Raw genomic sequence first — 57,671 nt, 5'->3', positions numbered from 1 at the left:
AGTCTCCGCCAAACCACTCCCTGTGGTAATGGGTCCCGGCCTTCGCCGGGACGACGAGCGGAGTTTGAGGCAACACTATCTCCACATCGTCATTGCGAGCCAACGGGTCCGCGCAAAGCGCGGCCCGATGACAAGGCTCCGCGAAGCAATCCAGACTATCGCCGCGGAGAGATTCCTGGATTGCTTCGCTGCGCTCGCAATGACGAACTTGCCGCGCTACCCCACCCCAATCTCCGCCACGATCCGTCCCGTCGTCACCTGCTCGCCTTCGGCAACGTCGATCGCGGCGACGACGCCGTCGATGCCAGCCTTGTGGATATGCTCCATCTTCATCGCTTCCAGCGTCAGCACCGGCTGGCCGGCTGCGACGCGGTCGCCGGGCTTGACCAGCACGGCGACGACGCGGCCGTTCATGGCGGCGCGAACCTTGCCGTCGCCGCCGTTGCCTGCAGCGGCCTTCGGCGCGGCGAGGGTGAGATCAGTCACCGCGAGCGGGATGCCGCAGTGCTGGAGATAGAGCCGGTCACCCTCGCGCAGGAATTTGGCGCTGTCCATCACGCCATCGTGGCGGAAGCGGATGGCGTCGGGATCGAGCTGCTCGATCTCGAACCTGTCCTGGCGGCCGTCGATGGCGACGGTGTAGCCGCCGTCGCGCTCGCGGGTGACTTCGAGCTCGTGCGTCCGACCGGCGATCTCGATTTTCGCGGGCAGAGGAAACGTTGCCGACAGGCTCCGCCCCCCTCTCCATGACGGCGCGCGCGGATTTGTGACGTAGAGCAGCAGGCCCGCCAGCACTGTGTCGAACGCCGCGTCCGCCGGCTGCGCCAGCAGCTCGTCGCGATGCGCGCCGATGAACGCCGTCGTCGCCTCGCCCCTGGCAAAGCCGGAGTGACGCAGGCACGCCATCAGGAAAGCCTGGTTGGTGGTCACGCCGAAAGCGGTGAGCTGCTCCAGGCCGACGATCAGCCATCCCCTCGCCTCCTCGCGCGTGGCACCATGACTGACCACCTTGGCGATCATCGAATCGTAGAACGGCGGGATCTCCGCGCCCGATTGCAGCGCATGCTCGACGCGGATGCTGTCAGGCACCTGCCAGCGCGCCATGCGGCCGGACTGCGGCATGAAATCCTGCGCGGCATCTTCCGAGCACAGCCGGACCTCGATGGCATGGCCTGTGAAGCGGATATCCTGCTGCTTCACCGGCAATTGCTCGCCGCGCGCGACGCGCAGCTGCAACTCGACGAGATCAAGCCCGGTGATGGCTTCGGTCACGGGGTGCTCGACCTGGAGGCGCGTGTTCATCTCCATGAAGTAGAATTCGCCGCTCGCATCGAGCAGGAACTCCAGCGTGCCGGCGCCCTCGTAACGCAATGCCTTCACCGCGGCGACTGCGACCTCGCCCATTTTCGTGCGCAGTTCAGGTGTCACCGCGGGCGACGGCGCCTCCTCGATCAGCTTCTGGTGCCGGCGCTGCACCGAGCAGTCACGCTCGCCGAGGTGGATGGCGTTGCCGTGGCTGTCGCCGAACACCTGGATTTCGATGTGCCGGGGATTTTGGATCGCGCGTTCGAGGATGACCGTGGGATCGCCGAACGCAGCCTTCGCCTCCGACCGTGCGCTGCGTAGCGCATCCGGGAACGACGCCGCATCGGTCACGAGCCGCATGCCGCGGCCGCCGCCGCCGGCGACCGCCTTGATCATCACGGGGAAGCCGATCTTCCTGGCTTCCGCGAGCATGACCTCGTCGCTCTGCTCAAGGCCCTGATAGCCGGGCACGCAGGGCACACCGGCCTTCCGCATGATCTCCTTGGCGCCGGCCTTGTTGCCCATCGCCTCGATCGCCTGGGGCGACGGGCCGATGAAGACGAGACCCGCCTCCTTGCAGGCCTGCGCGAAGTCCTCATTCTCGGCGAGGAAACCGTAGCCGGGGTGGACGGCATCCGCGCCGCCGGCTTTCGCCGCGGCAATGATCGCGGGGATGTTGAGATAGGATTGCGCCGGCAAGGCTTCGCCGATGCGCACGGCCTGATCGGCCTGCCGCACATGCAGCGCATCGCGATCGGCGTCGGAATAGACTGCCACGACGCCGAGGCCGAGCTTTCGCGCGCTGCGCATCACCCGCAGCGCGATCTCGCCGCGGTTGGCGATCAGGACCTTGAAGAACGGCCGGTGCTGCACTGATCCGTTCCTCATGGCCGGGCCACCGAAAACTGCATGCGCTGGGGCGTGCGTGCGTCGCCCTCGCGGCAGATCGCGAGCACCTCCGACAGCACCGCACGGGTGTCGCGCGGATCGATCACGCCGTCGTCGAGCACGCGCGCGCTGGTCGAGAACACGTCCATCTGGCCGTCGAACACGCCGACGATCTGCGCCTTCATGGCGTCCAGCTTGTCCTTCTCGATCGGCTTGCCGCGGCGCGCGGCGGCGGCTTCCGTCACGATGGCCATGGTCTCGGCGGCCTGCTCGCCGCCCATCACCGCGGTCTTGGCGTTGGGCCAGGAGAAGCAGAAGCGCGGATGGAAGCCGCGCCCGCACATGCCGTAATTGCCGGCGCCGAACGAGGCGCCGCAGTAGATGGTGATCTGCGGCACGGTCGCCGACGTCACCGCCTGGATCATCTTCGAGCCGTGCTTGATCATGCCGGCTTCTTCATAGGCCTTGCCGACCATGTAGCCGGTGGTGTTGTTGAGATAGAGCAGCGGCGTGCGGGTCTGGCAGCAGGCCTGGATGAAATGCGTCGCCTTGTTGGCGCCGGCTGGATCGAGCGGGCCGTTGTTGGTGATGATGCCGATCGCCTGCCCCTCGATGCGGGCATGGCCGCAAACGGTGGCCGGGCCGTAATTCGGCGCCATCTCGGTGAAGTCGGAATCATCGATGATACGCGCGATCACCTGCTTCATATCCACGGGGCGCTTGTGGTCCATCGGCATGATGCCGAGCAGCTCGTCCTGGTCGTAGCGCGGCGGCTTGAATTGAAGAGCCGCCGTGCCCGGCCGCTCCCACTCCAGCGCCGCCATGATCTCGCGTGCGATGCGCAGCGCGTCGCGATCATCCTCGGCGAGGTAATCACCGAGGCCGGAGATCTGGGTGTGCATCTCGGCGCCGCCGAGCTCTTCCTCGGTCGCGATCTCGCCGGTTGCGGCTTTCAGCAGCGGCGGCCCGGCGAGAAAGGCACGGGTGCGGCCGCGCACCATGACGATGTAGTCGGACAGGCCCGTTTGATAGGCACCGCCCGCGGTGGACGAGCCGTGCGTGACGGTCACGACCGGCAGTCCCGCCGCCGAGAGCCGTGCGAGATTGCGAAAGATGTTGCCGCCGCGGACGAAATCCTCGACGCGGTAGCGCAACAGGTTGGCGCCGGCGCTTTCGACCAGCTGCACGTAAGGCAGCTTGTTCTCCAGCGCGAGCTCCTGCACCCGCAGCGTCTTGTCGAGGCCGAAAGGCTGCAGCGCGCCGGCGTCGATGCCGGAATCGCTGGCGCTGACCATGCAGCGGATGCCCGAGACGAAGCCGATGCCGGCGATGACGCCGCCGCCGGGTACGCTCTTGTTCGCGTCCGGCACGTCGAACATGTAGCCGGCGAGCGTCGACAGCTCGATAAATGGCGCGCCGGGATCGAGCACCAGCGCCACGCGTTCGCGCGGCAGTAGTTGGCCACGCTTGTGGAAACGATCCTTTGCCGCGGCCGACGCCGCCCGCGTGCGCTCTTCCAGCGCGCGCATGCGGTCGATCAAACCCAGCATGCCGTCGCGATTGGCGTGGTAGGCGGCGCCGCCGGGGGAAATGGTGTTTTCGAGAATGGACACAGTTTACTCCGTCATTCCGGGGCGATGCGCAGCATCGAACCCGGAATCTCGAGGTTCCGGGTTCGCGCTACGCGCGCCCCGGAACGACAATCAGCGATTCGTCCCAAAAATCTTCCGCGCCTCGGCGGGGCTTGCGATCTCGCGGCCGGCGCGGCGGGCACAGGCGGCGACGGCTTCGATCAGCTGGCCGTTCGACGTCACCTTCGTGCCATCGGCGAGATAGAAGGTGTCTTCGAGACCGGTACGCAGATGGCCGCCGAGCTCGGCGCAGCGCTGGTGCAGCGGCCAGATCTCCTCGCGTCCGATCGCCGTGACCTGCCAATGCGCTTCGGGGCGCTTCAGCTTGATCAGGATCGGCAGCAGGTCGGGATCCGACGGCATGCCGGACGCGACGCCCATCACGAAGTTATATTCGAGCGGACCCTTGTACATGCCGACCTGAGTGTACATGCCGACGCAGCGCACGATGCCGACGTCGAAGCACTCGAATTCGGGGATGGTGCCGACCGCGTTCATGACGTCGAGATAGTCCTTCACCTTCTCGACGGCGTTGTCGAACATCATCGGCGGCCAGGCCCAGCTATTGTCGGCCTTCACTTTCAGATAATTCAGCGAGCCGGCGTTGCAGGCGGCGATCTCCGGCTTCGTCTCACGGATGCAGTCGAGCGCGCCGCTGTAGTTCGGCCCCGACACGCCCGAGGTGTGGTTGATGATCACACCCGGGCAAGCCTCTCGGATCGCCTGCTGGATCTCCTTGCTGACGCCGACCTCCCAGGACGGCAGATGCCCCTTGTTGGGCGCCTGCTGGCGCAGATGGATGTGCATGATGCTGGCGCCGGCGTCGAACGCAGCCTTGGCCTCGCGTGCCATCTGCTCGGGCGTCACAGGCACGTTGTGCTGCCTGGGGTCGGTGAGCACGCCGTTCAGCGCGCAGGTGATGACGGCCTTGTCGCTCATGCCTTGACGCTCATGGCTTGGATGTCTCGCAGGTTGAGAATTCAACGCTTGCGATCATGTGACGCGCGGCATGCGGCTTCTTGCGCGGAGAAGCTGGAAAAGGGCGAGTTGTAGGGTGGGTTAGCCGAAGGCGTAACCCACCTCTTTCGTTTCCGCGGAGAGAGAAGTGGTGGGTTACGCCGAGCGATTGCGCTTCGCGCAATCGCAGGGCTAACCCACCCTACGAGAGCACCCTACGATGCTTCCGCGAGCCTCACCGTCTCGGTGCTGCGATAGATCGCAAGATCGCGCGAGCCGACGAAGATCGCGCGCGGCTTCAATCCGTAGAAGCGGCGGATCGAGTGGCTGAAATGCGTCGAGTCGGGATAGCCGATGTCCTGCGCGAGATGGGCGAGGTTGAGGTCCTGGTTGGCGAAATGCAGCAAATGCCGCGCGCGTTTCCAGGCGCGGAAGGAGCGGAACGAGATGCCGGTCTCCTCCTTGAACAGATGCAGGAAGCGCGAGGCGGAAAGACCTGCTTCGGCCGCGCAGGTATCCGCCGTCACGGGCTCGCCGGAGAAGCGCCCGATGCGCGCGACCGCGCGCATCACCCGCGGATCGAGCACGCGGCGCGGCAGGGCCTCGCCGAAGCACATCTCGTCGAATTCGGCGGTGGTGATGTCGCCGTAGCGGCGCTGGCGCAGCAGCGCATAGGCGGCGAGGATCTTGCGGGCATGGACGGCCCGGTCCGGTCCGGTCAGCCGCTCGGCCAAAGCCTCGATCACGCCATCCGGCATGCTTTCCGGCTCGAGCGTCACGCTGATTGCAGTGCGGTAGTCGCCGGCAATGGAATGCCGCTGGTTCGGCAGGGTGACGAACAGCTCGCCGGTGGCGAGGACATCGTCGATCGTCAGGTGCAGGTTGCCCTTCACCGCCACATAGACATGGCAGCAGCCGGGGGTCCGCTTGCGGGGGCGGCCGAGCAGGCCGGCATAAAACACCCGTTCCGGCGTGATCAGCATCAGATGGTCGGATTCGCGACCGTTATCTTCCATTGGGGTCCTCCTCGCGCGACTCTCTGGCCGCTGCGGACGGAGGTCACCTTAGCGCAAATTTGGGCGCTGTCACGACGGGATAGCGCTATCACGGCGCGCAAAAGGATGTCGTTCCGGGACGGCGAGCAGCCAATTCCGGAACCCTTCAACCACACCGTCGTCCCGGCGAAGGCCGGGACCCATACCGCGAGGTCTACCGATGCGGGCGGTGCTGATCCCGAACGACCAATCTTCGCAAAACATCTCCCTGGGAGTATGGGTCCCGGCCTTCGCCGGGACGACATTGCGGCTACGTCCTCACCCTTGGCGCGACATTCTGCTCGACGCCGGCCTTCTGCTCCGCGGCAACCGCGCGTTTGAACCCATCGCGTTGCTGCAATCGCGCCCAATAGGCTGCGACATTTGGCCCAAAGTCCTTGGCGAGGCCGATATTGTCGGCGAGGCGGAGCGCGTAGCCGATCACGATGTCGGCGGCTGTGAAGCGGCCGGCGCACAAGGTTTCGGCATTCGCGGTCGCTGCCTCAACGGCGCGCAGCCGGCCCAGGAACCATTTGGCATAGTCGCCGGCGACCTGCGGGTTGCGGCGCTCCTCGGGCTCGAGCTGGGTGTAGCGGAGCACCAGCGTTTGCGGGAAGGTTAACGTGGCATCGCTGAAATACATCCAGTTCAGGAACGCGCCATAGGCGGGATCCTCGACGTCCACCATCAGCGGCGTCGGGGCGTATCTGGTGCCGAGGTAGTGGCAGATGCCCGAAGACTCCGTCATCTTCGTCTCGCCGTCGATCATGAAGGGAATCGTGCCGAGCGGGTTGAGCGCGAGATACTCCTTGGCGAACACCCGCGGCGGGAACGGCAGCATCTTCAACTCGTACGGCAGCCCCATCTCCTCCAGCATCCAGAGCGGACGGAACGAGCGTGCGGCATCGCAGTGATAGAGCGTGATCATGATGCATTCCCTTTGCTGCCGGGCAGCGTACCCATCATCTTGCACAGGACCATCAGCATGACCTCGTCGGCGCCGCCGCCGATCGAGGTCAGACGGCTGTCGCGATAGGCACGGCTGACCGGCGTCTCGTTGGTAAAGCCCATTCCGCCCCAATATTGCAAGCAGGCGTCGGTGAGCTCCCGGCCGAGCCGGCCGGCCTTCAACTTGGCCATGGTCGCGAGCCTGGTCACGTCCTCACCCGCCACCAGCGCCTCACCGGCGCGATAGATCAGTGCGCGCAGCAGCTCGACCTCGGTCTGCATCTCCGCGAGCTTGAAGTGCACGACCTGGTTGTCGAGGATGCTCTGGCCAAAAGCCTTGCGGTTGCGGGTGTATTCGATGGTCTCGTTGATGATGTATTCGTGCGCCTTGAGGCAGGCGGCCGCGCCCCAGAGCCGCTCCTCCTGGAACTGGATCATCTGGTAGGTAAAGCCCTTGCCTTCCTCGCCAATCCGGTTGCGCTTGGGCACGCGGACATTGTCGAAGAAGATCTGCGCGGTGTCGGACGAGCGCATGCCCATCTTGTCGAGCTTTCGCGCGACCGTGACGCCCTTGGCCTTCATGGGCACGCAGATCAGCGACTTGTTGCGGTGAACGGGCCCGTCGCCGGTGTTGGCGAGCAGGCAGATCCAGTCGGCCTGGGTGCCGTTGGTGATCCACATCTTGCCGCCGTTGATGACGTAATCGTCGCCGTCCGAACGTGCGTCGGTCTTGATCGAGGCAACGTCCGAACCTGCACCGGGCTCGGAAACGCCGATGCAGGCCACATAGTCGCCGGAGATCGAGGGCGCCAGGAATTCGCGCCGCACCTCGTCCGAGCCGAACCGCGCCAGCGCGGGCGTCGCCATGTCCGTCTGCACCCCGATCGCCATCGGCACGCCGCCACAGGTGATGGCGCCGAGCTCCTCCGCCATCATCAGCGCATAGGAATAGTCGAGCCCGGAGCCGCCGAATTCGACCGGCTTGTTCAATCCGAGGAAGCCGAGGCTGCCCATCTTCTTGAACAGCGCGTGCGCGGGGAAGATGTCGGCCTTCTCCCATTCATCGACATGAGGGTTGATCTCGCCCGCGATGAACTTTTGCAGGGAACGGCGGATGTCGTCGTGGTCGGCGCTGAATAGCATTTTGTCCTCTCGTCATTCCGGGGCATCGCGAAGCGATGAGCCCGGAATCCATTCCTCTGCGGGGTCTGGAGCCCGATGGATTCCGGACTCGCGCGCCTTGCGCGCGCCCCGGAATGACAACGTGCATCACAGCCCCATCTGCCGCGACGCCAGATCCTTCATGATCTCCTCGGTGCCGCCGCCGATGGCGTTGACCTTGACCTCGCGGTAGATGCGCTCGGCCTTGATGCCGCGCATGAAGCCGGCGCCGCCAAAGATCTGCACGGCTTCCGAGGCGCAGAACGCCATGGTCTGCGTTGCCTGGTTCTTCATCATGCAGATTTCGGCGACCGGACTTTCGCCCTGCTCCAGACGCCAGGCCAGCATCTCCAGCATCGCCTGCGACGCCGCCACCTTCTGCGCCATGTCGACGATCTTGTGCCTGATGACCTGGTGCTGGGCGAGCGGCTTGCCGAAGGTCTTGCGCTCCTTGGCGTAGGCAGTCGCCTCGTCGAGGCAGACGCGGGCGAAGGCGGTGCAGCTCGCCGCCATGCCCATGCGCTCGCTGTTGAAATTCTGCATGATGATCTTGAAGCCCTGGCCCTCCTCGCCGATCAGATTTTCGGCCGGCACGCGGCAGTCGTCGAAATGCAGCGTCGCGGTGTCGGAGGCCCACCAGCCCATCTTCTTCAGCTTCGTGCGCGACAGGCCAGGCGTGTCGCCCTCGATCAGGAGCAGGCTGACGCCGCCGGCGCCCTCGCCGCCGGTGCGCACCGCAACGGTCAGATAGTCCGCGCGCACGCCCGAGGTGATGAAGGTCTTCTCGCCGCTCACGACGTAGTGATCGCCGTCGCGCCGCGCTCGGGTGCAGAGGCCCGCAACGTCCGAACCACCGCCCGGCTCGGTGATCGCGAGCGCGGAGATCTTCTCGCCTGCCAGCACCTGCGGCAGCACGCGCGCCTTCACCTCCGGCCGCGCCGCACGCGCAATCGGCGGCGAGCCAATGGTGTGGCTCATCAGGCTGGCGCTGACGCCGCCGGCGCCGGCTCGCGCCAGCTCCTGGCTCGCAACGATCTTCATGAACTGGTCGGCGGCAATCCCGCCATATTCCTCGGGGAATCCCAGCCCCAACAGCCCGATCTCCGCCGCCTTGCGATAGAGCGCGCGGGGAAATTCGCCGGCCTCGTCCCATTCATGGGCGAAGGGCGTGATCTCCTTTTCGACGAAGCGTCGCATCGCGTCGCGGAAGGCGTCGTGCTCGGCGGTATAGAACGGGCTCTTCATCGCACTCTCGCCTCGCGGACGGATTCGTCTCATCCACCATGGCCGGAACCTGGTCGGCTCACTTGCGCGGAGTGGCTGAGCTGGAAGACCACTCAGCGCAGGCCTTCACCTAGCAACTCAACGCAAGACGATTTTCGCCCCTCGCGCGCCAACTCCAAGTCAAAAAAAGACGTGGTGCACAAACTCCGGCTGGCCCCAGGGCCACGCCGGGCATGGTGCACGGCAATAGGGCGCAGGCGGCACAAGACCGCCGAAGGAGGGACTTTTGGCCGTTCGTTACTACGACTGGATCGCCCATCATGGCCGCCGCACGCCTGGCAAGGTCGCGGTCATCGACCTCGCGAGCGAGCGCCGCTTCACCTATTCGCAGCTGGATGCGAGAGTGTCGCGTCTCGCCTCCTACCTGCGCCACACGCTGAAGGTCTCGCGCGGCGACCGCGTCGCGGTGCTGGCGCTGAACACCACCGATACGCTGGAGGTGCAGTTCGCCTGCGGGCGGTTAGGTGCGATCTTCGTGCCGCTGAACACCCGCCTCACTGTTCCCGAACTCCAGTTCATCACCGCTGACTGTGCGCCGAAGGTGATGATCCATGATGCCGACCTCGCCGAGACCGCGCTGAGCGTTGCCGAACTCTGCAATGTCGCGACCAGCCTGCTGCTCGGTCCCGGCGGCGCCTACGAGGCCGGCATCACCGCCGCAAAGCCGCTCGACCGGATCGAGGAGGTCACGCTCGATGACGTATCGACCATCATGTACACGTCCGGCACCACAGGTCATCCGAAGGGCGCGACCATCACCCATGGCATGACGTTCTGGAATTGCGTCAATCTCGGCGGTCCCGCCTGCATCGGGCCGTCCTCGGTGCTGCTCACCGTGCTGCCGCTGTTCCATACCGGCGGGCTGAATTGCTACACCAATCCGGTGCTGCATGCCGGCGGCACCGTGATGATCATGCGGGCCTTCGATCCCGGCACGGCGCTCGGCCTGATCAACGATCCCGCGCAGGGCATCAACGTGTTCTTTGGCGTCCCCGCGATCTACCAGTTCATGGCGCAGCATCCCGCCTTCGCGACGACTGACCTGACCCGGCTGATCGTCGGCGGTGTCGGCGGCGCGCCGATGCCGGTGCCGCTGCTGAAGGTCTGGGAGGCGCGCGGCGTCGCGCTCCAGCAGGGCTACGGCATGACCGAGACCTCGCCGGCCGTGCTGGTGCTCGACCGCGAGGATGCGGCGCGCAAGGCCGGCTCCGCCGGCAAGCCGGTGCTGCACACGGAAGTGCGCATCGTGCGGCCCGACGGCAGCGACGCCGATGTCGGCGAGCTTGGCGAGCTCTGGGTCAAGGGACCGAACATCACGCCCGGCTACTGGAACAGGCCGGCGGCGAACAAATCCTCCTTTACCGACGGCTGGCTGCACACGGGCGATGCGACGCGCGTCGACGAGGAAGGCTTCTACTACATCGTCGACCGCTGGAAGGACATGTACATTTCCGGCGGCGAGAACGTCTATCCGGCCGAGGTCGAGAACGTCCTGCACCAGCTTGGCGCCATCGCCGAAGCCGCCGTGATCGGCATTCCCGATCCGCAATGGGGCGAGGTGGGCCTTGCCATCGTCGCGGTCAAGCCGGGACAAAGGCTGACGGAGACCGATGTCGTCGCACATTGCGCAGCCAATCTCGCGCGCTTCAAATGCCCACGCCAAATTCGCTTCGTCGACGCGCTGCCGCGCAACGCCACGGGCAAGATCCACAAGCCGACCTTGCGCAAGGAATTCTCGGTTGTTTCCGAAGCCGACAAGAAAGTCGCCAACGCCTGACCAAAGCGCCCCTCTCGTGGGCGTTTTTCTTTTGTAGTGCCTGCTCCACCCCACAAGAAACCCAAGGAATTTCCATGAAGAACAAGAAACTCGCCCTGCTTGCCGCGGCAGCGGCCCTGACATTACTTTCGGTCCAGTTGCTTTCGGTCCAAGGCGCCCAGGCGCAGAAGAAATACGACACTGGCGCCAGCGATACCGAGATCAGGATCGGCAATGTCGAGGCCTATTCCGGTCCCGCCTCCGCCTACGGCGTGATCGGCAAGACCGAAGAGGCGTATTTCAAGATGATCAACGATCAGGGCGGCATCAACGGCCGCAAGATCAACTGGATCTCCTATGACGACGGCTATTCGCCGCCGAAGACGGTGGAGCAGGTCCGCAAGCTGATCGAGAGCGACGAGGTGTTCCTCGTATTCAACGCGCTCGGCACGCCGACCCAGACCGCCGTGCAGAAATATCACAACGCCAAGAAGATCCCGCAGCTCTTCCTTGCCACCGGCGCCAGCAAGTGGAACGACCCGCAGAATTTCCCATGGACCATGGGTTTCCAGCCGAGCTACCGCGTCGAGGCGCGGATCTTCGCCAAGTACATCCTGAAGGAGAAGCCGGACGCGAAGGTCGCGATCTTCTATGCCAATGACGATTTCGGCAAGGACTACGTCGCCGGCATCAAGGACGTGTTCGGCGACAAGGCATCGAAGCTGATCGTGGCCGAAGAGAGCTACGAGACCTCGGAGCCATCGATCGACTCGCACATCGTCAAGCTCAAGGGCACCGGCGCGGATGTCTTCGTGAACATCTCGACCCCGAAATTCGCGGCGCAAGCCATCAAGAAGATCGCGGAGCTGGAATGGAAGCCGATGCACCTGATGTCGGACGTTTCGGTGTCCATCGGCGCGGTGATGAAGCCCGCCGGCCTCGAAGCCTCCGAGGGCGTGCTGTCGGCCGGCTATTTGAAGGACGCGTCGGATCCGCAGTGGAAAGACGACGAGGGCATGAAGAAGTTCATGGCCTTCATCGACAAATACATGCCCGGCGCAAACATCTCGGACGCCAATCTGGTCTACGGCTATGCCGCGGCCCAAACGATGGTGCAGGTGCTGAAGCAGGCGGGCGACAATCTCACCCGCGAGAACGTGATGAAGCAGGCCGCCAGCCTGAAGGACTTCGCTCCCGATACGCTGATCCCGGGAATCAAGATCAACACCTCGCCGACCGATTTCGCGCCGATCGAGCAGCTCAAGATGTGGCGGTTCAAGAACGGCCAGTGGGAGCTGTTCGGCCCCATCATCAGCGCCGAAACGAGCGGCTAGTTCGACCGAACCTGCCCGTCTGAAGATACCGAATAGCGGCCGAAGGGCCGCTATTCCTTTTCAGCGCGACTAACTATCCCGGCAGGAAGAGCGCGAACGGCTCCTCGACCGTGCGGCGCAGATGCTTTCGATACAAGGCATGATTGGCGTCGTCGGGCGCAACCCGTCCCAAAGACGGCTTCGGAACATTCCTGAGCGGCACGTAGGCGATCGGCGCTGCGATCGGCGTCAGCTGCGAGCCGGGGCCGGCGCGGAGCGTCGAGATGATGCCGTACATCTCGCCGGCGACCGTCGGCCGCGACACCGTGATCACGCGATGCTGGCCGTGCTTGATGATGACGAGATAGATGAAGCCGGACTGATGCGGCACCGCGACCTCGCCGGTGTGCTCATAGGCGGAATCGGTCCGATCGCCCTCGCGAAAGACCAGCGACGAGACTTTCGGCTCCCATACGATCTCGGTGCGGTAGGCGAAGATCGCGTCCTTGTCGCCGAACGACGGCCGCAACGTGATGTAGACATCCTCGAGCCAGGTCACCGCGCGATGCGCATAGGAGCCGAGGCTGTCGGGCGCGACGTCGTTTGCGGCCGGAGGCGTCACGACGATGGCGCTCTTGCGCAAGGACACGCCCAGCGCCTGCTCCAGCCGGACCGTCGTCGCCAGCGTGAACGGCCGGCGGCCGCCGAGCACCTTCTCCAGCGTCGACAGGCTGAGCTTGGCCTGTTCGGCCAGCGCCTGCCGGGAGATCCGGCGCCTAGCGAGTTCCTCGCGAATGGTCTCCGCGATCTCGCGGCTCTGCTCGTCCGAAAGCTGCTTGTCGGCCTGCATCTGCATCGTCAACCCTGCCTTGGGAGCACCACTCTAGCAGGGCGGACAAACCAGCACAAAACCGCACATGGCCACCCGGCTGCGGCCCGCCCGGGACGGACGCGGCGGAACATTGCCGATCAATCTGCTCGCGAAATCAGGCTCTCCCGGTCGATGCTGAGAGCCAGCAAACATCCTTCGGGAGCAGGCCAAATGAACACCTACGACACAGCCGACCACGACGAACACCCCCTGCTGGGCCGGCTGATCAAGCTCGGATTGTTCCTTCTCGCGCAGGGCATCGCGGTGATGCTGGTCGCCTTCGTGGCCCTGCTGGTGAGCTTCGGGACGAGTTGGTCGGCAACGACCGAACAGGCCGGCCTGCTCCAGCCCGGCGATGCCAGGTCCGGCACCCTCCTGCTGAAGGACGATGGCGCCTACACCGAAGCGATCCGTCTCGGCATCGATGTCGACATCACGGTATCAGGCCCGACGCTGCGCACACGCGTCACCCAGGCATTCCGCAATCCGACCAAGGACTGGGTCGAGGCCACCTATGTCTACCCGCTCGCGACCAATGGCGCCGTCGATACGATGAAGATGGTGGTCGGCGACCGCGTCATCGTCGGCGACATCAAGGAGCGGCAGCAGGCGCGCGTGATCTACGAACAGGCGCGCAGCGCCGGCCAGAAGGCCGCGCTCACCGAGCAGGAGCGGCCCAACATCTTCACCAACTCGGTTGCCAATATCGGTCCCGGCGAAACCGTGCTGGTGCAGATCGAATATCAGGAGCCGGTGCATCAATCCGGCAACGAATATTCGCTGCGCGTGCCGCTGGTGGTCGCCCCGCGCTACAATCCGGCGCCGATCGTGCAGAGTGTCGACTTCCGCAACGACGGCTCCGGCTGGGGCACCGCCACGTCCAATCCCGTGCCCGACCGCGATCGCATTTCCCCGACGGTGCTGGACCCCGCCAAGAATGCGCCCGTTAACCCGATCAGCATCACGGTGCGTCTGAAGGCCGGCTTTGCGCTCGGCGAGGTCAAGAGCCAGCATCATAACGTCAAGACCGAGAGCCCGGACAACGCCACGCGCATCGTCACGCTCGCCGACGGCGCGGTGCCCGCCGACCGCGATTTCGAACTGACGTGGAAGCCGGCGGCCCAGAAAGCACCGTCGGTCGGCCTGTTCCGCGAGCATGTCGGCGATGCCGACTACCTGCTCGCCTTCGTCACGCCGCCGAGCGCCGAGCAGGCGACGCAGAAGCCGCTGCCGCGCGAGGTCGTGTTCGTGATCGACAATTCCGGCTCGATGGGCGGCACCTCGATCGTCCAGGCCAAGGCGAGCCTGCTTTACGCACTCGGCCGCCTCCAGCCGGCCGACCGCTTCAACGTCATCCGTTTCGACGATACCATGGACGTGCTGTTTCCGGCCTCCGTGCCGGCGGATGCCGCGCATGTCGGCGAAGCGACCTCGTTTGTCAACGCCTTGCAGGCACGTGGCGGCACCGAGATGGTGCCGGCGATGCGGGCTGCGCTGACCGACAAGCTCAGCGACACCAGCATGGTTCGCCAGGTCGTGTTCCTGACCGACGGCGCGATCGGCAACGAGCAGCAATTGTTCGAGACGATCACGGCGATGCGCGGCCGCTCGCGCGTGTTCATGGTCGGCATCGGGTCCGCGCCCAACACCTATCTGATGACGCGCGCTTCCGAGCTCGGCCGCGGCGCCTTCACCCATATCGGCTCTGTCGAGCAGGTCGAGGAGCGCATGCGCGACCTGTTCGCCAAGCTGGAAAATCCGGCGGTGACCGGCCTCAGCGCAAAGTTCTCCGAAGCCACGGCCGACGTCACCCCGGCGATCATTCCCGACGTCTATCGCGACGAGCCCCTGGTGCTGGCGACCAAGCTCGACAAGCTTGCAGGCTCGCTCGAGATCAAGGGACGCATCGGCGACCGCCCGTGGTCGGTGACGTTGCCGTTGCAAAATGCCGCCGAGGGCAAGGGCCTGTCAAAACTCTGGGCCAAGCGCAAGATCGGCGATGCCGAAGTGGCGCGCACGATGCGCGAGATGACGCCGGAAGAGGCCGACAAGGCGATCCTGGCACTGGCGCTCGACCATCAGATCGTCACCCGGCTCACCAACCTCGTCGCGGTCGACAAGACGCCGAGCCGTCCCGAAGGCGCGCGGCTCAAGCTCAGCGAATTGCCGATCAACCTGCCGGCCGGCTGGGATTTCGAGAAGATCTTCGGCGAACGGCCGCAGCAGGTGCCGACGCAACTGCGCGAACGTCATGCCGATGCGCGCAACCAGCCGGCAACGAGGCGGCCGACACCCGCCGCACCCGATGCGATCCGCCTGCCCAAGACTGCCACCTCGGCCGAGCTGAAGATGATCGCAGGCCTGGTCCTGATCGTGCTCGCCCTGATCCTGTTCGTGTTCAACCGGCGTCGGCCCTTGCTCACTGACGCCGCTTGAGAGAGGAGCGCCCCCGAACTCCTCTGTTAGCGCGCGCGGCTGCCCGTCCCCTACCCAACGGCCGCGCGCGCCTTTTTTATCGACCGTCATTCCGGGGCGATGCGAAGCATCGAACCCGGAATCTCGAGGTTCCGGGTTCGCCCTTCGGGCGCCCCGGAACGACAACATCCGAAAGACACAATGCCCCGCCTCATCTCTCCCCTGGTTCTCGCGCTGATCGGCCTCGTCCTGTTCGGTGACGGTGCCTACATCCATGCCAAGGCCTGGCTCGCGCAGGTGCTGCTGGAGCGCGCATTCGACAGAAGCGTTGCGGCGGGCCAGGCGGTCAAGCCATGGTCATGGGCCGACACTTGGCCGGTCGCCCGGATCGAGGTGAAGCGGATCGGCGCCAGCGCCATCGTGCTGGAGAGCGCGAGCGGCCAGGCACTTGCTTTCGGACCCGGCCACATCCAGCAAACGGTCGATGCCGGCGAGCGCGGCGTTGCTGTATATGCCGCACATCGCGACACGCATTTCCGTTTCCTGCGGAATGTTGCCATGGGTGACGTGATCGAGATCACCCGCCGCGACGGCAAACACTTTCGCTATCGCGCGGATTCCTCGACCGTGGTCCGTTTCGACGCATCGGGCATCGATCCCGTGACGCAGGATTTCGAGCTCGTGCTCACAACCTGCTGGCCGTTTGACGCCGTTACGTCCGGTCCCGAACGCTACATCTTGCACGCGATCTTGATCGGCGCCGACGAATAGGCTCCCTCATCCATCTCCATCCTGTGGGATGCTTTCTGTCGACGCCATCGATCGAACAGCAATTGCTGGAGCGCTATGTCGACGATCGCTGGCTGCCGCGTCGGCAAACCGTTCGCACTTTCGCCAAAAGTCCGGTGATGCTAGCCTTCCTGGATGAAGCCCCGCCCATTCCGTCTGGCGGCATTGCGCCCCTTCGTGATTGCCTCGCCAGAACCCGCCATCGAACAGAACGACGCGCTGCAACAACAATAAAAATTGAGGATTGCGCCATGGAAGCCCAGGTGTCTGCTGCATCCTTCTCTTCTCGCCCATGGTCTCCAGCGCCCGACGCCAGCGACATCGTGAAGGGCATCCATGCCATGCTTCACCCGCACAACATCGTGCTGGTGGGCGCGACCGACAAGCCCGGCAATTATGCCGAGCGCATCTGGAACAATCTGGTCAAATACGGCTTCGAGGGTGGGCTCTATCCGGTCAACGCCAAGCGCGAGACGATCTGGGGCGTGCCCTGCTACAAGGACTTTGCGAGCCTTCCGGAAAAGCCCGATCATGTCCTGGTGCTGGTGCCTGCGCGCTTCGCCGTGCAGGTGATCCGCGATGCCGCGGCGGCCGGCGCGCGCTCGACCACCATCGTCACTTCCGGTTTCAGCGAGTTGCAAGACGACGAGAGCCAGAAGCTCGCCGCCGAACTGCAAGCGGCCGTGCGCGAGACGGGCCTCGCCGTCACCGGTCCGAATTGCCTCGGCAATTTGAGCGCGGGCGAAAAGCTCTTCACCAACATCGACGACCGTGTCGTCACCATGGAGCAGGGCGCGGTGGCGATCGCCGGGCAATCCGGCGCCATCGTCATGGCGATCCGCCAGGCGCTGGAGGATCGTGGCGTCGGCGTTGGCTACATGGTGACGACCGGCAACGAGGCCGGGCTCGAGACGCCGGACCTGATGCGTTATTTCGCGGAGGATCCGAGCATCAAGGTGATCGTCGTCTACCTCGAGGGCGTGCGCAACACCAAGGCCTTTCGCGACGCCTGCAAGGCGGCGCGCGCGGCGAGCAAGCCGGTGATCGCGCTCAAGCTCGGCGCATCCGAGGGCGGCCGCGCCGCGGCAATGGCGCACACCGGCGCGCTGGCGGGCTCGATCGAGACGTTCGACGCCATCGCAACGCGTGAAGGTGTCATCCGGGTCGGCGGACTCGACGAGTTGATCGAGACCACAGAATGCTTCGTCCACGCCGCCGTTCCCAAAGGCGACCGGCTCGCCGCGGTCACGCTGTCCGGCGGCAAGCGCGGCATGCTGATCGACGCGTTCTACGCCGAGGGCTTGAACTTCGCGCCGCTCAGCCCGCATGTCAGCTCGGAGCTGGCGAAGATGCTCGGGCCCGGATCAATCGTCGGCAATCCGCTCGACGCCGGCTTTGCCGCGGTCGTCGATCCCTCCGTCTACATGAGATCGATCAAGCTGATGATCGACGATCCCGATATCGACATCGTCATCATCGATGCCGAGCTGCCGAAGACGCCGCACGAGCTGCGCGAGCGCAACCTGCGCATCGTCGACGAGATGGCGAGCCGGGCCTCGAAGCCCGTGATCTACATCAGCGCGATGTCGATCGGCTTCACCGAGTTCACCAAGACCTTGCGCAAATCGCTGCCGCATCTCGCGGTCATGCAGGGCATGGATCGCGCGGTCACCGCGATCAAGTCGCTGCTCGCCTATGCGAAGCTGCGCAAGGAAGTCCCCGACATCGTCTCGAGCTCGAAACCCGCCGCGCGCGCCGAGCTGGAAAAGGCGCTGACATCGGCGAACGGCGCCGCGCTCGACGAAGTCGCCTCGAAGAAGCTCCTGAAGGCGTATGGCATCCCGATCTCGAAGGAAGCGATCGCACAGACGGCGGCGGAAGCCGTGAAGATCGCGAACCAGATCGGCTTCCCGGTCGTGGCAAAGGTCGTCAGCGCCGAGATCCTGCACAAGTCCGACATCGGCGGCGTGGTGCTGAACCTGAGCAACGCGGCCGAGGTGAGGAAGGCGTTCGTCGACATCACCGCGCGGGTGAAGAGGCTGAAGGGCAAGCCGAGGCTCGACGGCATCCTGATCGCGCAGCAGGTCAAGGCCGACCTCGAGCTCGTGGTCGGTGCCTCGCTCGATGCCGAGATGGGCCCGGTCGTGCTGTTCGGCACCGGCGGCATCGACATCGAGCTGATGAAGGACGTCGCGCTCGCCGGCGCACCGCTGGACGAGGCCGAGGCACGGCTCCTGATCGGTCGTACCAAGGCCGGCATCAAGATGCGCGGCTATCGCGGCAAGCCGGCCTTGCACGAGGCCTCCGCGGTGAAGGCGCTGGTCGGCCTGTCGAACCTGATCGCGGATGCCGGCGACCGGATCGCCTCGATCGACATCAACCCGTTCCTGATCAACACCAGGACGGGTGTCGCCGTCGATGCCCTGATCGTGTTGAACAATGCTGCGGCAAAGCGCGCGGCCGGGCATTGATGTCGCGTAGGGCGGATTGGCGCAGCGTAATCCGCCATTTTGCACGGCGAATGCGGAGAGCAGTGGCGGGTTACGCTTCGCTAACCCGCCCTACGTACCATTGCGGCGGGAGCAGCATCCGGGCTCCTTCCAACTTCCCCGCTTTGGCCCTAGACTCAGCCTTATGGCACGCGCGAGCAATCTGGTGATCGGAACGGCGACGCTGGCGGTGATCGCCGTGGCGTTCGGCGGCCTGCTCGGCGTGCAGAAATGGCGCACCATCCAGAGTCGCAGCCAGTTGCGCGTGGTGTTCGAAGGTGGTTCCGCCAGCGGCCTGCGCCGCGGCGGGCCGGTCAATTTCGACGGCGTGCCCGCCGGCCAGATCCTGTCGATCAAGCTGGACAATCCTCGCAAGGTCGTGGCGCTGGTGATGCTCGACAACACCGCGCCGATCCGCAAGGACACCGTCGCGGGCATCGAATTCCAGGGCCTGACCGGCGTCGCCGCGATCTCGCTGATCGGGGGCGCGCCCTCTGCGCCGCCGGTGCCGCTGGATGTGGACGGCGTTCCCGTGCTGACCGCCGATCTCAGCGACGCCGAATCCATCGTCGACACCCTGCACAGTGTCGACCGCACGATCGTGAGCAATGCCCCCGCGATCAAGGAAGGGCTTCGCACATTCGAGAACTATAGCGCCGACCTCAGGAGCAAGGGCGGCGAAATCGATTCCGTCATGGCCAAGGTCGACAGCGCCTTCGCGGGATTCGACAAGGCGGTCACGAAGATCGAGGGCGTGGTGCCCGGCTTCGTCGATGGCAAGGCCGACGAGCTGTTCGAGAAGGTGCAGGGACTGCACGAGCTCGCCGACACCATGAGGAAGAAGTCGGCGAGCTACATCGAGGACATTCGTCGCTCGCTGCTCGACGTCAGCGAGACCGCCAACAAGATGGCCGGCACGCCCGTGGCGCCGCGGCCACCGCGCAAGCCCGCGCAGAAGAAGCAGTGATGTTCTTCCTTATCCTCCCCTCCAGGGGAGGATAAGCTGCGCCTACCACGCGTAGCGCACGAGGCCCTTGCCGGCGTAGGACCGGGTGACGTTCGAGAACTCGCCTTCGAAGGCCACCGACGCAGACCAGCCGTTCATCCAGTTCACTTGCACCGACGCCGTGGTCAGCGCGGAATCGCGCGCCTGCGCGGCGCCATTCACGACGAAAGCCGATCCAGGCAGCGTCTGAAACACCGCGCCGACGGTACGATCCGGATTGTAGTCATGCGCCCAGGCGACGCGGCCGCGCAGGATCATCAGGCCGCCTGCAGCGGCAAATGTCCTGTCCGCGCGCAGGCCGAGCTCGGTGCGGGTGCTGGTCACGTCCTTGGCGGTATAGTTGAGGGCGAAGACGTTGCTGCCAGCCACAGCGAACTCTGAATAGCTCGGAAGGCTGAACATGGTGGCCTGGAGCGCCGCATAGGGCGTGACGCCGATCCATGACATCGCGTGGCGATAGCCACCCTCGACACGGCCCGAAAACGCATTGGTATTGAACTGGGCGCGCAGCTGGTCGAACCCGGCGGCGGTGACGACGCGATTGGTGGTCACATCCTGCCAGCCATAGGCCAGCGAAGCCGTGACATAGGCCGGTCCGGCGGTATGACGCACGAAAGCGCCGGCCTGGAACAGATCGGAGCGGCCCCAGCCGAGGCCGGTGACGCCGAAGCCGGTAGCACCGCCGGCCAGCGCGAAGCCGGCGATGGTCGACGGCGAGAAGCGGTAGTCGAGACCGACGGCCGTGCCGTAAACGCTGCTGGTGGTGCTGTTCGAGCCGAGGCCGGCATTGCCGTCGGTCGTCTGGGAGCCGCCGTAGCCGGCCGCCCACACGTCCCAGCGCTGCTCGAAGGTCGCGGCCGGTGCCTTGCGGTAGATCGAGGCGAACGCGTCGCGCGCGCTCTTGTCACGCGGGGTCTTGCCGGCCGCGGCATAAGCACTTGCGCTCGCGTCATCGGCATATGGCGTCGCACCTGAAGTGCCGCTGCGTCCCGAACCGTAGACATCGGTCAGCAGGCCGAGGAACAGATTCATCGCGCTGAATGTCGTCTGCTGCGAACCTGTCGCCGACTCGCCGGAGGCCTGCGTCAAGCCGTTGGGGCCGAGGCCCGCGAATTCGGCTTGCAGGAAACCATTGGCGTTGAAGAAGTTCTGAAGCGTCGTGGCGACGTTCTTCTGATTGATGTTGAGGGCGTACTTCGCGCCATAGTCGAGCGTGAAATTCAGATAGACGGTGCCGCCAGGGTCCACGCTGGTCGTGCCGATGAGACCACCGGGCGCGGCAACGCCGGCAAAGTTGTCGGTCGCAGTGCCGGAAAACTGCATGATCTTGTATTGGGGCAAGATGGTGCTGCCGGCATAGAGCGAGACGCCGACGGTGCCATTCAGGGTAACGTTGCCGACAACGTTTGCAAAGCTCGCGGTGGTTCCGCTGCCGACCTGCACGAGGTACAGCGCACCGGACTGGAAGGCGAGGTCGCCCTGAACCAACATGCTCGAGCCGGGGCCACCGTCACCAGGCGCATAGATGCCACCGCTAGCGATAACGGTGTTGCCGACGATTCCTGCGCCGAACAGCGCGCCGCCCGCGTTCACGGTGGTCAGGCTCGATTGCGAGATGTTGCCATCGACCCGCAGGATGCCGCCATTGACCGTGGTGGTGCCGGTATATGTGTTCGTGCCGGAGAGGATCAGCGTGCCGCTGCCGACCTTTTCCAGCGAGCCCGGACCGGCGGGACCGCAACCGCAGGGATCGTAGTCGCCGATGACGCCGCTGACCTCGGTCGAGCGGTTGTTGCCACCGACGACGAGGGTGTTGCCGCCGCCGATATAGTAGAAGCCGCTGCCTTCGATCGAGCCGGCCGTGATGCGGCCGTCGCTGTTGGGACCGATGCTGACCCCGAAATCGACGATGCCTGTGCCGGTGGTGATGAACCGCGCATTGCCGCCGGTGGAATTGTCGTAGAACTCGGTCTTGCCGCCGTCCTTGGTGATGATGGTGGCGTTGCCCGCCGTGGTGAACGCGCCGAAATTGGTCCGGCCGCCGGACTCATTGATGATCGTCGCGTTGCCCGCGGTCGCGGTGTCGGATCCAGTCAGTGTACCAAACACAGTCCCACTGAGATCATTGTTCACGATGGTCGCCGAGCCGGCCGAGGATTGCTCGAGGAACGCGGTGCCGCCACCATTCTGGTTGGTGATGCTGGCCGTGCCCGCATTGGTCCGGCCAAAGAAGCCGGTGAAGCCACCATCATTCGTGATGGTCGCCCGGCCAGCTGTCGCGGTATCGGTTCCGCCTCCGGCCAGATCGCCGAAATACATCTGACCTCTGTTGGTGATCACCATCGCGCTGGCGGAGGTCGCGTTGAGAAACATCGTCGTGCCGGAGAAGTCGTTGAGCAGCGACGTGATGCCCGACGTGTCGGCATTGACGATCTTGAACAGGCCCTCGTTGGTGACCGCGCCGATGATGCTGGCGGTATGGGTCGCATCGCCAAGCTGCAACGAGCCGCAGTTGCAGATGAACGTGCCGCCGGAATAGGTGTTGGCGCCGAGCAGCGCCAGGATGCCGGGCCCCTGCACGGAGATGCCGCCGCTGCCCGTGATGCGGGAAGCAATCGCGGCCGAGGGGGCGCCGCTGCCCGTGACATCGTTGGTGAAGAACGTGGTGCCGCCCGGGGCCAGCCTGAGGTCGCCGCCCTGGATGGTATAGATCGAACCATCGCCGGTGAGATCGAAGCCCACGAGACTGGTGAGTTGCACGCCGCCTGGCGTGACCGTCACCGTGCCGCCCGTGGCCGGCGTCGAGGGACCGCCGCTGCCGAACAATGTGCCGGCTGACAGTGGATCGTAAGCGGTGCTGGTCGAACCCGAGGAGTCCGTCCAGTTGGTTGTGGTGGCGTCCCAGACGCCGCCTCCGCCGTTGACGGCGCCGTTCGGTGTGGTCTGCGATCCATTGAAGAATTGCTGGGCCCCGGCCGGGGTGGTCGCGACAGCCGCGCCCAAGGCAAGGCTCAGCCCAAACGCTGCGCGAACGGCCGTGGTACTCCGGCGCGAGCAACCGTGCCTCCTCGATGGCAACCAGGCGCCCACGCTCTTCCCCTCACCCGCGGCGCTCCCAGCGGCGCCGCGTGGAACTTAGGCCATGAGGATGGCAGATAGAACCACGGTGCATCGAGAATCCGCCAACGAGGCCGCAACTTGAGCCAGTTCAACGGCCCATGTTGCAACCGCGCCACGGTTTGCCGGGCGCTATTCCCATTCCGCGCATGCGCAGACCTCTCAGAACGTCGGCGTATATGGACCGCCATTCACATCAATGGCCGATCATCCAGGCCTCAAGCCCAACCTGTGCCGCTGGCAATGGCTAGTAGTTGGACGCCGCCGCCTCGTTCGGGATGCCGTCGATGGGACACTCGTCGGTCCCCGGCGTCGAGCGGGTCATCGCCTCGACCATGTCGCGCGTGCCTTCGGGATCGGCGATCCAGTTCTTGTAGAAATCATACGGACACGCCGCAACGCCGCGCGGGCTTTCGCCGGAATTGATCATGCCGGTGTAGCCGCGGTGGACCAGCTTGTAGAGATGGTTCTGCGACTGACCATTGCGGCGCGCGTCGCGGATCAGATGTTTCGATAGCTGGGCGTACTGGATGCCGTAATCCTCTTCGCCGCACTCGCCGAGTGTACGGCCGTCGAAGCCGATGATCGCGGAGTGGCCGAAATAGGAATAGACGCCGTCGAAGCCGGCGGCATTGGCGACCGCGACATAGACATTGTTGGCCCATGCCATGGCCTTGGAGATCAGGACCTGCTGCTCCTTGGCCGGATACATGTAGCCCTGGCAACGCACGATCAGCTCGGCGCCCTTCATGGCGCAGTCACGCCAGATCTCCGGGTAGTTGCCGTCGTCGCAGATGATCAGGCTGACCTTGAGGCCTTTCGGGCCGTCGGAGACATAGGTGCAATTGCCGGGATACCAGCCCTCGATCGGCACCCACGGCATGATCTTGCGGTACTTCTGGACGATCTCGCCCTTGTCGTTCATCAGGATCAAGGTGTTGTAGGGCGCCTTGTGCGGGTGCTCCTCGTGGCGCTCGCCGGTCAGCGAGAACACGCCCCACACTTTCGCCTTGCGGCAGGCCTCGGCAAAGATCGCGGTCTCTTCACCGGGCACCGCCGAAGCGGTCTCATACATCTCCTTGGAATCGTACATGATCCCTTGAGTGGAGTATTCGGGGAAGATCACGAGGTCCATGCCGGGCAGGCCGACTTTCATGCCCACCACCATGTCGGCGATCTTGCGGGCGTTGTCGAGCACCTCGGCCTTGGTGTGAAGGCGGGGCATCTTGTAGTTGACCACTGCGACGCCGACGGTGTCGTTGCTGCTGGAAATGTCACCGTGAAGCATATTGACCGCTCCTGTACTTGACTTGTTGTTCCGGGTTGCCGCCGATCGAGCGGTCGCGTGTGTTAGTGGCTGATCATCCAGGGGCGCGCTGTTGGAAAACCCTTGGCGCCGCTCTTGCTCCTGGTCATCAACCGGGCGGGCTTGCTCTTATCCGCCGAGCCCTTGTCCTTCACGGTCTTCCCCGTGGAGCAGCAGCCGCAGCCGGGACCGTGCGAGGCCTTGTATTGCGCGAGCGTCTGCGGCGCGTGCGTGCTGCGCTCGTTGACGGCGTGCGCCTTGCGCTTTTCCGCCGGCATGCAGAAGAAATTCGGTGCCGTCAGGATCACCCGCGGCGCCATCGCCTCGCAATGCGGACAGCTTTGCGGATCGTCGCATTCCGCCATCGGGCGAAGGTCCTTGAACGGACCGCAGTCGTCACAGAGATATTCATAGACCGGCATCGCATCATCCCCACGCTCTTGCCTGTTGAACACACCTCGCGGCGGATGCGGGGCGGCAAATACGCGCCGTCCCGCATCCCGTCGCGCAGGGATCACTTGTCCGGCGAGATCGGCATCTGGATATCGCCCGTGATGTGCTTGATGGGTCCTGCCGCCGACGGCATCACGTCGAAGTCGAAGATCTCCGTCGGCAACCACAGCGTGGCGCAGGCGTTGGGCACGTCGACCACGCCGGAGATGTGGCCCTGGCACGGCGCAGTGCCGAGGATCGAGTAGGCCTGCGCGCCGGAGTAGCCGAACTTCTTCAGGTATTCGATGGCATTGAGGCAGGCCTGGCGATAGGCGATGTGGACGTCGAGATAGTGCTGCTTGCCGGCTTCATCCACCGAGATGCCTTCGAAGATCAGATAGTCCTTGTAGTTCGGCGTGATCGGCGACGGCTTGAAGATCGGATTCTTGATGCCGTATTTCGCCATCCCGTCCTTGATCACCTCGACCTTCAGATGCAGCCAGCCGGCCATCTCGATCGCGCCGCAGAAGGTGATCTCGCCGTCGCCCTGGCTGAAGTGCAGGTCGCCCATCGAGAGACCGGCCCCGGGCACATAGACCGGGAAGTAGATCTTCGATCCGCGCGACAGGTCCTTGATGTCGCAATTGCCGCCGTGCTCGCGCGGCGGCACGGTGCGCGCGCCTTCGGCGCCGATCTTGGCCTTGACATCGCCCTTGGCACGGCCGCCATGGGCGGTCGGCGCGAACGGTGGGTTGGCGAGGCCTGGCACGCGGGTCGGATTGGTCGAGATCAGCTCGGCCTCGCGCTTATTCCACATGTCCAGCATCTCCGGATCGGGCAGACAGCCGATCAGGCCGGGATGGATCAGGCCGGCGAAGTTGACGCCGGGAACGTGACGGGACGAGGTGTAGAGGCCCTTGATGTCCCAGATCGACTTCTGCGCCAGCGGGAAATGGTCGGTGAGGAAGCCGCCGCCGTTCTGCTTGGAGAAGAAGCCGTTGAAGCCCCACAGGCTCTCCTTCATCGGGCCGACGTCGAGCAGGTCAACGACCAGGAGATCGCCGGGCTCGGCGCCCTTGACGCCGATCGGGCCGGAGAGGAAGTGCACGATCGAGAGATCGATGTCGCGGACGTCGTCGGCGGAATCGTTGTTCTTGATGAAGCCGCCGGTCCAGTCATAGGTCTCGATGATGAAATCGTCGCCGGGATTGACCCAGGCCACGATCGGAATGTCGGGGTGCCAGCGGTTATGCACCATGTCATTTTCGTAAGCCGACTTGGTGAGATCGACCTTGATCAGTGTCTCTGGCATCGAGATGCTCCCCTTTTACACGGTTGGTTAGACGGACAGATATTTGGAGACCTGCGCGGCATCGACGCTGTCGCGCGGATCATCTCGCACGATCTCGCCGTTCTCGATCACCAGCACGCGGTCGGCGATATCGAGCGCAAAGCTCAGGACCTGCTCGGACACGACGATCGAGAGGCCCTTCTCGTCGCGAATGCGCTTCAGGGTGCGCGCCATGTCCTTGATGATCGAGGGCTGGATGCCTTCGGTCGGCTCATCCAGCAGCAGCACCTTCGGCTTGGTCGCGAGCGCGCGTGCGATCGCGAGCTGCTGCTGCTGGCCGCCGGAGAGATTGCCGCCGCGACGGCCCTTCATCTCCAGCAGCACCGGGAATAATTCGTAGATGTCTTCAGGCACCTCGGTCCCGCCGGAGACGACGAGGCCGGTCTCGATGTTCTCCTTCACCGTCATGGTGGAGAAGATCATGCGGCCCTGCGGCACATAGGCGAGGCCCTTGGCCACCCGCGCGTAGCTCGGCAGACCCCCGAGCTCGGCGCCGTCCATGGTCACCGAGCCACTCTTGGCGGGCAGGATACCCATCAGCGATTTCATCAGCGTGGTCTTGCCCATGCCGTTGCGGCCCATGATCGCGACGATCTCGTTCGGCGCGACCTTGACGTTGAGCCCGTGCAGCACCTCGCTCTGGCCGTAGGCAACGTGAAGATCGGAAATTGCCAGCATCATCGCGCTCCTAATGACCGAGATAGACTTCGACGACCTTGGGATCGTTCTTCACCTTCTCCATGGTGCCCTCGGAGAGGATCTGGCCCTGGTGGAGCACGGTGACCTTGTGCGCGATGTCCTCGACGAACTTCATGTCGTGCTCGATCACCAGCACCGAGCGGTTCTTGATGATGCGGTTGAGCAGCTCGGCGGTCTTGGCGCGCTCGGACACGCTCATGCCGGCGACGGGCTCGTCCAGCATCAGGAGATCCGGGTCCTGGATCAGCAGCATGCCGATCTCGAGCCATTGCTTCTGGCCGTGACTCAACTGGTCCGCATAAGTGTCGAGACGATCCTTCAGGAAGATCATCTCGGCGACCTCCTCCACCCGCTGCCTCACCGCCGCGTCGCGCTGGAACGTCAGCGAGCCGAACACGGTGCGGCCGCGCGGATAGGAGATCTCGAGATTCTCGAACACGGTAAGGTCCACGAACACCGACGGCGTCTGGAACTTGCGGCCGACGCCGGTCTTCACGATCTCGTTCTCCTTCAGCTTCGTCAGCTCCTTGCCGCGGAACTGGATCGAACCCGAGGTGGCCTTGGTCTTGCCGCAGATCAGATCGAGCACCGTGGTCTTGCCGGCGCCGTTCGGGCCGATGATGACGCGGATCTCGTTCTCCTCGACGTAGAAGGAGAGATCGTTGACCGCCTTGAAGCCGTCGAAGGACACGGTGAGCGCTTCCACCGCGAGCAGGAATTCCTTGGGTTGATGACCGACAAGCATGATGATCTCCTCACTCGGCCGGGGCGCCGTCGGCGACGGAATCGTCGGTCCAGGCGCCCGACTTCGGTTTGCGCGGCCGCATGAACCGATCGATGCGCGGCTGCACGTAATCGGCCCAGATTCCGGACAGACCGTTCGGGAAGGCGAGCACGACCGCGATGAACAGCGCGCCGAGGCCGAACAGCCAGAGTTGCGGGAAGGATTCCGACAGGCTGGTCTTGGCGAAATTCACCAGGATGGAGCCCCACACCGCGCCGAAGATCGACATCCGCCCGCCGACCGCGGTGTAGATCACCATCTCGATCGACGGCACGATGCCGACAAAGGACGGCGACATGAAACCGACATTGAGCGCGAACATGGCGCCGCCGATCGCGGCAAAGATCGCGGCCATGCAGAAGGCGAAGATCTTGAAGTTGGCGACGCTGTAGCCGGAGAAGCGGACGCGGTCCTCCTGTTCGCGCATCGCCACCAGGATGCGGCCGAGCTTGGTCAGGCGGATGAACTGCGCGATGCCGATGCAGGCGAACAGCAACACCACCTCGACGAAGTACAGGATGATCTTGGCGTGGTCGGGCCGGATGTCCCAACCCTTGAGGGTGCGCAGGTCGGTCATGCCGTTGATGCCGCCGGTATAGCCCTGCTGCCCGACGATCAGGATGGTCAGGATGGCGGCGACGGCCTGGGTGATGATCGCGAAATAGGTGCCGCCGACCCGGCGCTTGAACATCGCGGTGCCGATGATCAGGGCAAAGACGCCGGGGACCAGGATGATGGCGAGGATGGTGAAGGTGAGACTGTGAAATGGCTGCCAGAACAGCGGCAGTGACGTGATCTGGTTCCAGTCCATGAAATCCGGAATGCCGGGGGTCGACTGGATTTTCGTGTTCTCGACGCTGGAGGCCTCCAGCTTGAGGAACATCGCCATGCAGTAGCCGCCGAGGCCGAAGAACACGCCCTGCCCCAGGCTCAGAATGCCGCCATAGCCCCAGCACAGGACGAGGCCGATCGCCACAAAGGCGTAGGTCAGGTATTTCGCGACCAGATTGAGGCGGAACACATCCAGCGACAGCGGCAGGATCACGAACAGCACGGCGGCCAGCACAATGAAGCCGATGAGCTCGGATCGATTGAAGAAGCGTGAGTTGATGAACATGACTTGCCTGCTTCCTGCTATTTGCGGACTTTGAGGGCGAAGAGGCCCTGCGGCCGCAGCATCAGAATGCCGACGACGGCGAGCAGCGTGAGCACCTTGGCCATCGAACCCGACATGAAGAATTCGAGCGTCGACTGCGTCTGCGAGATCGAGAACGCAGAGGCGATGGTGCCGAGCAGGCTGGCGGCGCCGCCGAACACGACGACGAGGAAGGTGTCGACGATGTAGAGCTGGCCCGATGTCGGCCCGGTCGAGCCGATCATGGTGAAGGCGCTTCCGGCCACGCCGGCGATGCCGCAGCCGAGCCCGAAGGTGTAGCGGTCGACCTTCTCGGTGTTGATGCCGACCGCGCCGGCCATGATGCGGTTCTGCACCACCGCGCGCACCTGGCGGCCCCAGCGCGACATATAGAGGACGTAGGCGACGCCCAGCGTGATCAGCACGGTGAGGCACATCACGAAGACGCCGTTGATCGGCACTTCGATGCTGTCGGTCACGTGGAGCGAGCCGAGCATCCACTGCGGCAGCTCGACGCCGACCTCGCGCGCACCGAACACGGAACGATAGGCCTGCTGGAGCATCAGGCTGAGACCCCAGGTGGCGAGCAGCGTATCGAGCGGGCGCTTGTAGAGGTGCCGTATCAGCACCCATTCCACCAGCATGCCCAGCGCGCCGGACGCGACAAAGGCCAGGATCATCGCGAGGAAGAAGTAGCCGCTGAACAGGCTCGGCAAGTAGGTCTGGAACAGATTGGAGGTCATCCAGGTGACGTAGGCCCCGAGGATCATGAACTCGCCATGGGCCATGTTGATGACGCCCATCTGGCCGAAGATGATCGCAAGACCGAGCGCCATCAGCACATAGACCGAGAACAGGATCAGTCCCGCAAAACCCTGCATGACGAAGATGGAGCCAAGGTCGCCAATCGAGTAGTCGCCGAACATCGATGTCCTCCGTCAGGGAAAGGGTCCCGCGTCGCGAGCAGGTTCGCGACGCGGGGGTCTTGGGCATGGACTTGCGATCCACGCCAGGGAGCGGTTTTGCCTTGAGGGAGACCGCGGAAGAGGCTGCGCGCTTACTGGTAGCGCCTCTTACTGGTAGCCCTTCGGGAACGGATCCGGCTCGACGAGATCGGCGGTCTCGTAGATCAGCTCGAACTGGCCATCGAGCTTGGCGCGCCCCACCCGGGTCTTCGACCAGAGGTGATGGTTTTCGTGGATGCGCACATAGCCTTCCGGAGCGCCCTTGAACTCGACGCCCGGCGAGGCCGCCGCGATCTTGTCGACGTCGAAGGAGCCGGCCTTCTCGACCGTCAACTTCCACAGCCACGGGCCGAGATAGGCAGCCTGGGTGACGTCTCCGATCACGGTCTTCTCACCCCACATCTTCTTGAACGCGGCCGCGAATGCCTTGTTGTTCGGGTTGTCGAGCGACTGGAAGTACTTCATGCAGGCATAGGCGCCCGCGATGTTCTCACCGCCGATGCCGTCGATCTCATCCTCGGTCACCGAGATCGTCAGCAGCGGCTGCTTGGCGAGGTCGATGCCGGCAGCCTTGAGCTGCTTGTAGAACGCGACGTTAGAACCGCCGACGACGTCGGTGAAGATCACGTCGGGCTTGGTCAGCTTGATCTTGTTGATGACCGAATTGAACTGGGTGTTGCCGAGCGGATAATACTCCTCGCCGACGACCTTGCCCTTCAGCACGTTCTCGACGTGCTTGCGCGCGATCTTGTTCGAGGTGCGCGGCCAGATGTAGTCGGAGCCGATGAAGAAGAACGACTTCGCGCCCTTCTCCTTCGCGATCCAGTTCAGGCCGGCGAGAATCTGCTGGGTCGCTTCCTGGCCGGTGTAGATCACGTTCTTGGACTGCTCGAGGCCTTCGTAGAAGGTCGGGTAGTAGAGCATGCCGTTGTACTGCTCCATGACCGGGAGCACGGCCTTGCGCGAGGCCGAGGTCCAGCAGCCCATGATCGCCGCGACCTTGTCGTTGACGAGCAGCTTCTTGGCCTTTTCGGCGAAGGTCGGCCAGTCGCTGGCGCCGTCTTCCTGGATGAACTTGATCTTGCGGCCGAGCACGCCGCCCATGGCGTTGATCTGCTCGATGGCGAGCTTTTCGGCTTCGATCGAGCCGGTCTCGGAGATCGCCATGGTGCCAGTCGCCGAATGCAGGATGCCGACCGTCACCTCGGTGTCGGTGACCGCGAGACCCGTGGTATTGACCGCCGAGGTCGCCGGGGTCTGCGCAAAAGAGGCCCGCGGCAGCATCGTGATGGCCGGCACGGCCGCCATTCCCATCAATAATTTGCGCCGGAGCGGCGACAACAGGCCCTTGTTTGCTTCGTCTGACATGAGCACCCCACTTTTTGTTCGAGGACACGCGATCGGTGCCGTGAGGATGGCTCGAATTTGTGCAGCGCAAGCATACGCAAGATCGCGTATACTGCACCGCAAAATGCCGACGTAGGCTTTTGGTATGGGATTTGCGAGGGATCCGGGTCGTATCGGGAGTGGGGTTAAGTGGCAGGGCGGCAGCGAATAGACCGCGTCAGGCGCCAGTACAACCAATGGGTCGCCAACCAGACGCTGGAAGACTACGCGCTGCGCTTCACAGCCAAGAGCGCGCGCCGCTGGTCCACCGCCCGCGTCGCCAACACCGCGCTGGGCGCGATTTCGTTCCTGGCGATGGAAGCGATCGGCGGCACCATCACCCTGAACTACGGCGTCACCAACGCCACCGCCGCGATCCTCGTGGTCTCGACCATCATCTTCTGCTGCGGCGTGCCGATCGCCTACTATGCCGCCAAATGCGGCATCGACATTGACCTGCTGACGCGCGGCGCCGGTTTCGGCTACATCGGCTCAACCATCACCTCGCTGATCTACGCGTCCTTCACCTTCATCTTCTTCGCGATCGAAGCGGTGATCCTGGCGTCCGCACTCGAGATGTGCTTCGGGATTCCGCGCCCCGTAGGCTATCTGATCAGCGCCGTCGTCATCATCCCGCTGGTGGCCTACGGCATCACGCTGATCAGCCGCTTCCAGCTCTGGACCCAGCCCCTCTGGATCGTTCTGCACATCCTGCCCTTTGCGGCGATCGCCTGGGCCAACCCCTACTCGTTTACGGAGTGGCGCAAGTTCTCGGGCGAGCACGGCGACCTCAACGGACATTTCGATCTGCTGCTGTTCGGTGTTGCAGCCTCGGTCGTGTTTTCGCTGGTGGCGCAGATCGGCGAGCAGGTCGACTTCCTGCGATTCCTGCCGCGCGACCGTCGTGCCTCGAGGACCTCCTGGTGGATCGCACTGATGAGCGCGGGGCCCGGCTGGATCGTGCTCGGCGCGCTGAAATTGCTGGCCGGCTCATTCCTCGCCTTCTTCGCACTCAGCCACGGCGTGCCGCCCGAAGAGGCCGCCGAGCCGGCGCATATGTATCTCGAGGCATTTCGATACGTGCTGTCGCAGCCCGACCTCGCGCTGGCGCTGACCGGCACCTTCGTGATCCTGTCGCAGGTCAAGATCAACGTCACCAACGCCTATGCCGGCTCGATCGCCTGGTCGAACTTCTTCTCACGCCTGACCCACAGCCATCCCGGCCGCGTGGTCTGGCTGGTCTTCAACGTGATCGTGGCGCTGCTGTTGATGGAGATCGGCGTCTACAAGGCGCTGGAGCAGACGCTGGCGCTCTATTCCAACGTCGCGATCGCCTGGGTCGGCGCCCTGGTCGCCGATCTCGTCATCAACAAGCCGCTTGGCTTGCGGCCACCGCAGATCGAGTTCAAGCGCGCGCATCTCTACGACATCAATCCGGTCGGCGTTGGCGCGATGACGATCGCGACCATTATCTCCATCAGCGCCTTCTACGGCCTGTTCGGGCCGACCGCGAAGGCGCTGTCGGCCTTCATCGCGCTGGCGGTTGCCTTCCTCGCCGCACCGCTGATCGCATGGGCGACCGGCGGCAAATACTACATCGCGCGCAAACCCAAGCGGAGCTGGCAGAGCTTCGAGGCGATCCAGTGCTGCATCTGCGAGCACTCGTTCGAACCGGAGGACATGGCCTCCTGCCCCGCATACGCCGGGCCGATCTGCTCACTGTGCTGTTCGCTCGACGCCCGCTGCCACGACCTCTGCAAGCCGCATGCGCGCGCGCAGACGCAGTTCTCCGAGACGCTCGGCAAGATCCTGCCGCAGCCGATCTACCAGCGGATCAATTCGCAGCTCGGCCATTACATCGGCGTGTTCGTGGTCTCGGCCGGCCTCGTCGCGCTCGTGCTGGGGCTGATCTATCTCCAGACCTCCGCGAGCGTGCATGGCGAGAACATGCTCGTCTCCGACGTGCTGTGGAAGGTGTTCTTCTCGCTCAGCATCATCATCGGCGTGGTGGCCTGGCTGTTCGTGCTGGCGCAGCAGAGTCGCCGCGCCGCGGAGGCCGAGACGCGGCGGCAGACCACGCTGCTGATCCAGGAGATCGACGCGCACAAGCGCACCGACGCCGAGCTCCAGCGCGCCAAGGAGGTCGCCGAATCCGCCAACCTCGCCAAGAGTCGCTATGTCGTCGGCCTCAGCCACGAGCTGCGCTCGCCGCTGAATGCGATCAGCGGCTATGCACAGCTCCTCGAGCAGGATGCGACGCTGAGCACCAAGCCGCGCGACCAGGTCCGCGTCGTCCGCCGCAGCGCCGACCATCTCTCCGGCCTGATCGACGGCATTCTGGACATCTCCAAGATCGAGGCGGGACGGCTGTATCTCTCGCGCGACGAGGTGCGCCTCAGCGAATTCCTCGACCAGCTCGTCGGCATGTTCCGGCTTCAGGCCGCTGCCAAGGGCATCGACTTCGTGTTCAGGCGCCCCGCCCACCTGCCGATCGTGGTCTATGCCGACGAGAAGCGGCTGCGCCAGGTGTTGATCAACCTGCTTTCCAACGCGATCAAATTCACCCAGACCGGCAGCGTGCAGTTCGTCGTGCACTATCGCAGCCCCGTTGCCGAATTCGAGGTGATCGACACCGGTCCCGGCATCCAGGGCGGCGATCTCGAACGCATCTTCGCGCCGTTCGAACGCGGCGCCCTCGGTGTCTCGCAGCCGCAGACCGGAACGGGTCTCGGGCTGACCATCAGCCGGCTGCTCGCCGGCGTCATGGGCGGCGACATCAAGGTCCTGAGCACGGTCGGCACCGGCAGCACGTTCAAGGTCAAGATCCTGCTGTCGGAGGTCGCCAATCCCCAGCGCATCGCTCCGGTGGAGGCGCCGGTCTCCGGCTATCACGGCGCGCGCAAGACGATCCTGATCACCGACGACGACCCCGTTCATCGCGACCTCCTGCGCGAAGTGCTGACGCCGCTTGGCTTCATCCTGCTCAGCGCCACCGATGGCCCGGGCTGCCTCGCGCTCGCGCAGCATTGCCGGCCCGATCTGTTCCTGCTCGACATCTCCATGCCCGGCATGGACGGCTGGACGGTCGCGGAGACGCTGCGCGCGAGCGGCCATCACCAGGCCCGGATCCTGATGGTCTCGGCGAGCGCGCTGGAGGCTCACGGCACGCCGCTGGCGCAGCCGTTCCACGACGGCTATCTGATGAAGCCGATCGATATTCCGCGGCTGCTGGAGACGATCCGCCAGCTGCTCAAGATCGAATGGCAGTACGGCCCGGACGAGATCGAGGTGCCGTTCTGGCAGCCCGAGAGCGGCTCACGGCCGCCGGCGCGACACATCGAGGAGCTGATCGGGCTCGGCCAGATCGGCTACGTCAGGGGCATCCAGCTGAAGCTCGACGAGATCGGCAGCGAGCATCCGGAGCATGCCGACTTCGTCGCCCAGATGCGATCGCTGGTCGACCGCTTCGATCTCGACCGGTACATGGCCACATTGAAGACGTTGCATGCGCATGAGCATTGAGTCGAAGAAGCGCGACGTCGCGCTCGTTGTGGATGACTCTCCCGAAACGCTGCGGCTGCTCACCGACGCGCTCGACGGCGCCGGCATGACGGTGATGGTGGCACTCGACGGCGCAGCGGCGATGCGCATCGTCGACCAGATCACGCCCGACATCGTGCTGCTCGATGCGGTAATGCCCGGCATGGACGGCTTCGAGACCTGCCGCCGCCTCAAGCGCGATGCGGGCCTTGCCAACATCCCCGTGATCTTCATGACGGGCCTTGCCGAGACCGAGCATATCGTGCGCGGGCTGGACGCCGGCGGCGTCGACTACGTGACCAAGCCGATCGTGATCGAGGAGATGCTGGCGCGCATCCGTGTCCATCTCGGCAATGCCCGCCTGACCCAGAGCGCGCGCGCTGCGCTCGACGTCTCCGGCCGCTTCCTGTTCGCGGTCAACCGCCAGGGCAACATCCTCTGGGCGACCCCGCAGGCGCAGAAGCTGCTGTCCGATCACCACGGCGCGCAGGCCGACGACTTCGTCCTGCCGCCATCACTGCTGCAATGGCTGGAGCAGGCCAAGGGCAAGGGCAGCGCGAAGTCGCAAGGTGCTTCCTTGCCCGACAATCCGCAGCTCCGGTTCTATTACATGGGCGAAACCGCACCCAACGAGTTCCTGCTGCGGCTGTCCAAGGAGTCCGGCACGGCGCTGCCCCCCGAATTCACCAGCGAGCTCGGCCTCACCACCCGCGAAGGCGAGGTGCTGGCATGGCTCAGCAAGGGCAAGACCAACCGCGACATCGCGCAGATCCTGGGATTGAGCCCGCGCACGGTCGACAAGCATCTCGAGCAGATCTATTCGAAGCTGGGCGTGGAGAACCGGACGGCGGCTGCCGCGATTGCGGCGAATGCGACGCGAAGGAATTCGTGAGCCGCCACTGCGAATGAGTTGGCACGCGGTCTACCCAACCAGCGGTGTCGTCCCGGACAAGCGAAGCGCAGATCCGGGACCCATAATCGCAGGGAGACGTTTGACGAAGACTCGGAGTTACCTGCTCGCTCCATAACCACTCCCTGTGGTTATGGGTCCCGGGTTCGCTTCGCGCCCCGGGACGACAGCGGAGTGTGTGGCGGTCGCCGCCGTCCCTTAAAGCAAACCCCTCACCCGTACACGAACGCCTTGTCGTCCAGATCCGTCTTCGGGATCTCGTCCTTCTCGATCCAGTAATCCTGGCTATGCTGCCATTCCGGCTTGTCGCCGCGCTTGGGCAACAGATTTATGTTGCGCATCATGTAGCCGGGATTGAAGTTTTCCGGATCGATCCAGGGCAGGATCGGCATGTTGTGGTCCTCGGGGCGCAAGCTCACCTCGACCTTCTTTCTGCCCTTCGCCTTCATGTGTCCGAGTAGACGGCAGACGAAATCGGCGACGAGGTCGACGCGCAGCGTCCAGCTGGCACGGAAATAGCCGAACACCCAGACCATGTTCGGCACGCCCGTGAACATCATGCCGCGATAGGTGACGGTGTCGCCGAAGGCGAGCGGCTTGCCGTCGATCTCGAAGGCGATGTCGCCGAGCGCCGCAAGGTTGAAGCCGGTCGCGGTGATGATGACATCTGCTTCCAGCAGCTTGCCGGATTTGAGCTGGATACCGTTCTCGACGAAGCATTCGATCTCATCGGTGACGACGGAGGCCTTGCCGCTGGCGATGCCCTTGAACAGGTCGGCATCGGGCACGAAGGCGATGCGCTGGCGCCACGGCCGGTAGCTGGGCGTGAAGTGTTTCTCGACGTCGTAATCCGGACCAAGAACAGCGCTGATCTGGCCGATCAGTTCCTTCTTCACCTGCTCGGGCTTCGACACACAGAGCTTCGTGAACGCATCCTGCTCGAACAGGATCTTGCGGCGGACGATCTCGTGGATCCATTCCTCGTCGACCTGGAGCCTGCGCAGCTCCTCCGCGAGCTCGATGGCGTTGCGGCCAAGCCTGAAATAGGTCGGCGAACGCTGGAGCATGGTCACGTGCGCGCACTTGTCGGCGATGTTCGGCACCAGCGTCGCCGCCGTCGCGCCCGAGCCGATCACGACCACCTTCTTGTTCGTGAGGTCGATGTCATCAAGCCAGGTCTGCGGATGGACGATGCGGCCATTGAAGCGATCCATGCCCTTCCACTCGGGCGTGTAACCCTCGGAATGGCGATAATAGCCCTGGCACATCCAGAGGAAATTTGCGGTGAAGGTCTTTGCTTCGCCGGTATCGGTCGTGACCGCTTCGATGGTCCAGAGATTCTGCTCGCTCGACCAGCTCGCGGAATTGATCTTGTGCTTGTAGCGGATGTGGCGGGCGATATCGTTGTCCTCGATCACCTCGCTCATGTAAGCGAGGATCTCCTCGGCGGTCGCGATCGGCGGCCCGACCCAGGGCTTGAAGCTATAACCGAAAGTGTGGAGGTCGCTGTCGGAGCGGATGCCGGGATAGCGATGCGTGATCCAGGTGCCGCCGAACGTCGCTTGCGTTTCCAGGATGACGTAGCTCGTGCCCGGCAGCTGCTTCGTGACGTGATAGGCGCTGCCGATGCCGGAGATGCCGGCGCCGACGATCAGCACGTCGAAATGCTCTGAAACCTGTTTGGCCGTGGCGTGACTGCGAACAGCGACATTCATTGTTGCTTCTATGCCTTGCTTGTTTTTTGGCCGCCCTTGATTGAGCGGCGCGTTTCCTCCGCGACAGGCATGATCACCCGCCGCACTTCCACTTCAACATGGCACAGATCAAGTTGCGGTCAAATCACAGCGCCGCACCCCAGCTCCGCGCGGTCTGCAAGATCCAGTCGCGGTAGAGCGTGAGCGGCGTGACGCCGGTCAACCCGCCGCAGCCGGCGGCGCCGTTCGGCCCCGTGGACCAGCTGATCAGGCCGACGAGCACGGCGCCGTTCGGCTTCTCCTCGAGCACGGGACCGCCGGAATCACCGGTGCAGGCGCCAATTCCGTCGCGAACACCGTTGGTTACGGGATCGACCAGCCGGATCTGAAGCGTGCCGGGCTGGCCGGTGGCGACGAGGCCCGCGACACGCGTCGCGCCGCCGCTCTTGCCGTCACCGCGCACGGTGACGCCAATGCCGGCGATGACGAAGCGGCCACCGACCTGGATTGGAATATTCGGCATGCCGACCGGCACCGTCGATTTTCCCTTGAGTGGAATTTCCAGTTGCAGCAACGCCACGTCGGCGGTGGCGCGATGTGCCTGCATCGCCTGCATGTTGAAGCTTGGATGGATCGCGACGGTGCGGACGTTCAGCAATTGCGGCTGGCCGCCGGCGCCGCGATCGACGATCTTGTAGTCCGCGCCGGGCTGCGCGCAGTGGGCGACGGTGAGCACGAGTTTTGGCGCGATCAGGCTGCCGGTGCAGAAATTGCCGCGTGAGCCGACGATGGTGACGACGGCGCGCGCGACGCCATCGGCCTGCGGCGTGCCGCCACCGACGATGGCATGAGCGGGCGTGGCGAGCAGCAACGCGGCGATGATGAGAAGCTTCTTCATGGGAACACGCCTTGGCGGCGCCTTGGTGGGGTTGCTTCGGACTGGCCCTTGCCGATAGCGCATGCTAGCCGTCTTGGAAAGGAATTGACGAGGGCAGGACATTGGCGATCGAGGCTGTGATCTTTGATTTTGGCGGCGTGCTGACGAGCTCGCCGTTCGAGGCGTTCGCGCGGTTCGAGACCGAGCGTGGACTGCCCATCGACATCATCCGGCGCACCAACGCCGCCAATCACCTGGAAAACGCCTGGGCCAGGTTCGAGCGCGCCGAGGTCGACATCGACACCTTCGACAAGCTGTTCGCGGAGGAGTCGCGCGCGCTCGGCGCGGAGGTGCGCGGCCGCGACGTGCTGCCGCTGCTTCAGGGCGATCTGCGTCCCGAGATGGTCGAAGCGTTGAAGCGCATCAAGTCCGGGCTCAAGACCGGCTGCATCACCAACAATCTGCCCGCCAACGCCATCGGCAGCATGACCGGGCGCTCGCTCTACATCGCCGAGGTGATGGTGCTGTTCGACCACGTCATCGAATCCGCCAAGATCGGCCTCCGCAAACCCGACCCACGCATTTACAAGATGATGGTCGAGACGCTGAAGGTCGATCCAAGGAATTGCGTCTATCTCGACGATCTCGGCGTCAATCTGAAACCCGCGCGTGAGATGGGCATGACCACCATCAAGGTCGCTAGCGGCGCCCAGGCGATCACCGAGCTTGAGAAGGCGACAGGGCTCAAACTCCGCTAGAGCGTCATCCTCCGTCATTGCGAGCGCAGCGAAGCAATCCAGAATCCCACCGCGGAGACAGTCTGGATTGCTTCGCTGCGCTCGCAATGACGAGATCGGAGCGACGGTCCTCGTGAAACGCCCTACTCCGCCGCGGCGGCGATCCGCTCCGGAAACGCGGCTGCGAGCGAGGCGCGGTCGGGCTTCAGCACACCGCGCTCCGTGATGAGACCGGTGACGAGGCGAGCAGGCGTCACGTCGAAGGCATAGTTCGCGACCGGCGAGTTCTCGGGCACGATGCGCACCGTCTCCAGCCTCCCGTCCGCGGTGCGGCCGGTCATATCGGTGACCTCCACGCCGCTGCGCTGCTCGATCGGGATGTCGCGGATGCCGTCATGGACGGCGAAATCGATCGTCGGCGACGGCAGCGCGACGTAGAACGGCACGCCGTTGTCATGCGCGGCGAGCGCTTTCAGATACGTGCCGATCTTGTTGCAGACGTCGCCATTGGCGGCGACGCGGTCGGTGCCGACGATGGCGAGATCGACCATGCCGTGCTGCATCAGATGGCCGCCGGTATTGTCGGGGATCACCGTGTGCGGCACGCCGTGGTGGCCGAGCTCCCAGGCCGTGAGCGAGGCACCCTGGTTGCGCGGCCGCGTCTCGTCGACCCAGACATGGATCTTGATGCCGCGCTCATGCGCCAGATAGATCGGCGCCGTCGCCGTGCCCCAGTCGACGGTCGCAAGCCAGCCGGCATTGCAATGGGTCAGCACGTTGACGACCTCGCCCGGCTTCTTCGCCGTGATCGCCTCGATCAGCGTCAGGCCGTTGGCGGCGATGCCGCGATTGATCTCGACGTCCTGCTCGACGATCTCATCGGCGCGTGCATAGGCCGCCTCCGCCCGTTCAACGGAATCGATCGGCGCGAGCGTCGCACGCATCTCGTCCAGGGCCCATTTCAGATTGATTGCGGTCGGGCGTGCCACGACGAGCGTCGCGTAGGCGCGCTCCAGACCCGCATCGGAAGCGTCCTCGCGCATGGCAAGCGCCATGCCGTAAGCTGCGGTGGCACCGATCAGCGGCGCGCCGCGCACCAGCATGTCGCGAATCGCCACGGCCGCGTCCTCGCACGAGGTCAACCTTGCGACAACGAACTCATGCGGCAGCCGGCGCTGATCGATCGCGCCGACCGACCAGCCGTCGCGCTCGCGCCAGATGCTGCGGAAATGCTTGCCGTCGACCTTCATGGCTTTCTGCCTTTCGTCTCACCCGCGCAGCACGCGCCCCGCCACCGCATCGAGCTTCTTCAAAAGCTCCGGATCACGCGCCTCGGGCGCGGTGATCAGCGCGGTGTCGAGCGCGCGGTCCGAACCGATCGGGCACGGCTCATGCTCACGCGGAAAGTCTTGCGCCAGCCGCGCCACCAGCGCCTTCGCCTTGTCGGCATTCGAGGTCAGCATGCGAATGATGTCCTGCACGGTAACGGCGTCGTGGTCGGGATGCCAGCAGTCGAAATCCGTCACCATCGCGACCGTGGCGTAGCAGAGCTCCGCTTCGCGCGCGAGCTTCGCCTCGGGCATGTTGGTCATGCCGATCACGGAATAGCCAAGGGTCTTGTAGGTCATGCTCTCCGCATAGGTCGAGAACTGCGGCCCTTCCATGCAGACATAGGTGCCGCCCCGCGCGATTGCGATACCCTCGGCCTCGGCAGCCGCGGCGAGATGGATGCGCAGCCGCGGCGAGACCGGATGGGCCATCGACACATGCGCGACACAGCCACGGCCGAAGAACGAGCTCTCGCGCTTGTGGGTGCGGTCGACGAATTGATCGACCAGCACGAAGGTGCCGGGCGGCATCTCTTCCTTGAACGAGCCACAGGCCGACAGCGAGATCAGGTCGGTGACACCGGCCCGCTTCAGGACGTCGATATTGGCGCGATAGTTGATGTCGGAGGGCGACAGCCTGTGGCCCTTGTCGTGCCGCGGCAGGAACACGATCGGCAGGCCTGCGATGGTCCCGCGCCGCAGGGGCGCCGACGGCTCGCCCCACGGGCTCTTGATCACCTCTTCGCGCGCACCCTCGAGGCCCGGCAGGTCGTAGATGCCGGAGCCGCCGATGATGCCCAATACCGCCTGCGTCATGCCTGCTCCACCCTGTCTGCTCCATGCGACATGGTTAAGCTATGCCAGTTTTGCGGCGGTTTTGGAACGGGGGTGGGGGACGATGCGCGTGAGGGGCGTGAGGGGCTCGTAACACGTCCGGTGTCGTCCTGGCGAAAGCCAGGACCCATACCGCGAGGTCCATCGATGGGGCGCGATATCAATCCCGAACGACCAAACTTCGCCAAACTCCTCCCTGGGGTAATGGGTCCTGGCTTTCGCCAGGACGACCCCGGAGAGGGAGCAGAGCGCGTAACTACGCCGCGGTCGCCGGCTGCAACTGGGTCATCACCATCCGCTCCAGCGTTTCGACGGACTGGAAATTCTCCGGCGTGATCTCCGACTGCGGGATGGTGAAGTCGAACTCGGCTTCGACGCCGAGCATCAGATTGACCATGTCCATCGAGGTCAGGCCGGCGTCGACGAGCTTTGCCGACGGCGTGACGTCAGCGGCGAGCGCGTTCTGTTCGAGGATGCCCTTCACCAGCTTGATGATGCGATTGCGCACGTCGGTATTGAAGCCCTGCATCGGCAAATTCCCGTTTGTCTAGTCGGACCGGACTGCCGCCTACGATGGGCAGGGACGGCCGAACCCGCAATGGTCGGCACCATTACTTCGCCTTTCTTAGTAAACGATGACTCAGATTGTCTGGAATCCGCGCTTCTTCCAGATCCCTAACGCGATCACGGAAATTCCGACCATGCCAACAACCGGACCTTAACTGTTCGTTCGGAATTTGGCTTTGTTTACCCTGTATTTCATCGACGAATTTGAATTAAATCCCTAGCCTCGTCTCACAAGCAAAGATGGTCGGAGGATCGCTTACGCGCATCGCGAATGATGCCGGCGATCTCGAACGGCAAAACCGGAGGCGGACGAGTATGAACGTGCGTGAAGCAGTCCTCACTGTCGATGAAACGCAGACGAGCCTCCTCGAGCAGGGTCCCTCCCTGATCGAGCGCGCCGCCCGGACCGCAGCTGCGGCAGCGGCCGACGCAGACGGGGTCGATCGCGACGCCCGCTTCCCGCACAAGGCTTTCGACGTCGCGCGTGAGCAGAAATTGCTCGGCGTCATGATCCCGGTCGAGTTCGGGGGCTTCGGCGCCTCGATCTACGACGTCACCGACATCTGCTACACGCTCGGGCGGGCCTGTGCCTCGACCGCGATGATCTACGCGATGCACCAGACCAAGGTCGCCTGCGTCGTCAGGCATGGCCACGGCATTCCCTGGATGGAAACCATGATGCGCCGGGTCGCCCGCGACCAGTGGCTGCTCGCCTCCTCCACCACCGAAGGCCAGAACGGCGGCAACATCCGCGCCAGCGCGGCCGCCGTCGACGTCGACGGCGACACCGTCTCGCTGCTGCGCGACGCCACCGTGATCTCCTACGGCGCCGAGGCCGACGGCCTCGTCACCATCGCCCGCCGCGCCACCGACGCCGCCGCCTCCGACCAGGTGCTGCTGGCGCTCGCCAAGGACGATTACTCGCTGAAGCGGACGCTGGGCTGGGAAACGCTCGGCATGCGCGGCACCTGCTCCACCGGTTTCGAGCTGAAGGTCGACTGCCCGGCCGACCGCGTCTTCCCGGAAGCCTACGACAAGATCCATGCCCAGACGATGACGCCGTTCGCGCATCTGTGCTGGTCCTCGGCCTGGGCCGGCATTGCCGCCACGGCCGTGACGCGCGCGCAGGCCTTCATCCGCAAGGCGGCTCGCAGCTCCGGCGGCCAGATGCCGCCGGCGGCTGCGCATTTCACGGCCGCGAAGATGTCGCTGGCAAAGCTCCGCGCGCTGATCGCTGCCAATATCGACGTCTTCGCCCGTGCCGAGCACGACGAGCGCGCACTCGGCTCGCTCGACTTCCAGTCGTCGATCACGCTTCTGAAGGTGCAGGCTTCCGAGCTCGCGGTCGAGACCGTGATGCACGCGATGCGCACCGCGGGCCTTTCCGGCTACCGCAACGACGGCGAGTTCACCATGGGCCGTCACCTGCGCGACGTGCTGTCGTCGCCGATCATGATCAACAACGACCGTATTCTGGCCAACGCCGCGACCTCGACGCTGATGAGCGGCATTCCGGCGAGCCTTCGGGACTGACAAGCTTTCGAAACTGACGTGCCTTCGTCCAATAAGAATAATTTTCAGATAGCAGGAAGTCGAAAATGAACATTGCTGTTCTCCCCAACTCGCCTGACACCGCGCCGCAAATCTCAGATCCGCTCGATCATCTCGCCGACAAGCTGTTCCACAACATGGGCTCGGACGGCGTCTATGCCCGCACCGCGCTTTATGAAGGCATCGTCGAACGGCTCGCCGCGCTGATCACCAGCCATCGCGAAGCCGGCACCGAAGCGCTGCGCTTCCCGCCGGTGATGAGCCGCGCCCAGCTCGAGAAGTCCGGCTATCTCAAGAGCTTTCCGAACCTGCTCGGCTGCGTCTGCGGCCTGCACGGCACCGAGCGTGAGATCAACGCTGCGGTCAGCCGTTTCGATGCCGGAGGCGACTGGACCACGTCGCTCTCGCCGGCCGACCTCGTGCTGTCGCCGGCCGCCTGCTACCCTGTCTATCCGATCGCGGCGAGCCGCGGACCTTTGCCGAAGGGCGGCCTGCGCTTCGACGTCGCCGCGGACTGCTTCCGCCGCGAGCCGTCGAAGCATCTCGACCGGCTGCAATCGTTCCGGATGCGAGAATATGTCTGCATCGGCACGCCCGATGACGTTTCCGATTTCCGCGAGCGCTGGATGGTTCGGGCGCAGGCGATCGCCCGCGATCTCGGCCTGACCTTCCGCGTCGACTATGCCAGCGATCCCTTCTTCGGCCGCGTCGGCCAGATGAAGGCGGTGAGCCAGAAGCAGCAGCAGCTCAAGTTCGAGCTCCTGATCCCGCTGCGCTCGGAAGAGCAGCCGACCGCCTGCATGAGCTTCAACTATCACCGCGAGCATTTCGGCACGACCTGGGGTATCCAGGACGCCAATGGCGAACCGGCCCACACCGGCTGCGTCGCCTTCGGCATGGACCGGCTTGCGGTCGCCATGTTCCACACCCACGGCACAGACCTTTCCGCCTGGCCCGCCAAGGTGCGGGACATCCTGGGCCTGCAGCCGCATGTTGCGGCCGACGCCCATGGCGAAGGCTGGCGCTAAGAGAACGAGGCCTGCCATTTCCACGGGTAAGACGAGCGTGATCCACACCAAGGTCAGATGCCGCGAGATCACCGAGGCCGACGTCGATGCGGTCGCGGACCTGCTGACGCGCGGCTTCGTCGGCCGCTCGCGCAATTATTGGATCCAGGGCCTGCGCCGGCAGGCCTTCCGGCCCGTGCCGGAGGGCTATCCGCGCTTCGGCTACATGCTCGACAATGACGGCACGCCGGTCGGCGTGCTGCTGCTGATCTACACGGCACGGAAGGACGGCGAAGCGACCGCCATCCAGTGCAATTTGTCGAGCTGGTATGTCGATCCGGCCTATCGCAACTACGCTCCGCTGCTGACCAAGATCGCGCAGCGGCACAAGGACGTGACCTATTTCAACATCAGCCCGGCGCCTTGGACCTGGCCGATCATCGAGACGCAGGGTTTTCGCGCCTATTGCCGCGGCATATTCTTTTCGGTGCCTGCCCTGGCGCGGCCCCCGCGCTGGAGCAAGATCGAGGTCATCTCGCAGCACGCCAAGACGATCGAGGGACTTTCCGAGGCCGAGACCGAACTGCTGACGCGGCATGCACGCTACAATTGCCTCAGCCTCGTCTGCCGCACTCCACAGGGAACCTTCCCCTTCGTCCTGCAACCGGTACGCATCCGCCGCGGCTTCATCGCGCCGCCCGCGATGAAGCTGATCTACTGCCGCAGCGCCGCCGAGTACGCCGCCTGCGCAGGCCGCATCGGCCGGCTGCTGTTGCGGCTCGGCAAGATCTCGGTAGCGGTCGACGCCAACGGTCCGATTCCCGGCCTCGTCGGTATTTATACTGAGCGGCGTGGCCGCAAATATTTCAAGGGCCCACGCCAGCCGCAGCTCGCCGATCTCACCGACACGGAACTCGTGCTCTACGGGCCGTGAGGCTGGTCCTCACACTCAATGTCGTCCCGGCGAAGGCCGGGACCCATACCGCGTGATCTATCGATAAGCGCAGGTGCTTGTACCGCGGGAAGACCTTTTCACAACCAGTCCTCGCCAAACCTCTCCCTGTGGCTATGGGTCCCGGCCTTCGCCGGGACGACAGCGGGTTTGTTGCACGCTCTTCGCCAACTCTGGCTTGTAGACACGGACACATTCGCGCGTCCGCAACACACGCGTCTCTCCATCGCCAGTCACCCTCCGTAAACTACTGCGCTTAAGGGAATTTTCCGGGGTCTTCGTTACCCTCGGCGCTCGAATTACGCTGCGTTAAGTAAGTCTATTGCCCGCCGAGATCACGCCGATCCCATGACGTCGACCTGCGACAACGAGCTTGGTGCACACCGCGAGCAGGGCCCGGAGGCCCTGGTCGCGCTGAGCCAGCTTGCGCTCGACCACATGGAGCAGGGCGTCTGCGTCTACGATGCCGACAACCGGATCGTGCTGGTCAACCAGCGTTACTTGTCGCTGTTCGACATGTCGGCCGATGTCGTGCGGGTGGGCACGAGCTATCGCGAGGTGCTCACGCACAGCGCGACGCGCGGCAACTTTCCGGCGAGCGAGCTCGACGCACTGTATTCGGCGCGGATCGCGCAGATCGCAGGTGGCAAGCCGTTCCGTACCGAGCAGCGGCTGGCGACCGGCCTCGTCATGGCGCTCGAGCTGAAGCCGCTTCCCGGCGGCGGCTGGATGACGATCTGCGACGACGTCAGCCGCCTCGCCCGGCTCGAGGCGGAATTGCGCGTGCAGACCGAACGCAGCCAGCATGCGCTCGCCAACATGTCCCACGGCCTCATCATGTATGACGCCGACAGCCGCCTCGTCGTCTGCAACGAACGCTTCCTGAACCTCTACAACCTCGACCCCGAAATCGTGAAGCCGGGCGTCACGCACAGCACGGCCATCGAACACTGGCTCTCGCGCGGCAACATGCCGGGCATGTCGGCCGACGAATTCCACGGCACCAGGCTGGAGGACGTGCGCCGCAGGAAGGCGAAGACCCTGCTGGTGATGCGCTACGACGGGCGGATGGTGCAGGCGGTCTCCCGCTTCCTGCCCGACGGTGGCTGGGTGACGGTGCACGAAGACGTCACCGAGCGGCTGCAATACGAGGAGACGCTGAGGCAGCAGAACTTCATCCTCGACGCGGCGATGGAGAACATGGCGCACGGGCTCGCCTTCTACGACAGCGACATGCGCCTGCGCGTCTGCAACACCACCTATCGCAAAATCTACCTGCTGTCGCCGGAGGAAACCCGGCCCGGCACGCATCTCGGCGAGCTAATCGAACGATCGATGGCGAACGGCGCATTCTCCTCGGAATACAGCCCGCAGCAGCTCCTGGAAGCCGCCAGCGCGAGGATCGCGAACCACGATTCCTCGCCGATGCGCCGGCGCATGTCGAACGACACCGTGATCTCGGTGCGCTATTGCGCACTGGCCGAGGGCGGCTTCGTCGCCACCTATGAGGACATCACCGAGCGCGAGCGCGCGATCGAGGAGCTGAGCGAGCAGTATCGCCGCTTCGACGCGGCGCTGAACAACATGAGCCAGGGCCTGTGCATGCTCGATTCGAGCCTGCGCGTGATCGTCTGCAATCGCCGCTATATCGAGATGTACGGGCTCTCGCCCGACGTGGTGAAGCCGGGCATCTCGATGCGCGAGATCATGGAGCACAGCTGCGAGCTCGGCATCCATCCGAACACGACCGGCGCCAAGCTCTACGCCGACTATGTCGAAAGGCTGCGCGAGGGCGAACACACGCTGCACCGCCATTTGAGCGACGGCCGTATCATCAAGCTCAATCACAAGCGGATGGAGCTTGGCGGCTGGGTCGTCACCTATGAGGACGTCACCGAGCGACACAAGGCACAGGCCCGCGTCGCGCACATGGCCCGCCACGATTCACTCACCGACCTGCCCAACCGCACGCTGTTCCGCGAGAAGATGGGCGAGGGACTGAACCAGGTCGCGATCGCCGGCGGCGCCATGGCCGTGCTGTGCTTCGACCTCGACAATTTCAAGACCGTCAACGACAGGCTCGGTCATGCCGCCGGCGATCGCCTGCTGCGCTGGGTCGCGGCGCGCCTGAAGGAGAATGTCGGCGAGCACGACACCGTCGCGCGCCTCGGCGGCGACGAGTTCGCCGTTCTCCAGCGTGGCCCGCAGCCGCAGTCGGCCGAAAGGCTCGCCCGCCGCCTGGTCGAGATCATCGGCCACCCGCCGCCGCTGGAAAGCCAATCGATCCATGTCGGCGTTTCCGTCGGCATCGCGATCGCGCCCGATCACGGGCTCGATGCCGACGAGCTGATGAAATGCGCCGACCTCGCGCTGTACCAGGCCAAGGCCAGGGGGCGCGGCGCCTATCAGCTGTTCGAACCCGAGATGGAGGAAGAGGCCCGCAGCCGGCACGCGCTGGAGCACGATCTGCGCGGCGCACTGGAGGCGCGTGAATTCCACCTGGTGTTCCAACCGCAGGTGCGGCTCGATTCCTCCGAGCTCACCGGCTTCGAGGCGCTGCTGCGCTGGAAGCATCCCTCGCGCGGCTTCGTCTCGCCGGCCGAGTTCATTCCGATCGCCGAAGAGAACGGGCTGATCGTTCCGATCGGCGAATGGGTGCTGCGCACGGCCTGCGCGACCGCGGCGTCCTGGCCCGATGTCACGGTCGCGGTGAACCTGTCGCCGGTGCAGTTCCGCTCGCGCGGGCTGGCGGCGCTGGTCACGAGCGCGCTCGCGGAAGCCGGTCTGCCGCCGCAGCGGCTCGAGCTCGAGGTCACCGAGACCGCGCTGCTCGACGACAGCGAGGCGACGATCGAGATTTTGCACCAGCTTCGCGCACTCGGCGTGCGCGTCAGCCTCGATGATTTCGGCGTCGGCTATTCCTCGCTGAGCTATCTGCGCAAGTTTCCGTTCGACCGCATCAAGATCGATCGCTCCTTCGTCGGCACACTCGGCGAGAGCCCGGAGAGCGTCGCCATCGTCCGCACCATCGCGAGCCTCGGCTCCGTGCTCGGCGTCGAGACCACGGCTGAGGGCGTGGAGACCGAGGAGCAGCTCGACTTTGTGCGCGAATGCGGCTGCACCGCGGTGCAGGGCTATTACTTCGGCAGACCGTGTCCGGCGGCCGAGGTCGGGCGCACCATCGAGACGCTGAACGCGGTTCGCCGCGTGGCGTAAAGGCGCCGCCCTACGTCAAATTCCGTGTCTCGGCACGCCTCCAAACGGCCAATTGTCGCACGTGCCGTTTCCGGCGGGATAGCCGCGTCGCCCGCGGCGCACGGTCCGCGCAATGCGCTTTTCTTCTCTCCTGATTTCGGGGACAATCCCGTCACAACAAAGGGAGACGGCGGCCCGAACGAGGCCGCTGCGAGGGAGGTATTCCGATGTCGCGGTACGGGCTGAGGACGGCTGTATTTGCCGCCATACATGTTGCCGTGGGAGCGTTGCTCGCGACCGCGGCCGGCGCGCAGGACTATCCGAGCAAGCCGGTCACGCTGATCGTGCCATGGCCGGCCGGCGGCTCGACCGACATCTCGATGCGCGCGATCGCCGACAGCGCCTCGAAAGTGCTGGGGCAGCCGATCGTGATCGACAACAAGGCCGGCGGCGGCGGCACGGTGGGCCCTGCGACCATGGCGGCGGCCGCGAAGCCGGACGGCTACACCATCTCGCAGATCCCGATCACCGTCTTCCGCCTGCCCTTGATGCAGGAGGTGTCGTGGGATCCGGCGAAGGACTTCACCTATATCATTCACCTCACCGGCTACACCTTCGGTGTCACCACCAACGCCGACTCGCAGTTCAAGAGTTGGAAGGACGTGGTCGAATTCGCGAAGGCGAATCCGGGCAAGGTGACCTACGCGACACCGGGCACAGGAACCTCGCTCCATATCGGCATGGAGCAGATCGCGGCGATGTCCGGCATCAAGCTCACGCAGGTGCCGTTCAAGGGCGGCGCCGAGACCAACGCCGCAGTGCTGGGGCAACACACCATGCTTCAGGCCGATTCCACGGGATGGCGGCCGTTGGTGGACGCCGGCAAGCTGAAGCTTCTGATGGTGTGGACCGCGGCGCGATCGCCGAACTATCCCGACGTGCCGACGCTGAAGGAGCTCGGCTATCCCATGGTCTACGATTCCCCGTTCGGCATCGCCGGCCCGAAGGGCATGGACCCCAAGATCGTCGCCAAGCTGCACGACGCCTTCAAGAAGGCCGTCGAAGATCCCGCGGTGATCGCCACGCTCGCCAAATACGACATGGTGCCGAACTACAAGAACACCGAGGACTACAGGAAGTTCGTCGTCGAGGTCACGGAGTCCGAACGCAAGGTCATCGACACGCTCGGGCTTGCAAAGAAGTAGGGCCGGGCCGCTTTCGTGTCCCGGACGCGGTGCAGCGCCTCTCCAGCGCCGCGCCGCAGAGCCGGGACCCACCTTTGCCACGCCCCCTATGGACCCCGGATCTGCAGCGCATCACTTCGTGCTGCGCAGCGTCCGGGGAACGGCCGAAAGCACGCCAGATGAGCAACACAACCAACGTCAAACTCCGCCTCTCCAACTCCGAACTCTGGGGCGGGCTGATCGGGCTCGGGCTCGGCGGCTTCGTGATCTGGCAGGGCTTGAAGCTGAAGCTCGGCACCATCAACGATCCCGGTTCCGGCTACGTGCTGTTCTACACCGGCATCCTGATATGCGTGTTCGCGACCTTCATCATCGTCTCGGCCGTCACCGAGGGCGGGCCGACGCTGGCCTCGCGCTGGGAAAATGTGCGCTGGAGCAAGCCGCTTCTCGTCATCGCCTGCCTCGCCGCGTTCTCCTTCGCGCTGGAGCCGCTGGGATTTCTGCTGTCGTCGATCCCCTTGATGCTGCTGATGTTGCGGCTGATCGATCCCGTGCACTGGACGCTGGCGATCCCGATCGCCGTGCTGGTGCCATCAGGCATGTGGTGGGTGCTCAAGCGCCTGCTCCTGATCCAGCTGCCCTCCGGCCTGTTCGAGATCGGTTGATCGCATGGATACGCTCGTCAACGTCGCGCATGGGTTCGGCGTCGCACTGCTGCCGATCAACCTGCTCTATTGCTTCATCGGCGTCTTCATCGGCACGCTGGTCGGCGTCCTGCCGGGCATCGGGCCGATCTCGGCGATGTCGCTGCTGCTGCCCGTAACGCTGTCGGGCACGCCGGAATCCGGCATCATCATGATGGCCGGCATCTATTACGGCTCGATGTATGGCGGCTCGACCACATCGATCCTGGTCAACATCCCCGGCGAGGCCGCCTCCGTCGTGACCTGCATCGACGGCCACCAGATGGCCAAGCAGGGCCGCGCCGGCCCCGCGCTCGGCATCTCCGCTTTCGGCTCCTTCATTGCCGGCACGTTTGCGCTGGTGGCGCTGATGCTGGTGGCGCCGAAGCTTGCCAGCATCGCGATCGCGTTCGGTCCGGCCGAATATTTCAGCCTGATGGTGCTCGGCCTCGTGGTGCTCACCTTCCTGACGCAGGGCTCGATGCCGAAGGCGCTGCTGATGGCCTGCATCGGCGTCGTGCTCGGACTGATCGGGCTCGACAGCATCACGGCGCAGCCGCGACTGACCTTCGGCCGCATGGAGCTGATCGACGGCATCGGCCTCGTGCCCGTGGTGATGGGCCTGTTCGGCGTCGCCGAGGTGCTGCTCAACACCGAGCAGGCGATCAAGCGCGACATCATCAACGCCAGGATCACGCAGCTCTTGCCGAACAAGGCCGATTGGCAGGCCAGCGCCGGCCCCGTCGCGCGCGGCACGCTGCTGGGCTTCCTGCTCGGCATCCTGCCGGGCGGCGGCGCGGTGGTGGCTTCGTTTGCGTCCTATGCGCTGGAGAAGCGGCTGTCGAAAACGCCGGAGCGGTTTGGCCATGGCGCGATCGAAGGTGTCGCGGGCCCCGAATCCGCCAACAACGCGGCGGCTGGCGGCGCGTTCATCCCGCTGATGACGCTGGGCATCCCGCCGAACGTGGTGATGGCGTTGCTGCTCGGCGCCTTCGTCATTCACGGCCTGCAACCGGGGCCGCTGCTGATCACGCAAAACCCCGGCCTGTTCTGGGGCATCGTCGCCAGCATGTATATCGGCAACGTCATGCTGCTGATCCTCAATCTGCCGATGATCGGCATGTGGGTGCAGCTCCTGAAGCTGCCCTACAACATCCTCTTCCCCCTGATCATCCTGTTCACGATCCTGGGCGTGTACTGCTCCAGCAACAACGTGTTCGACGTCTATGTGATGATCGCGTTCGGGATCATCGGCTATTTCATGCGCAAGCTCGGCTACGAGCCGGCACCGCTGGTGCTCGCCTTCGTGCTCGGACCAATGCTGGAGAACAATCTGCGCAAGTCGCTGATCCTGTCGCAGGGCGATCTCTGGACCTTCGTGCAGCGGCCGATCTCGGCGGCGTGTCTTGCGTTGGCATTGGCGCTGCTGGTCGCGCCGCTGCTGCCCGCGCTCCGCAAGAAGCGCGAGCTGGTGGCGCTGGATGAAGGGGCGTGATCAGTCCTCGCCAGTTCCTTCGAGTCGATCACGCAGAGCGTTGAGCACCCGGTGGGCGATCTCGACCTCCTTCACTGACAGCCCATCCGACAGGCCGTTGACCCACGGGACTTGCAGGCGGCCGGCCGCATCATAGATCTGCCGACCCTTTTCGGTGAGCACCACAAGCTGGGCCCGGCGATGATGCGGGTTGACCTCGAACACAACCAGGCCATCGCGCTCGAGGTCGTTGACGATGCGCTGCACGTTCTGGCGGTTGGCGCCGAGATTGCGGGCGATCCAGGCGACCGGCTCCGGGCGCTCGGCGTCAACGATCGCCCCCAGGATCTGCCAGCGCGCACTGGTGAGGCCGAGCGACGTCACCAGCCGATCGCCGGCGGTCAGAAGCAGGCTGTTGGCACGGAACAGGTCGAGGATGAGGCCGGTCAGGGCTTCGCCCGCCGGGGTCCGCTTGGTTTTGCTCATTTGGTACCATTACTCCGTATTGACATTATAATGTCAATTGGCTATGTCAGGAAATGTCGAATTGACATGATGATACCAAATTGAAGGAGTAGTGTCATGCCCCAGATGCGTCCCCTCGACCCTGCCTTCCCGATCGACCGCCAGATCGCGCTCGAAACCGGCCCCGTGGTGCTTGTGAACTTGTTCACGCTCGACGCCGTGGATGAGCAGAGCTTCCTCGAGAGGTGGCAGGACGACGCCGCCTTCATGAAACGGCAACCGGGCTTCATCTCGACCCAGCTTCACCGCGCAATCGGCGACAGCCCGACCTATCTGAATTACGCAATTTGGGAATCCAACGCACATTTCCGCGCCGCGTTCACGCACCCGGAATTCCGCGCCAAGATTGCGGTCTACCCCGCATCCGCCGTCGCGAGCCCGCATCTGTTTCAGAAGGTCGCGGTGCCCGGCATTTGCGTGGCGTAGTGCCACATCGTCATTGCGCGCGCAGCGAAGCAATCCAGACTGCCGCTGCGGAAAGATCCTGGATTGCTTCGCTGCGCTCGCAATGACGGAGGAGAGAGTCGAGACCACGAGAACAATCGTAGGGTGGGCAAAGGCGCATTGCGCCGTGCCCACCATCGCGCCCCGAACGCAAAGGAAATGGTGGGCGCGCTCCGCTTCGCCCACCCTACGACACCGACGATGTCTCAGCCCGCCGCAGGCAGCGCGCTGTCAGGCGACGGAGTCCACGGGCGCTCGGCTGACGCCAGCCCGATCAGGCGGCCCTGGATGTAGTCGCAGCCCCAATCGCGCAGCATGTTTGCGGCCTCGTCGTCCTGCACCCATTCGGCGACCGTCTTGATGTCGAGGCGGCGGGCGAGGTCGATCAGGGTCTGCACGAAGGCGCGATCGTCGGCGGAACGGGTGATGTTCTGCACGAAGGCGCCGTCGATCTTGACGATGTCGACGCCGAGCTTGCGCAGATTGCGGAACGAGGTGTAGCCGGCGCCGAAATCGTCGATGGCGATGCGGCTGCCGAAATTCTTCAGCCGGGTGACGAAGCCGCGGACGTCGTCGATGTCCTGGATCGCGACCGTCTCGGTGATCTCGACGATCAGCCGCTCGGCGACCCCGGGATGAGCCAGCATCAGCGACTCAATTCCCGCCCACCAGTCCGGATCCATGGTGGTGTCGGGCGAGATGTTGAGGCTGAGACTGACATCGGGCGCGGCCGCGAGCTCGGCAACCACGAGCTCGAGCACGCGATGATCGACGAGGCGGATGAGGCCGAGCCGCTCGGCGACCGGCACGATGTCGGGCGCGAGTAGCACCTGGCCGTCGCCCTGGTCCATCCGCACCAGGCATTCGTGGAATGCGCGCTCGCGCGAGACGGCCGAGACCACCGGCTCATAGGCGAGCTTGATGCGGCGCTCGTTCAGTGCGGTGACGATCTCGTCGGTGACGCGGATGTTGACGCGGCGCTGCGCGTCGCGTGTGGCATCCGGACGCCACGCCGCAAACGAGCCGGAGCGCCGGCGCTTTGCAGCGTCCAGCGTCTCATGGGCGCGGTTGACCGCCTCATCCGTATTGCGGGCATAGCGCGGCACGCTGACCGCGCCGATCGAGGCGGTGACCGAGACCGGACCGGATTTCGTCGGCACCACCTCGTCCCGGATGCCGGCGAGGAAACGCTCGGCCGCGACGTTCATGTCGTCGATGGTGCAGTTCTTCAGGATCAGGCCGAACTTGTTGCCGGAGAAGCGCCCGAGCACGTCGCCGCCGCGCAGCCGCGCGCGAATGCGTTTGCCGACGTCGAGGATCACGGCGTCCGCAACGTCGAAGCCGAAGGCGTCGTTGACGCGGGCGAGATGATCGATGCCGACCAGCATGAAGGCCGCGGTCGAGCGGAAGCGGGTCGTCTCCTCGATCGCCTCGGCCAGCGCCGCGATCAGATGGGAGCGGTTGAGCTCGCCGGTCAGCGGATCGAGCCGGGCCAGCCTGGTCAATTCCTCGTCGCGGGCGTGGCGCTCATTGTTGATGCGGACGGAGCCGATCGCGCGGACCGGGCGGCCGTCGGGGCCGGCAAACCAGCGGCCGGTCTCCTCGACCCAGACCACGGGATCGGAGGCGCTCATGCGCACGCCGTATTCGAGCCGGTAGGGCGTGCCGTCGGCGCCGTGCACGGCGGATGTCTGCGCCAGCGCGGCGGTCCGCAGCGACGGCGCGGGCTCGATCAGCTTGGCGAATTCGGCACCGGTCGCGAGCCGCTTGGCGGGGATGCCGGGGAAGACGGCGCTGAGCTGCTCACCCCAGACGATGACGTCGCTGGCGATGTCCCAGGCGAACACGGCCTGGCCGAGCGCGGCCAGGATGTCGGAGGCTTGCGGCAATGCGGGGGTCAATATCGCCTCGTTTCGGGACAGCGGGGAGTCCTGTGCCGGCACAGGATAGAGCCAGATTCGCCCCCAACCCTAGGCAAAGTTGATAAACAATTTGGAAACCATGTTTCGGGGCGGTCCGGAACCAAACCGGCCCGGCCGGCATAGACCTTGCGAGTACATGACTCGCACCGGCGCACGCGTCCCGAAACGCGACAATCTTCGCCGGATCAACGGTGATTGCGATGTTGAGTACCGATCGACCGGACTTGGCGGACTACGGCACAGGCTCGGCCCTGGTGCCGGTGCTGCCGACGTTACGGTGGGTTAACAAGGCGCCGATGCCTCGCCCCGATCCGAGCTTCGTCACGCAACTCATCGCCAATGCCGAGCATTTGCCCCAGGCCAGCCGGCTCCGCCGTGCCTCCTCTGAAGATGCGCGGATGGCCTATGGCTGCAAGCGCCCGCTCGGAAGCGTCAGCGCGCGCACGCGGCAGGTGGCTTGAGATCAATCAGCGCGGCGTTTCAGGCGAAGACGGCGTGCCGTTGCCGTTGCCCGGCTGCAAATGCGGCGAGGGGATTTCCGGCGAGGTCGTGCCTTGCACCGGCTTCGGCGCCGGAGGGTCCATCAGCACGGATTCGGCGACCGATTGCGCGGAGGGCGCGGGCGGCACCGGGGCTGCTTGCGGTACCGACACCGGCTCGAACTTGGGATCGGACGCAACGTCATCCGCCGGCGCCTCGGCCTGGCGCTTGGCCTTGCGCGGCACGGGCACCGTCGTCTCGGCGACATAGGTGACGCGGCGGCGCGTGCGCTGGGCGATGCCGCCGAGGAAATCGGCCATCGCGAGCAGCACCAGCAGGAAATAGGTGGAGTTGCCGAATTTGGGCCACATGACGAATTCGGCCGCGGCGGCGCCGAACAGGATCAGCGACAGCAAATGATCCATCAGGAATTTCGCGCCGGGCCGCGCGCCCTTGACCACTTCGAGCAGCAGCAGCACCACACCAAGCGCGAGCAGGAGATCGGCGAGCGTGACCGGCCAGGTCTCGCCCGTGATCATCGGCACCTTGAACAGCACGTCCGAGAAGGACACGCTGGGCATCAGGAAGGCGATGATGTTGTAGACCGCGAGCGGAATCAGAAGCAGCGGGAAACCGACCATCGGCAAAATGCCTTCTCGATCAAGATATCCGGACAGAACAACGCAGCGGCGAAGCATTCGCTCCGCCGCCGTCACCGTCATATCTCATGGGGTGGCCGAAATCAGGCAGGTCAAATCATCCCGCCTGAAGAAAAAGTCCTGACCTCAGGACTCTTTCTTCTTCAGGACCTGCCGGCCCTTGTACATGCCGGTCTTGAGGTCGAGATGGTGCGGACGACGGAGCTCGCCAGAGTCCTTGTCTTCCACGTAGGTCGGCTTCTTGATGGCGTCTGCCGAGCGGCGCATGCCACGGCGCGACGGCGAGGTTTTTCTTCTCGGAACGGCCATTTCAATATCCTCTAGGGATTGGTGTCATCAGGGCATCGTCCGCGAGGGACGGCTCAGCACCCGCAATACGAGGCGAGCTGAATGCCGATCAAGGCCGCGCTTATAGAGGAAGGCTGGCCGCAAAGCTAGGCTCTTGGGCCGGAAAATGCGCCCGAAAAGGGCCCGAAATCAGCGATTTTCCCGCCAGCAGGTCGCAAGCGTCGAGGCCTGCGCCCTTACCACGTAGGTCCCGGCCAGCCGCCGGACACCCGGCCCAGGGATCCTGGCGCTGCGTTTGACCGGATTCGGCAGGATCGAGGCCAGAAGTGCCGCCTCCCGGGGGGAGAGGCTGGCGGCCGATTTGCCGAAGGCATAGGCGCTGGCTGTCTCCACCCCAAACTGCCCCTGCGGACCGAGCTCGGCGATGTTGAGGTAAATTTCCAGGATCCGCGGCTTGGGCAGGACGAAATCGATCCACAACGCCAGCGGGAATTCCAGCGCCTTGCGGATGAAGTCCCGCCCCTGCCAGAGGAACAGGTTCTTCGCCACCTGCTGGGTGATGGTGGAGGCGCCGCGGAACGGCGTACCGTCCTCCTTCGCGTCGTCGATCGCCTCACGCAGCGCGCCCCAGTCGATGCCGTGATGCCTGCAGAAATGTGCGTCTTCGGCCGCCACCACCGAGCGCGGCAGGTAAGGCGACATCGCCGCGAGATCGATCCATTCCCGCTGCATCGGCGCGCCCCGCAAGCTTCGCCAGGCCATCAGCGTCGAAACCGGATGGCCGGCGCGGTAGAACGGCGCGATCACATAGGGCGCGAGAACTACGACCGCGAGCGCTAGCAGCAGGATTTTAACGATGCGCAAATCGACCTTTCCGGCGCAAAATGAAACGCGGCCACGGGCTCAGCCATTAAGTCTGTGATAATTCGGGCCTTTTCCAGCACTTTTTAGGCCTTCCAAACGATTGACTGAGGCGGGCTCATAAAGGATTGTCCCGCCGAATTTTAGTTCTGGAGCCCTTCTTGATGACCGGCACGTCCCCGTCCGATTTCGCCAAACGTCTGGACAAGACCGCTGATGACACCGAGGCCCTGCTCGGGCGCCTGCTGGCGGACGACATCCTGCCCGATGAAATCGCCCGTCCCAAGCGACTGATGGACGCAATGCGCTATTCGAGCCTGAACGGCGGCAAGCGCCTGCGGCCGTTCCTGGTGGTCGAAAGCGCGGCCGTGTTCGGCGTGCCGCGCGAGGCGGCCCTGCTCGCCGGTGCGGCGCTCGAATGCATCCATTGCTACTCGCTCATTCACGACGACCTGCCGGCGATGGACAATTCGGACCTGCGCCGGGGCCGTCCCACCCTGCACAAGAAGACCGACGACGCGACCGCGATCCTCGCCGGCGACGGCCTGCTCACGCTCGCCTTCGACATCATCACCCGTGACGAGATCCATCGCGACGCCAATGTGCGGCTGCTCTTGACGCGCGCGCTGGCGCGCTGCGCCGGCATCGGCGGCATGGTCGGTGGCCAGATCCTCGATCTCGCCGGCGAAGGCCGCTTTGGCGGCAACGAGCCGATCGATGTCGCACGCATCCAGCAGATGAAGACCGGCGCGCTGCTGCGTTACGGCTGCATCGCCGGCGCGCTCCTCGGCCAGGCCACGCAGAAGGAATACCAGGCGCTCGACGATTACGGCCGCGCGCTCGGCGAGGCCTTCCAGATCGCCGACGATTTGCTCGACGTCGAAGGCGATGCCGCGGCGCTCGGCAAGCCCTCGGGCCAGGACGCGGCGATGGGCAA

46 protein-coding genes (1 of these 46 only partly in view) are annotated in these 57,671 nt (G+C 64.6%); 19 read left to right on the top strand and 27 right to left on the bottom strand.

What is annotated here, in order from left to right; all coding sequences use genetic code 11:
• Positions 1 to 216: 216 nt before the first annotated feature.
• From BM118_RS14590 to BM118_RS14560, 7 genes are all read right to left on the bottom strand, one after another.
• On the bottom strand, positions 217 to 2,193 hold the full coding sequence (locus tag BM118_RS14590; protein ID WP_092186264.1) for an acetyl-CoA carboxylase biotin carboxylase subunit: 1,977 nt from the start codon (positions 2,191 to 2,193) through the stop codon (positions 217 to 219).
• Positions 2,190 to 3,806: an acyl-CoA carboxylase subunit beta gene (locus tag BM118_RS14585; protein WP_092186263.1), complete on the bottom strand. Its 1,617-nt coding sequence runs from the start codon at positions 3,804 to 3,806 to the stop codon at positions 2,190 to 2,192. The genes BM118_RS14590 and BM118_RS14585 overlap by 4 nt, the downstream gene beginning before the upstream one ends.
• Positions 3,807 to 3,896: 90 nt before the next feature.
• Positions 3,897 to 4,763: a beta-keto acid cleavage family enzyme gene (locus BM118_RS14580; protein ID WP_092186262.1), complete on the bottom strand. Its 867-nt coding sequence runs from the start codon at positions 4,761 to 4,763 to the stop codon at positions 3,897 to 3,899.
• Between the two features lie 233 nt (positions 4,764 to 4,996).
• Positions 4,997 to 5,797, bottom strand: coding sequence for an AraC family transcriptional regulator (locus BM118_RS14575; RefSeq protein WP_092186261.1), 801 nt, complete (start codon positions 5,795 to 5,797; stop codon positions 4,997 to 4,999).
• Positions 5,798 to 6,086: 289 nt separating this feature from the next.
• Positions 6,087 to 6,743: a glutathione S-transferase family protein gene (locus BM118_RS14570; protein ID WP_092186260.1), complete on the bottom strand. Its 657-nt coding sequence runs from the start codon at positions 6,741 to 6,743 to the stop codon at positions 6,087 to 6,089.
• Positions 6,740 to 7,906, bottom strand: a complete 1,167-nt coding sequence (locus tag BM118_RS14565; RefSeq protein WP_092186259.1) for an acyl-CoA dehydrogenase family protein — start codon at positions 7,904 to 7,906, stop codon at positions 6,740 to 6,742. Before BM118_RS14565 ends, BM118_RS14570 begins: the two co-directional genes overlap by 4 nt.
• 126 nt (positions 7,907 to 8,032) lie before the next feature.
• Entirely contained in the window at positions 8,033 to 9,169 is a 1,137-nt protein-coding gene (locus tag BM118_RS14560; protein WP_177234322.1) for an acyl-CoA dehydrogenase family protein, read from the bottom strand.
• Between the two features lie 265 nt (positions 9,170 to 9,434).
• On the opposite strand from BM118_RS14560, the gene BM118_RS14555 reads away from it, so the two are divergent.
• On the top strand, positions 9,435 to 10,985 hold the full coding sequence (locus BM118_RS14555) for an acyl-CoA synthetase (RefSeq protein WP_092186257.1): 1,551 nt from the start codon (positions 9,435 to 9,437) through the stop codon (positions 10,983 to 10,985).
• Between the two features lie 74 nt (positions 10,986 to 11,059).
• Positions 11,060 to 12,298, top strand: a complete 1,239-nt coding sequence (locus BM118_RS14550; RefSeq protein ID WP_092186256.1) for an ABC transporter substrate-binding protein — start codon at positions 11,060 to 11,062, stop codon at positions 12,296 to 12,298.
• Positions 12,299 to 12,371: 73 nt separating this feature from the next.
• On the opposite strand, the gene BM118_RS14545 is transcribed toward BM118_RS14550, so the two are convergent.
• Positions 12,372 to 13,133 carry a helix-turn-helix transcriptional regulator gene (locus BM118_RS14545; protein WP_177234321.1) on the bottom strand — a complete coding sequence of 254 codons (762 nt, stop codon included), beginning with the start codon at positions 13,131 to 13,133 and terminating at the stop codon, positions 12,372 to 12,374.
• A gap of 186 nt (positions 13,134 to 13,319) precedes the next feature.
• Between BM118_RS14545 and BM118_RS14540 the strand changes: the two genes are divergently transcribed.
• The 4 genes from BM118_RS14540 (at position 13,320) to BM118_RS14525 (ending at position 19,808) form a co-directional block, all read left to right on the top strand.
• Positions 13,320 to 15,584 carry a marine proteobacterial sortase target protein gene (locus tag BM118_RS14540; RefSeq protein WP_092186254.1) on the top strand — a complete coding sequence of 755 codons (2,265 nt, stop codon included), beginning with the start codon at positions 13,320 to 13,322 and terminating at the stop codon, positions 15,582 to 15,584.
• 180 nt (positions 15,585 to 15,764) lie between these two features.
• Positions 15,765 to 16,334, top strand: a complete 570-nt coding sequence (locus BM118_RS14535) for a class GN sortase (protein WP_092186253.1) — start codon at positions 15,765 to 15,767, stop codon at positions 16,332 to 16,334.
• Between the two features lie 269 nt (positions 16,335 to 16,603).
• Positions 16,604 to 18,823 carry an acetate--CoA ligase family protein gene (locus tag BM118_RS14530; RefSeq protein WP_092186252.1) on the top strand — a complete coding sequence of 740 codons (2,220 nt, stop codon included), beginning with the start codon at positions 16,604 to 16,606 and terminating at the stop codon, positions 18,821 to 18,823.
• A gap of 163 nt (positions 18,824 to 18,986) precedes the next feature.
• Complete coding sequence (locus BM118_RS14525; protein ID WP_092186251.1) at positions 18,987 to 19,808, top strand: MlaD family protein; 822 nt, start codon at positions 18,987 to 18,989, stop codon at positions 19,806 to 19,808.
• Positions 19,809 to 19,850: 42 nt separating this feature from the next.
• Here BM118_RS14525 and BM118_RS14520 read toward each other — a convergent pair whose 3' ends face one another.
• The 9 genes from BM118_RS14520 to urtA form a co-directional block, all read right to left on the bottom strand.
• A complete protein-coding gene (locus BM118_RS14520) occupies positions 19,851 to 22,850 on the bottom strand; it encodes an autotransporter outer membrane beta-barrel domain-containing protein (protein ID WP_244550156.1) in 3,000 nt (999 codons plus the stop codon).
• A 361-nt stretch (positions 22,851 to 23,211) separates the two neighbouring features.
• Entirely contained in the window at positions 23,212 to 24,252 is a 1,041-nt protein-coding gene (locus BM118_RS14515) for an aliphatic amidase (RefSeq protein WP_092186250.1), read from the bottom strand.
• A gap of 62 nt (positions 24,253 to 24,314) precedes the next feature.
• Positions 24,315 to 24,692: an FmdB family zinc ribbon protein gene (locus tag BM118_RS14510; RefSeq protein ID WP_092186249.1), complete on the bottom strand. Its 378-nt coding sequence runs from the start codon at positions 24,690 to 24,692 to the stop codon at positions 24,315 to 24,317.
• A 92-nt stretch (positions 24,693 to 24,784) separates the two neighbouring features.
• Positions 24,785 to 26,014 (bottom strand): formamidase, encoded by a 1,230-nt coding sequence (gene fmdA, locus BM118_RS14505; protein ID WP_092186248.1) that lies wholly within the window; start codon positions 26,012 to 26,014, stop codon positions 24,785 to 24,787.
• A 27-nt stretch (positions 26,015 to 26,041) separates the two neighbouring features.
• A complete protein-coding gene (urtE, locus tag BM118_RS14500) occupies positions 26,042 to 26,731 on the bottom strand; it encodes an urea ABC transporter ATP-binding subunit UrtE (protein ID WP_092187005.1) in 690 nt (229 codons plus the stop codon).
• A gap of 10 nt (positions 26,732 to 26,741) precedes the next feature.
• Positions 26,742 to 27,497: an urea ABC transporter ATP-binding protein UrtD gene (gene urtD, locus BM118_RS14495; protein ID WP_092186247.1), complete on the bottom strand. Its 756-nt coding sequence runs from the start codon at positions 27,495 to 27,497 to the stop codon at positions 26,742 to 26,744.
• Positions 27,498 to 27,507: 10 nt separating this feature from the next.
• Positions 27,508 to 28,653 (bottom strand): urea ABC transporter permease subunit UrtC, encoded by a 1,146-nt coding sequence (gene urtC, locus BM118_RS14490; RefSeq protein ID WP_092186246.1) that lies wholly within the window; start codon positions 28,651 to 28,653, stop codon positions 27,508 to 27,510.
• Positions 28,654 to 28,670: 17 nt separating this feature from the next.
• Positions 28,671 to 29,597, bottom strand: a complete 927-nt coding sequence (urtB, locus tag BM118_RS14485) for an urea ABC transporter permease subunit UrtB (protein WP_092186245.1) — start codon at positions 29,595 to 29,597, stop codon at positions 28,671 to 28,673.
• Between the two features lie 147 nt (positions 29,598 to 29,744).
• On the bottom strand, positions 29,745 to 31,004 hold the full coding sequence (urtA, locus tag BM118_RS14480) for an urea ABC transporter substrate-binding protein (protein WP_092186244.1): 1,260 nt from the start codon (positions 31,002 to 31,004) through the stop codon (positions 29,745 to 29,747).
• 168 nt (positions 31,005 to 31,172) lie between these two features.
• Between urtA and BM118_RS14475 the strand changes: the two genes are divergently transcribed.
• Together BM118_RS14475 and BM118_RS14470 are read left to right on the top strand one after the other, a co-directional pair.
• The gene (locus tag BM118_RS14475) at positions 31,173 to 34,544 is read left to right on the top strand and encodes a hybrid sensor histidine kinase/response regulator (RefSeq protein WP_092186243.1); all 3,372 of its coding nucleotides are present in this window, start codon (positions 31,173 to 31,175) and stop codon (positions 34,542 to 34,544) included.
• Positions 34,528 to 35,454 carry a response regulator gene (locus BM118_RS14470; RefSeq protein WP_177234320.1) on the top strand — a complete coding sequence of 309 codons (927 nt, stop codon included), beginning with the start codon at positions 34,528 to 34,530 and terminating at the stop codon, positions 35,452 to 35,454. Before BM118_RS14475 ends, BM118_RS14470 begins: the two co-directional genes overlap by 17 nt.
• A 230-nt stretch (positions 35,455 to 35,684) precedes the next feature.
• On the opposite strand, the gene BM118_RS14465 is transcribed toward BM118_RS14470, so the two are convergent.
• Positions 35,685 to 37,187 carry a flavin-containing monooxygenase gene (locus BM118_RS14465; protein ID WP_092186242.1) on the bottom strand — a complete coding sequence of 501 codons (1,503 nt, stop codon included), beginning with the start codon at positions 37,185 to 37,187 and terminating at the stop codon, positions 35,685 to 35,687.
• Between the two features lie 124 nt (positions 37,188 to 37,311).
• Entirely contained in the window at positions 37,312 to 38,064 is a 753-nt protein-coding gene (locus BM118_RS14460) for a S1 family peptidase (RefSeq protein ID WP_177234319.1), read from the bottom strand.
• A 101-nt stretch (positions 38,065 to 38,165) separates the two neighbouring features.
• On the opposite strand from BM118_RS14460, the gene BM118_RS14455 reads away from it, so the two are divergent.
• Positions 38,166 to 38,801, top strand: a complete 636-nt coding sequence (locus tag BM118_RS14455; RefSeq protein ID WP_177234318.1) for an HAD-IA family hydrolase — start codon at positions 38,166 to 38,168, stop codon at positions 38,799 to 38,801.
• Positions 38,802 to 38,923: 122 nt separating this feature from the next.
• Here the strand turns inward: BM118_RS14455 and mtnA are convergent, their stop codons facing one another.
• The 3 genes from mtnA to BM118_RS14435 all read right to left on the bottom strand — a co-directional run bounded on the left by mtnA (position 38,924) and on the right by BM118_RS14435 (position 41,471).
• On the bottom strand, positions 38,924 to 40,030 hold the full coding sequence (gene mtnA, locus BM118_RS14450) for an S-methyl-5-thioribose-1-phosphate isomerase (protein ID WP_092186240.1): 1,107 nt from the start codon (positions 40,028 to 40,030) through the stop codon (positions 38,924 to 38,926).
• An 18-nt stretch (positions 40,031 to 40,048) separates the two neighbouring features.
• Positions 40,049 to 40,924, bottom strand: coding sequence for an S-methyl-5'-thioadenosine phosphorylase (locus tag BM118_RS14445; RefSeq protein WP_092186239.1), 876 nt, complete (start codon positions 40,922 to 40,924; stop codon positions 40,049 to 40,051).
• Between the two features lie 274 nt (positions 40,925 to 41,198).
• Positions 41,199 to 41,471 (bottom strand): phosphopantetheine-binding protein, encoded by a 273-nt coding sequence (locus BM118_RS14435; protein WP_092186238.1) that lies wholly within the window; start codon positions 41,469 to 41,471, stop codon positions 41,199 to 41,201.
• A 353-nt stretch (positions 41,472 to 41,824) separates the two neighbouring features.
• Between BM118_RS14435 and BM118_RS14430 the strand changes: the two genes are divergently transcribed.
• The 7 genes from BM118_RS14430 to BM118_RS14400 all read left to right on the top strand — a co-directional run bounded on the left by BM118_RS14430 (position 41,825) and on the right by BM118_RS14400 (position 51,576).
• Positions 41,825 to 43,042 (top strand): acyl-CoA dehydrogenase family protein, encoded by a 1,218-nt coding sequence (locus tag BM118_RS14430; RefSeq protein WP_092187002.1) that lies wholly within the window; start codon positions 41,825 to 41,827, stop codon positions 43,040 to 43,042.
• A gap of 65 nt (positions 43,043 to 43,107) precedes the next feature.
• On the top strand, positions 43,108 to 44,088 hold the full coding sequence (locus BM118_RS14425) for an amino acid--[acyl-carrier-protein] ligase (protein WP_092186237.1): 981 nt from the start codon (positions 43,108 to 43,110) through the stop codon (positions 44,086 to 44,088).
• A gap of 37 nt (positions 44,089 to 44,125) precedes the next feature.
• Positions 44,126 to 45,001 (top strand): acyl-CoA acyltransferase, encoded by an 876-nt coding sequence (locus tag BM118_RS14420; RefSeq protein ID WP_092186236.1) that lies wholly within the window; start codon positions 44,126 to 44,128, stop codon positions 44,999 to 45,001.
• 366 nt (positions 45,002 to 45,367) lie between these two features.
• Positions 45,368 to 48,235 (top strand): PAS-domain containing protein, encoded by a 2,868-nt coding sequence (locus tag BM118_RS14415; protein ID WP_092186235.1) that lies wholly within the window; start codon positions 45,368 to 45,370, stop codon positions 48,233 to 48,235.
• A gap of 206 nt (positions 48,236 to 48,441) precedes the next feature.
• The gene (locus BM118_RS14410; protein ID WP_092186234.1) at positions 48,442 to 49,419 is read left to right on the top strand and encodes a tripartite tricarboxylate transporter substrate binding protein; all 978 of its coding nucleotides are present in this window, start codon (positions 48,442 to 48,444) and stop codon (positions 49,417 to 49,419) included.
• 158 nt (positions 49,420 to 49,577) lie between these two features.
• Positions 49,578 to 50,063, top strand: a complete 486-nt coding sequence (locus BM118_RS14405) for a tripartite tricarboxylate transporter TctB family protein (protein ID WP_092186233.1) — start codon at positions 49,578 to 49,580, stop codon at positions 50,061 to 50,063.
• Between the two features lie 4 nt (positions 50,064 to 50,067).
• Positions 50,068 to 51,576, top strand: a complete 1,509-nt coding sequence (locus BM118_RS14400; protein WP_092186232.1) for a tripartite tricarboxylate transporter permease — start codon at positions 50,068 to 50,070, stop codon at positions 51,574 to 51,576.
• Here BM118_RS14400 and BM118_RS14395 read toward each other — a convergent pair whose 3' ends face one another.
• Entirely contained in the window at positions 51,577 to 52,041 is a 465-nt protein-coding gene (locus BM118_RS14395; protein ID WP_092186231.1) for a MarR family winged helix-turn-helix transcriptional regulator, read from the bottom strand.
• Positions 52,042 to 52,137: 96 nt separating this feature from the next.
• On the opposite strand from BM118_RS14395, the gene BM118_RS14390 reads away from it, so the two are divergent.
• Complete coding sequence (locus BM118_RS14390) at positions 52,138 to 52,506, top strand: antibiotic biosynthesis monooxygenase family protein (protein ID WP_092186230.1); 369 nt, start codon at positions 52,138 to 52,140, stop codon at positions 52,504 to 52,506.
• Positions 52,507 to 52,730: 224 nt separating this feature from the next.
• Here BM118_RS14390 and BM118_RS14385 read toward each other — a convergent pair whose 3' ends face one another.
• Positions 52,731 to 54,425 (bottom strand): bifunctional diguanylate cyclase/phosphodiesterase, encoded by a 1,695-nt coding sequence (locus BM118_RS14385; protein ID WP_177234317.1) that lies wholly within the window; start codon positions 54,423 to 54,425, stop codon positions 52,731 to 52,733.
• Between the two features lie 221 nt (positions 54,426 to 54,646).
• Between BM118_RS14385 and BM118_RS14380 the strand changes: the two genes are divergently transcribed.
• Positions 54,647 to 54,907 (top strand): hypothetical protein, encoded by a 261-nt coding sequence (locus BM118_RS14380; protein ID WP_177234316.1) that lies wholly within the window; start codon positions 54,647 to 54,649, stop codon positions 54,905 to 54,907.
• A 6-nt stretch (positions 54,908 to 54,913) separates the two neighbouring features.
• Here BM118_RS14380 and BM118_RS14375 read toward each other — a convergent pair whose 3' ends face one another.
• The 3 genes from BM118_RS14375 to mtgA form a co-directional block, all read right to left on the bottom strand.
• Entirely contained in the window at positions 54,914 to 55,567 is a 654-nt protein-coding gene (locus BM118_RS14375) for a hypothetical protein (protein ID WP_177234315.1), read from the bottom strand.
• A 144-nt stretch (positions 55,568 to 55,711) separates the two neighbouring features.
• Positions 55,712 to 55,894 (bottom strand): 50S ribosomal protein L32, encoded by a 183-nt coding sequence (gene rpmF, locus BM118_RS14370; protein ID WP_007598106.1) that lies wholly within the window; start codon positions 55,892 to 55,894, stop codon positions 55,712 to 55,714.
• Between the two features lie 168 nt (positions 55,895 to 56,062).
• The gene (gene mtgA / locus BM118_RS14365; protein WP_092186226.1) at positions 56,063 to 56,737 is read right to left on the bottom strand and encodes a monofunctional biosynthetic peptidoglycan transglycosylase; all 675 of its coding nucleotides are present in this window, start codon (positions 56,735 to 56,737) and stop codon (positions 56,063 to 56,065) included.
• 161 nt (positions 56,738 to 56,898) lie between these two features.
• Between mtgA and BM118_RS14360 the strand changes: the two genes are divergently transcribed.
• On the top strand, positions 56,899 to 57,671 hold the 5' portion of the coding sequence (locus tag BM118_RS14360; RefSeq protein ID WP_027542175.1) for a polyprenyl synthetase family protein. The gene runs 151 nt beyond the window's last position; only the first 773 of its 924 coding nucleotides appear in the window; it begins with the start codon at positions 56,899 to 56,901; its stop codon lies beyond the right edge, outside the window.

The organism is Bradyrhizobium sp. cf659, from assembly GCF_900113725.1.
Lineage (GTDB): Bacteria > Pseudomonadota > Alphaproteobacteria > Rhizobiales > Xanthobacteraceae > Bradyrhizobium.
The sequence above is the reverse complement of the archived record's forward strand: the minus strand, read 5'-3'. Positions and strand labels throughout refer to the sequence as shown.

What these genes read in the sequence shown, in the direction of transcription:
- BM118_RS14590 (WP_092186264.1), bottom strand. Translation starts at nt 2,193, where the DNA reads ATGAGGAACGGATCAGTGCAGCACCGGCCGTTCTTCAAGGTCCTGATC.
- BM118_RS14580 (WP_092186262.1), bottom strand. Translation starts at nt 4,763, where the DNA reads ATGAGCGACAAGGCCGTCATCACCTGCGCGCTGAACGGCGTGCTCACC.
- BM118_RS14575 (WP_092186261.1), bottom strand. Translation starts at nt 5,797, where the DNA reads ATGGAAGATAACGGTCGCGAATCCGACCATCTGATGCTGATCACGCCG.
- BM118_RS14570 (WP_092186260.1), bottom strand. Translation starts at nt 6,743, where the DNA reads ATGATCACGCTCTATCACTGCGATGCCGCACGCTCGTTCCGTCCGCTC.
- BM118_RS14565 (WP_092186259.1), bottom strand. Translation starts at nt 7,906, where the DNA reads ATGCTATTCAGCGCCGACCACGACGACATCCGCCGTTCCCTGCAAAAG.
- BM118_RS14560 (WP_177234322.1), bottom strand. Translation starts at nt 9,169, where the DNA reads ATGAAGAGCCCGTTCTATACCGCCGAGCACGACGCCTTCCGCGACGCG.
- BM118_RS14550 (WP_092186256.1), top strand. Translation starts at nt 11,060, where the DNA reads ATGAAGAACAAGAAACTCGCCCTGCTTGCCGCGGCAGCGGCCCTGACA.
- BM118_RS14545 (WP_177234321.1), bottom strand. Translation starts at nt 13,133, where the DNA reads ATGCAGATGCAGGCCGACAAGCAGCTTTCGGACGAGCAGAGCCGCGAG.
- BM118_RS14540 (WP_092186254.1), top strand. Translation starts at nt 13,320, where the DNA reads ATGAACACCTACGACACAGCCGACCACGACGAACACCCCCTGCTGGGC.
- BM118_RS14535 (WP_092186253.1), top strand. Translation starts at nt 15,765, where the DNA reads ATGCCCCGCCTCATCTCTCCCCTGGTTCTCGCGCTGATCGGCCTCGTC.
- BM118_RS14530 (WP_092186252.1), top strand. Translation starts at nt 16,604, where the DNA reads ATGGAAGCCCAGGTGTCTGCTGCATCCTTCTCTTCTCGCCCATGGTCT.
- BM118_RS14525 (WP_092186251.1), top strand. Translation starts at nt 18,987, where the DNA reads ATGGCACGCGCGAGCAATCTGGTGATCGGAACGGCGACGCTGGCGGTG.
- BM118_RS14515 (WP_092186250.1), bottom strand. Translation starts at nt 24,252, where the DNA reads ATGCTTCACGGTGACATTTCCAGCAGCAACGACACCGTCGGCGTCGCA.
- BM118_RS14510 (WP_092186249.1), bottom strand. Translation starts at nt 24,692, where the DNA reads ATGCCGGTCTATGAATATCTCTGTGACGACTGCGGTCCGTTCAAGGAC.
- fmdA (WP_092186248.1), bottom strand. Translation starts at nt 26,014, where the DNA reads ATGCCAGAGACACTGATCAAGGTCGATCTCACCAAGTCGGCTTACGAA.
- urtE (WP_092187005.1), bottom strand. Translation starts at nt 26,731, where the DNA reads ATGCTGGCAATTTCCGATCTTCACGTTGCCTACGGCCAGAGCGAGGTG.
- urtD (WP_092186247.1), bottom strand. Translation starts at nt 27,497, where the DNA reads ATGCTTGTCGGTCATCAACCCAAGGAATTCCTGCTCGCGGTGGAAGCG.
- urtC (WP_092186246.1), bottom strand. Translation starts at nt 28,653, where the DNA reads ATGTTCATCAACTCACGCTTCTTCAATCGATCCGAGCTCATCGGCTTC.
- urtB (WP_092186245.1), bottom strand. Translation starts at nt 29,597, where the DNA reads ATGTTCGGCGACTACTCGATTGGCGACCTTGGCTCCATCTTCGTCATG.
- urtA (WP_092186244.1), bottom strand. Translation starts at nt 31,004, where the DNA reads ATGTCAGACGAAGCAAACAAGGGCCTGTTGTCGCCGCTCCGGCGCAAA.
- BM118_RS14470 (WP_177234320.1), top strand. Translation starts at nt 34,528, where the DNA reads ATGCGCATGAGCATTGAGTCGAAGAAGCGCGACGTCGCGCTCGTTGTG.
- BM118_RS14465 (WP_092186242.1), bottom strand. Translation starts at nt 37,187, where the DNA reads ATGAATGTCGCTGTTCGCAGTCACGCCACGGCCAAACAGGTTTCAGAG.
- BM118_RS14460 (WP_177234319.1), bottom strand. Translation starts at nt 38,064, where the DNA reads ATGAAGAAGCTTCTCATCATCGCCGCGTTGCTGCTCGCCACGCCCGCT.
- mtnA (WP_092186240.1), bottom strand. Translation starts at nt 40,030, where the DNA reads ATGAAGGTCGACGGCAAGCATTTCCGCAGCATCTGGCGCGAGCGCGAC.
- BM118_RS14445 (WP_092186239.1), bottom strand. Translation starts at nt 40,924, where the DNA reads ATGACGCAGGCGGTATTGGGCATCATCGGCGGCTCCGGCATCTACGAC.
- BM118_RS14435 (WP_092186238.1), bottom strand. Translation starts at nt 41,471, where the DNA reads ATGCAGGGCTTCAATACCGACGTGCGCAATCGCATCATCAAGCTGGTG.
- BM118_RS14430 (WP_092187002.1), top strand. Translation starts at nt 41,825, where the DNA reads ATGAACGTGCGTGAAGCAGTCCTCACTGTCGATGAAACGCAGACGAGC.
- BM118_RS14425 (WP_092186237.1), top strand. Translation starts at nt 43,108, where the DNA reads ATGAACATTGCTGTTCTCCCCAACTCGCCTGACACCGCGCCGCAAATC.
- BM118_RS14415 (WP_092186235.1), top strand. Translation starts at nt 45,368, where the DNA reads ATGACGTCGACCTGCGACAACGAGCTTGGTGCACACCGCGAGCAGGGC.
- BM118_RS14410 (WP_092186234.1), top strand. Translation starts at nt 48,442, where the DNA reads ATGTCGCGGTACGGGCTGAGGACGGCTGTATTTGCCGCCATACATGTT.
- BM118_RS14405 (WP_092186233.1), top strand. Translation starts at nt 49,578, where the DNA reads ATGAGCAACACAACCAACGTCAAACTCCGCCTCTCCAACTCCGAACTC.
- BM118_RS14400 (WP_092186232.1), top strand. Translation starts at nt 50,068, where the DNA reads ATGGATACGCTCGTCAACGTCGCGCATGGGTTCGGCGTCGCACTGCTG.
- BM118_RS14395 (WP_092186231.1), bottom strand. Translation starts at nt 52,041, where the DNA reads ATGAGCAAAACCAAGCGGACCCCGGCGGGCGAAGCCCTGACCGGCCTC.
- BM118_RS14390 (WP_092186230.1), top strand. Translation starts at nt 52,138, where the DNA reads ATGCCCCAGATGCGTCCCCTCGACCCTGCCTTCCCGATCGACCGCCAG.
- BM118_RS14380 (WP_177234316.1), top strand. Translation starts at nt 54,647, where the DNA reads ATGTTGAGTACCGATCGACCGGACTTGGCGGACTACGGCACAGGCTCG.
- BM118_RS14375 (WP_177234315.1), bottom strand. Translation starts at nt 55,567, where the DNA reads ATGGTCGGTTTCCCGCTGCTTCTGATTCCGCTCGCGGTCTACAACATC.
- rpmF (WP_007598106.1), bottom strand. Translation starts at nt 55,894, where the DNA reads ATGGCCGTTCCGAGAAGAAAAACCTCGCCGTCGCGCCGTGGCATGCGC.